We start from the raw sequence: 57671 nt of genomic DNA, 5'->3' as shown, positions 1-57671 counted from the left end.
ATAGGAAAAAGTGTTACAGCTTATAGATATGACCAATTGAGTGAAGCCATAAAAAGTGTAGACCTGGTTGTAATCGGCGTTAATTCTCACGGTATAGAATGGGCTGCCCAAGCCCTCAGTCCGATATTATCAGCAGATATTCCAATCTTGGTTGTCACAAAGGGATTGGTAGGCGATGGCAACAAATTATTGATTTTGCCTGACGTTATCCGTGCCAATTTACCAAATACTATCAGCGATCGCATACAAATTGCTGCTATTGGTGGTCCTTCTATTGCCAAAGAATTAGCTGCTCGCCGCCATACTTGCGTTATGTTTACCAGTACAAATCCCACCTTGCTAGAATATCTAGCTTCTAGTTTTCGTACTCCTTACTATCATATTTGGACAAGTACAGAAATTCTAGGCATTGAGGTGTGTGTGGCACTAAAAAATGTCTATGCCCTTGCTGTCGGTTTAGTGATTGGCTTTTTGGAAAAAGCAAATAAAGCAGTGAATGATGCAGAGATGCATAATTTGGCTGCGGCTATCTTTGCTCAAGGAATGTGGGAGACAGCCTACTTAGTAGATCGGCTGGGAGGTCAACCCGAAAGTGTTTACGGTCTTCCCGGTTCCGGTGATTTATACGTTACCTGTCAAGGTGGACGTAACAGCCGTATGGGTCGTTTGTTGGGATTAGATATACCCTACAGTCAAGCTAAAGCCGAACACATGCTCAATGATACTGTTGAGGGTGCTTCTTTAGTTTTAGCAATTGGGAAAACCGTAGAAAATATGATCCATAAAGGTGATTTGGATGATATCGCCATCCCTTTATTACTTACCATGATTGATATTGTATGTCATGATGCCCCTGCTATTATTCCTTGGGATAAATTTTTTTCTAAATCTCCATGCCCTGCATCTCATTTTGGTATTGAGCCGAGATATGGTCAAAAACCTGCAAGATGACCTGATAAGTCTTGATTTTCTATGTTTTTAACATTATGGTCAGCGCGACTAAAGATGAAATTGAATTAAATTTTTTTAGCGAAAATGCTAGCTCCATTATTTCTATTATAAGATTTTCCGTGGTATACCAGGAAAATAGAAGCTGCTGATTACTAGGATTAATACGAAAATCTAAGATTATCCTTTGTATAACATCGAGATTTTTTCATGGTCTGTAAGATCAGCAAAACTTCTGCCAGTAACAGCTGATGGTTACAAACAATGTAATCAATTTGTTGCTCTAGTTCCATATTAATCTCATCCAGAGAGTTACCATCTAAATCACAAAGAATACCACCTGCATACTTCAAGATTGGGTAACTCAATAAATTAAAGTTATCTGAACCCTTCCTAGCTTCGATCATTAAATCTGCTGCATTCCGGGCAATCTCACATATTTCCATGCCTGCGTTATCAAAGGCTCGAATATCACGACAGAGTAGAAAGACTGGTAAACTTGCCTCTAATTGCTGTTTGGCTAATGAGTAACCTGGTCGTAAATAAGCAATTGCATCCGCCAAACAGGGCTTACCTTGACATTGTATCTGTATATTTTTCTGGATCAGATAATTGATATAATAGGACGCTGAAGCTTCGGTATAGTAAATATCTCCTGACCTAAGTCCCTCTACATAAGCAAATTCAAGATCTTTGAGTTTAATTTCTTTGGTTTTCTCGGAGATCGCCACTACAATGCAGGGATCACCGACTCTTCGATCCCAGTTCAATGAGCCATCCACTGGATCGACAAAAATTGAAAATTTTGCATTTCTATGTTGCTGAAGTGAATGGGATTCCACATAAATGTTACAGTTAAAACCTTCCAGGACTTCTAAAAGAACTTTAGTTGCAAGATGGTCAACTTTATGGATTGACTTCAGATTGGCTGGGCTAGGAGGAAGCTCTCCTTCAGATATAGGAGCGATCAAATCCTCTATTAAAGCTTGTTTAATAGATTGACTAATTTTTTGAGCTAGAGCGTAGTAATTCATTTGAAAATAACCCGTTATATAGCAGTCATAAGTCACTTGTAGATTTTGATTTTTTCTGGGTAAGGATTTTAGGTGAATTTAGTTTACAGCTTATTTTGGACTACTATAAAATCAACTCTATGATTTGCGGGTGAATTAATACAGCGCATTGCGCAACTAAGAGAGACAGTAGCAACAGTGGGGAAGCCAATTGCGAAAGTGCCTAGGGTTGGAGAGTTGTATTGCCAGCTTGAGCAGTTTATCGACCGCCTCCCAAGTTTTTGGACAAACGCGCCTGAGCAAGCTTTTGAGTTGCGACCATAGATGCTCAATCGGATTAAACTCTGGCGAATAAGGAGACAGGTAAACGATTCGAGCCCCTGCAGATTCAATCATGTCTTGAATCCCTTCCACTTTGTGAACAGGCAGATTATCCATCACGACGACAGCTCCCTTCCATAATTTGGGAACGAGCTGCATTTTGATGAAGTGACAAAAGTCATCCCCTTTCATGGAATGGTCTAAGGTTTCTAGCGCTAGGACTCGATTGTGACTCATTGCTCCCATGACTGTTACTCGTTTGCCTCGATAAAATGCTTTGATGCCATAGGCTCTAAGACCTTTAAGTCTTCTGCCCATTGTCCGCATTTGACCCAGCAGGACACCCATTTTATCAACAAAAACAAGGTTACTGGGTTCAACGTCTCTAATGCTTTTCCAATACTCAAGCCGTTGCTGCTGACCCGATTCTGTAGCGGCTTGGGCGCTGCGCAGTGTTTTTTTTCGGCGATAAATTTTGCCTGCTCAGAAAGCGACACATTGCCGATGCACTTAAGCGCCTTCCCGATAGCTCTTGCCAGTGTTCACAGTATTCTTCCAGTGTCCAATCTGGGTATTGATTGACCATATCGATAATTTCAGCCTGATGGGGAGCCAGTTGACTTGCCTTACCGCCAGTGGCTGGCTTGGGTGAGAGATCGCCTGTTGTCTTTTGCTGGTGCAGCAGACGTGTCACCACCCCTTTCCTGACCATGAACCGTTTTGCTACTTTACGGATTGAGGTATTTCCCGCTTCGTAGGCTGAGACAATCTTCTCTCGTATATCCATCGACTAAACTGGCATTCAACCTCCTTCTCTCTGTCTCATTATTGTGCCTGACTGTTGCGCAAAGCGCTGTATCCTTCACTGTTGAACAAATTTTGGCCGCTGGCACCCTCATCTAAAGCGATCGCCATCATGGGCAAAGCCTTATGAGCAAATCTTTAGGAGCATCAACCTCTACGTTAGTTGCAGCCATCCGGCCCCAGCAGGTTGGCTCGTAGATTAAAGAATTCTTCTGACTTCAGCCCTGGGGACTGTCAAAGAAGCAGGTGAAACTCCCGCAGTGCTGGTAAAAGATTTTGATGCTCATGCTTTGATTGGGCAAGCTTAATCAAGGCAAAGCGTTGCAGAGCGGATAATCCGGCCCACTTTTTTTGGGTGATCACAACCCCCCAGCATCCTGCCTGTTGCTGCACACTCTCTGGAACCGCACTCACATCCAGCCAGGGGGGAATAGCGGCGATCGCTAATTCTGAGGGGCGATCGCCCGTATAGTGAACAACCCAAGCCTGTAACTGTTCTCGATAGTGCTGTACCTCATCGGCAGTAACACAGGGTAGCTCTACCAGGGCTAGCCGTTCTGCCTGGGAAAACTGATGCCACTGAGCAAGCTTGAGTTTAATGCCACAGGTGTCTAACTTACAGCGCACCGCCATGGGGATGCAGCGCAGGGACTCGACAAAATCGGCTTCAAACTCAAAGAACATCGTCATCATTGTTACCTGAAAGGAACTCCCATCATGGCAATCCTGCCAGTGCCTCACTAGCTATCTTGCGGTTGTCGCGGCGACTGCTCCTGACACCAGCTCTGCCACAGCTGACGGTAGGTCTGCTCTAGGCTGTGGACAAACCGGGGCGGATCACAGAGGGTGGAGTTGACCAGGCGCTGCCGCAGGGTGGTTCGCCATTGGGCTAATTTCTCTAGGTTCTGGGCTAGCTCCACCGCTTTTGCTAGATAGGCAGTGGGGGAAGTGGTGACCAGATCGGTGAGTTCGACCGCTGACAGCAAACTCATCCCCACCCGCTCCACATGCACCGTTCCAGCCAGGGTAATCACAGGTACACCCATCCAGAGCGCTTCACAGGTTGTGGTAGTACCGTTGTAAGGAAAGGTGTCAAGGCCAATATCAATCTGGTTGTAAAGTCCTAGATGATCCTGAGATGCGGGCAAGAACCCCACCAATTGCACCCGCTGGGCATCTATCCCTTGCGCCTCAAAGAGTTGTCGGCAGCGATCGCGGGTAGCTGGATCATCCAGAGAGCCGTTTTTGAGCATGATCTGGGCAGTGGGTAAGGCCGTGAGAATCTCTGCCCACAGGGCAATCACCTTCGGCTGCATTTTTGCCAGGTGATTAAATGAGCCAAAGGTAATGCGCCCGGCAGAGAGAGCGGGTAAGGGAGCAACCTCCGGGGCGGAGGCAAAGGGTTGATAACACAGAAAGCAATGGGGCAACCGCACCAGTTTTTCGGTGTAGAGGTCTTCGGTTTGCCCCACGGGATCGGCCCAGGCATCGGTGAGACGATAGTCCATCTGGGTTAAACCCGTGGTGGCCGGATAACCCAAGTAGCTGATTTGGAGCGGTGCGGGTTGATGGGCAAACACCCGCAGCCGATTGTTCGCGGTGTGTCCTGCTAGATCCACCAAAATATCGATACCATCGGCCTGAATTTGCTCGATCAACTGAGTATCATTCCAGCCCAGGGTGAAGTGCCATTTCCCCGCCGCCTGTTGCAGCCGTTGCGTCACCGCATCGGGACGATAGACCTGCGCGTAGCAAACGGTTTCAACGATCTGCGGATTGTGGTGAGCCAGGATGGGTTCAATGAAATAAGACACCGAATGGGTACAGAAATCAGGAGAGACATAGCCCACCCGTAGGGGACGGTTCGGGTCTGGCAGGGAGGATGGAGGGGGAGAGGCGGGAACCAATCCGTGGCGAGTTGCCCAGTGGTGAGCCTCGGTGACCTGTTCTGTTGGTGAATGATCAGGGCTGAATAGCAGACAGTGGAGCAGATTGGAACGGGCGACTTCAAACTCGGGGTCAATCTCCAAGGTGCGTTGATAACACTGAATGGCTTCGGCGACTAACCCCTGGGCATGTAGGGTCAACCCGAGATTGGAGTAGGCTCCAGCCAGATGGGGGTTGAGGGCGATCGCCTGTTGATGCACCGCTGCGGCTTCACTGAGCTGACTCAACTTGTGCAGTACCAGCCCCAGGTTCATGTATGCGGCGGCAAAGTTGGGACGCTGGGCGATCGCCTGCCGATGGCATTCTGCGGCCTCTGCATATCGCCCCTGAAGCTCCAGGGTGTTTCCCAGATTGGTGTGGGCTTCGACCAGATCGGGTCGGAGGGTCAAGGCTTGCTGAAACAGGGCGATCGCAGCGGGGAGTTGTCCCAACTTTTCCAGGGTAATGCCCAGGTTGTTATAGGCTTCGGCAAAGTTGGGATTAAGGCTCAGGGCTTGCTGGAAATGCTCATAGGAAGCTGGTAACAAGCCTTGGGATTGCAAAACCAAGCCCAGGGCATTGTGAGCAATCACCAGATCGGGCTTGTGGTGGAGAGCCTGTTGATAATGACCCGTGGCAGCTTCCCACTGGCGTTGCATCTGGCAGAGGTTGCCCAGATTAAAGTGAGCTTGATAAAAGCTGGGATTCAGGGCGATCGCCTGGTGGTAATGGTGGGCGGCGGCCTCCAGATACCCCTTGGGCTAACAGAAGGTTGCCCCAATTGTTGTGGGCGGCAGGAAAGTGGGGTTGGAGGGTCAAGGCCTGCTGATAGCAGGCGATCGCTGCTTCAGGATTTCCCTCATCCTCCCAGTTCATCCCTAGGTGGCGGAGCACTTCCACATTGTCCGGTTCCAGCTCCAGAGCTGCTTGAAACTGCTGAATTGCTGCGCCTCGATCCCCGTGGGTCGAGAGGGCAATACCTAGATCGAGGCGAACTGCCGCCCCATGGGGTTGCAGCTCCAGGGCTTGTGACAATGTGGCGATGGCGGCGGTGACTTCTCCCTGCTGTAACTGACAAACCCCCAAGCCATGATAGGCAGCAGCATGACTGGGATCAAATTCCAGCAGTTGTTGATACAAGAGGGTCGCTGTCCCCCATTGCTCAGACTGCTGCTGTTGCTGGGCAACGGAGAGCAACACAGCCCCCAATTCTAAGGCCCCAGTGTCGATCTCCTCTGGGTTACCGTCGGTGATTGCAGCCAGCCAGGTGGCCTGGGCTTCTAACTCCTGTCCCTGCAATAGCAGCGCCACCCCCAGCCACCAGTAATGAGTTCGTACTCCGGGCTGCTGCTCAAGGCGCTGCTCCAACTCGGCGATCGCCCTGGGATAGTCGCCTTGTATGACCCATTGCCAAACGGGGGAGAGATCCTCGGGGGGTATCTGCGGCTGATTCATGCTCTGACTGCCATCCATTGCCGCCGTCATTTGGTCTCCATCCAATTTTGTCCGGTGTGAATTTCAACCCGGAGAGGAACTCGCAGGGTCACGGCCTGTTCCATGGTGGTGGTAATTTGAACTTGCAAGCTAGGCCATTCCTCTGGGGGCAATTCCAGCACCAGCTCGTCATGAACCTGTAGCAGTAGTCGGGCTTGATAGGACTTGAGGACTTGATGCAGCCGCACCATGGCAATTTTAATGATGTCGGCACTCGATCCCTGAATAGGGGCATTGGCCGCCGCCCGTAGCAGGGCAGCATCCCCCTGATCCCGTAGCTTCAGTTGCTCTAAGTCAATCGTTTCTGGATGGCACCCCCGGAGTTTGCGGAGGTTCTCACTATTGAAGTTGAAGTAGCGCCGCCGACCGAGGATGGTTTCAACATATCCCTGGGCGATCGCCTGTCGCTGCATTCGTTGCAAATAGGCAAACACCAAGGGATAGCGCTGGTTAAAGCGATCAATAAACACCTTGGCATCGGCGGCTTTGACATTGGCTTCCCGGGCAAAACGTTGGGCACCCATGCCGTAGATCACCCCAAAGTTAATAATCTTCCCCAGACGCCGCTCCTCAGAGGAAATAGTCTCCTTCTCGAACAGGAGTTGGGCGGTGAGGGTATGGACATCTTGATGCTGCTGATAGGCCGTCACCAACACCGGCTCATGGCTGAGGTGGGCGAGAATCCGTAACTCGATTTGGGAGTAGTCCGCTGCCGCCAGCAACCAACCGGATTCCGGCATAAATGCCTTGCGAATCTGGCGACTAAAGGCAGTGCGAATGGGAATATTCTGCAAGTTGGGATGGGAAGAGGACAACCGTCCCGTGGTGGTAACCGCCTGGTTAAAATCCGTATGGACGCGCTGGGTATCTGCCCGCACCAGTAGCGGCAGGGCATCGACGTAGGTGGATTTGAGTTTTGAGAGGGTGCGGTGCTCTAAAATCGCCTCCACCACTGGATGATCATCCTGCAATTTCTCCAGGGTAGCCGCATCGGTGGAATAACCGGTCTTGGTCTTGCGGGATTTACGCCGATCTAACTGCAGGGTTTCAAACAATAAGATGCCCAGTTGCTTGGGAGAGCTGAGATTAAAGGTTTCCCCTGCCGCCGCATAGGCCCGCCGTTCAATGGCAGCTAAGTCCTGTTCCAAGGCTTGAGAAAAGGTTTGCAGGTAGGGCTGGTCAATGCGAATTCCCGTATATTCCATCCCAGCGAGGACGGGTTCCAGGGGTTGCTCCACCGTCTGCAAAAGTTGCTGTAAGGCTGGAATCGCCGCGAGTTCAGCTTGGAGGGGAAGCACCAAACAGAAGGTAGCATAGGCATCCATGCCGCAGTAAACCGCAACCGCCGCAATCCCAATATCCGCTATGGTTTTGCCTTTAGGTACTAAATCCGTATAGCGGGTGGCCGTGATCCCCAAATAGCGGTGGGCTAAATCCGTGAGATTATGGCTGGCATCTGGATTGAGGAGATAACTGGCCAGCATCGGATCAAACACCACCCCTGCCAGATCAAGACCCTGGCAGCACAGTACCAGACGGTCAAACTTGGCATTCTGGAGCACCTTGGGGTAGGTAGGATTCTCTAAAATCGGACGCAGGGATTCCAGTACCAGGGTTTTGTCGAGATTCTGACCCTGTTGGTGTCCTACGGGAATGTAGGCGATGTCAGAACGGCCCTCGCCCCAGCAACAGCCAATGCCCACCAGTTCAGCATCCCGGGGTTCCAGTCCGGTGGTTTCAGTGTCCCAGGCCACGGGGCTAGTGGGGTCGGTATGGGTTTGCAGCCGTTGAATCAAGGCGTTGAGCAGCGCCGGGGTGTCAATAATTTGGGGGGCGATGCTCGGAGAGTGGTCTTTGAGCATCGCCAGGGGAAGCTGCTGCTGGGCGGCTGCCGTATCATCGGCACTAAAGAACCATAAGTCCCCCGACTCTGAATCGGCTGGGGAAAGATCGGGGGTAGGCACCGCCGTCACGGTTCCTCCCAGGGTTTCCTGAATCTGATCTAACTGATTCAAGAACTGGCGAAATTCTAGCTTTTGCAGCAAGGGTACCAAGCGATCGCGATCGTAGCCTCGCAGTTGGCAATCGGCCAGGGTCAGCTCTAGGGGAACATCCTGAACAATTCGTGCCATGAACTGGGAATGGAGGGCAGACTCCCGACCTACTTCCAGTTTTTGCCGGAGGGTTCCCTGAATTTTTTCGAGGGACTGATAAATCTGGTCAAGGGAACCGTAGGTTTTCAGTAGTTGCACTGCGGTCTTCGGGCCAATGCCCCGCACCCCTGGAATGTTATCAGAACTGTCCCCACACAGCGCCTTGTAGTCAACGACTTGGGCGGGCAAGATCCCCAATTTTTCTTCCACCGTTGCAGTGAGAAATTCTTTGGAGCCGGAGAGTCCCTCCCGTTGAGCAAAGGCTCCACTCAGGTGCAACACCGTAATCTGATGGTCAGGGTCAATCAGTTGAAATAAGTCCTGATCGCCGCTGAGAATCTTCACCTGATAGCCTTGGTGGCTGGCCCGTTCGGCGAGGGTGCCAATCACATCATCGGCTTCATAGCCCGCCGCGGTCACCACTGGGATATTGAGTGCCCGCAGCAGCTCCTGTAAATTCTCGAGATCGGGGTGAAAGTCCTCTGGGGTTTCGGGCCGACCTTCTTTATAGGTATGATCTGCTTCGTGACGGAAGGTGGGTTCCCTCAGATCAAAGGCGATCGCCACATGATTGGGGTGTTGGGCGGTGATCACTTCTAGGAGTGTCTTGAGAAACCCAAAGCTGATACTGGTAGGAATGCCTGTAGACGTGCGGAGTCCGCCATCCCGACCTTTGGCGTGGGCGAAATAGGAACGAAAGGCCAAGGAGTGACCATCCACCAACAGAACCAGGGAAGGTTTAGGGAATAAACTGGGGGTTGTGGCCCCACTCAGGGTAGTAGGAGATTCAGCCATGGACTCACTCTATCAATTCCCTAGAGCAGCGACCAGCAGCCCCTTAGGTTTGCCACCACCGCATTAACCCAGGTTGGGAGCGCCCTCCCAGATCTGCCATCACACAAATCGCTGCCATCAGCTCCGCCATCCATTCAAATTTAGGAAGCTATCATCGCTGGGTCAAAGACCTTATAACAGCCGCGACCCGCTGCTTTGGCATGGTACATCACTAGATCGGCATCCCGAAGTAAATCCTCTGGGCTGTTGTAGTCAGGTCGATAGAGGGTAACGCCAATACTGGCGCTGATGGTAACCTCGTGACCATCCAGATAGAAGGGTTCTGCCAAGGTCTTAAGAATGCGATCGCTGACGTAGATCGTATCTTCGATATCCTTCACTTTCTCCATCAAAATCGCAAACTCATCGCCCCCGAGACGAGCCACCATATCCGTTGGCCGCAGACAGGCTCGCAGGCGTTGGGCGATCGCAATCAAGAGTTGATCCCCCACCAGGTGGCCTAAGGTATCATTGATGGTCTTGAAGTGATCGAGGTCAATAAACAGCACCCCAAATAGGGACTCTTTGGAGCGTTTGGCCTGACGAATCGCCTGCCCGACCCGATCCTGGAACAGCGCCCGGTTGGGGATGCCCGTCAGCGGATCATGGTAGGCATCATAGACCAGTTGTTCCTCAACCCGCTTCCGGTCTGTGATATCAAAGGCAGTGCCCAAGGTGGCGGGGTGGCCTGCAAACTCAATCGAACTGGTGGTGATATCTAACCAACGCTGGAGTCCATGCTTGGTGAGAATTTTCATCTCATAGCGCGAGGGGAAGGCAGCATTTTGGTTCGCCAGCCATTGCTCTCGCATCAGATCCCGGGAGTCGGGAGCCATTACATACCAGAAGGTCATGGCCAGTAACTCTTCCCGTGAGTAGCCGGTAATGGCGGACATAGCAGAGTTGACATAGCGAATACGAGCCCCCGTGGCAATGAGAATGCCCACAGGTACCATTTCAGCCAGAGTGCGAAATTTGGCCTCACTTTCCTGAAGGGCTTCTTCCACCCGCTTGCGCTCGGTGATGTCAATATTGACCCCCAGAATTCCCGTGATCTGGGCAGCTTCCCAGATCGGAGCCACGATATTGAAAAACGTGTGCGATCGCCCCTGATGATGGTACTGAACCTCTCCCTGAACAACCTCTCCCGTGAGGGCTCGTTGGTTACTTGTCTGCCAGGTGGCGAGTAGGTCTGGTGATAACCCTGATGCTTCGGGACGTTGACCGATCTGGTTTCCCCAGCGCTCAATGGAAGTGGAGTTCTGCATCAGGCACTTGCCGCTGACATCCCGTAGCCAAAACTCGAAGGGTAGCTGCTCTACCAAGGTATGGAGTCGGGCTTCACTTTCCCGGGCTTTACGCAGCGCTAGCCGCAGTTCTAATTCATCCAGAACCGTAGCGGCTATCTCTTCTAGGAGGGTGAGTTGATCACTATTGAGCTGGCGAGGAATCCTATCCAGGACACTCAGGGTACCCAGAATCCAGCCATCAACCGTCTTCAGGGGGACACCGGCATAAAACGCTGGAGAGATCGTTGGGTCGCCTCCCAAATCTCCCCATTCACCGGGAAGAATCTCCGGTAACATCACTGTATCGGCTTGAAAAATCACCTGTTGACACCAAGACTTAGACCTTTCGATCTGACTCAGTTCCAACCCCCAGACTGATTTGAACCAAACTCGGTACTGATCAACAAAGCTAATCCAGGCTATGGGAACCATCAGTTGCCGCGCCACAATACGAGTCATGCGATCAAACGCTGCCTCTGGGGGGGTGTCGAGAATTTCGTATCGCCTCAGCACTTCAAGGCGCTCTTGCTCATTCTGTAGCACCCTTATGGTCACAAACTCCCTCTGCTTTTAGCTTCTGAAGTACTGAATCTCAGTGAGCAATCGTAGCCGATGCGGACGGTGGATCTATTTTTAGAGGGGCAGCAGTTATGTTTACCCTCAGGGAGGTGACACCATCTGCTGCCTGCCGATAGTTGAAAATTGATTGCCTGCCGATACTCTACCTTACTTTGAGGGAGAGGTTAGTGGGTAAATACCTGCCCAAAACTGTAAATTTCTCGCTTAAATTGCAGATATTACCTACGTGATCTGTCAAGATTTTCGGGCGGGGGTGAAAACCCTCGAAAAAATACCCCCCTTAAAACTCTTAATCCATACACTCAAGGGTGACAGCATACCCGCTTCCTGGACGAGATCGACGGTCATTGGCATCCCCGCTCCTCCCTCGCTAGATTGCTCCGCGAGCCTTACCTGCCGTGGGCAACCGGATTCATTTTCAATCCGCAGCCACTCTTTGGGTCAAGGGTAATATAGAATCACTGCCAAGCTGCTGTTACGACTTGGAGAGAGACCGTGACTGTCAATTGTGCCGAAGCCTGTATTAACGGTTGTATCTTAGGAGACCAGTGTCCCCATCGGGAATACGCCACCATCGCCACCCAGTTCATCCATAAAACATCCCTGGACAAAATGTTAGAGATTGCCGAGGAATCCCTGCGCAAGAAACTCATGGCTCCTGCCCAATGGGTCTTGCCAGAGAATCCGCAGTCCCCCTGATCGGGGTTGCAGAGATCTCCTGATTCTTAGCAGCTGCGGTTGTCTGAATTTGTGGCAATCTGGGATATAGAAAGCCCAGAATTTAGAAATCCCCATCCTGGGCTTTCTCTGGCGTGTCTTGTCAAGATTGCTGGATTCCCAGACTCTCAAGCATTCTTTAATCTGCTGTCTCACCACGCTCACCTCCTATGCAAACTCTGTCGAGTCCCACCGCTGCGATCGCGACGACCCAGCCAGTTTCTCCAGACACGATGATTCAGCGTCGCCAGACACGCCCCGTCCGTGTTGGCAGTGTCACCATTGGGGGGGGGGCATCCCGTGGTGGTGCAGTCCATGATCAACGAAGACACCCTGGATGTAGAAGGCTCAGTCGCCGGGATTCGGCGGCTCCATGAAATTGGCTGCGAGATCGTGCGGGTTACCGTTCCCAGTCTGGCCCATGCTTATGCCCTGGCTGAGATCAAGCAACAATTACTTTCCACCTATCAACCTGTTCCCTTAGTTGCTGATGTCCACCACAATGGACTGAAGATTGCCCTAGAAGTGGCCAAACATGTTGACAAAGTGCGGATTAATCCCGGCTTGTATGTCTTTGAGAAGCCCAAAGCCAACCGCAGTGAGTATACCCAATCTGAGTTTGACGAGATTGGGGAGAAAATTCGTGAAACCCTTGAACCATTGGTGGTTAGCCTCCGTGACCAAGGTAAGGCGATGCGGATTGGCGTCAATCATGGTTCCTTAGCCGAGCGGATGTTATTTACCTACGGGGACACCCCCGAGGGCATGGTGCAGTCAGCCTTAGAATTTATCCGCATCTGTGAATCTCTAAATTTCCAAAATCTGGTAATTTCCCTCAAAGCCTCGCGGGTGCCGGTGATGTTGGCGGCCTATCGGCTGATGGCACATCGGATGGACGCACAGGGAATGAGTTATCCCCTGCACTTAGGGGTCACAGAAGCGGGGGATGGGGAATATGGCCGGATTAAATCCACCGCAGGCATCGCCACCCTCTTGGCAGATGGCATTGGCGATACCATCCGGGTGTCCCTCACTGAGGCTCCCGAAAAGGAAATCCCCGTCTGCTACAGCATCCTGCAAGCCTTGGGGCTACGCAAGACCATGGTGGAGTATGTTGCTTGTCCCTCCTGCGGACGGACGCTCTTCAACTTAGAAGCAGTGTTGCAAAAAGTCCGGGAAGCAACCAAACACCTCACGGGTCTCGACATTGCCGTCATGGGGTGTATTGTCAACGGTCCCGGTGAAATGGCGGATGCTGACTACGGCTACGTCGGTAAGCAACCCGGATATATCTCTTTGTATCGGGGGCGAGATGAAATTAAGAAAGTCCCAGAAGCTGAAGGCGTAGAGGAGTTGATCAACCTGATTAAGGCGGATGGACGTTGGGTCGATCCCTAAAATCCCATGTGTTAGAGTGGGATAACTTTTTTCAGCCCCCTCGCCACGCTCCAGAAACGGCATCTCTATGGCAACAACGAAACAGGCTCTCGTCATCGGCGCGACGGCCCTTGCAGCGACCGCCGTCACCATTACGGGTGTCGGGATTAATTTGTCGCGCGGTCAAGCCTTCTTTCGTGAAAGTCCGAAAGAAGTTGTGGATGAAGTTTGGCAGGTGATTGACCGCTCCTACGTGGATGGCACCTTTAACCAGACTGACTGGAAGGCCGTGCGGCGAGAAGTCTTAAGCCATCCCTATAAAGACAAAGCAGAAGCCTACACGGCGATCCGGGAGATGCTGAAAAAATTGGGTGACCCCTACACCCGATTTATGGACCCGGAAGAGTTCAAGAACATGCAAATTGATACCTCTGGGGAGCTAACCGGGGTGGGAATTCAATTGGCCCAGGACGAAAAAGTAAAAAACTCGTTGTCGTTGCACCCATTGAGGGTACCCCCGCCGCTACCGCTGGCGTGCTGGCCAAGGATATCATTACCAAGATCGATGGCAAGAGCACCGAGGGACTAAGTGTCAATGAAGCGGTGACCCTGATCCGGGGGGCCGTCGATACAGAAGTCTCTCTGACGATTCTCCGGGGCAATCAGCAACTGGAATTTACCCTCAAGCGGGCTCGGATTGAAATTCATCCGGTTCGCTACAGTGTGCGGCAAGAGCCCAAGGGCAAAGTTGGTTATATTCGCCTGGTACAGTTCAGTGCCAATGCGGCCTCTGAGATGTCCGCTGCCATTAAGGATTTGGAAAAGCAGCAGGTGACAGGGTACATCCTAGATTTGCGCTCCAACCCTGGAGGACTGTTGTTCGCCAGTGTGGACATTGCTCGCATGTGGTTAGAAGAAGGCACCATTGTTTCCACTGTGGATCGTTGGGGTGAAACGGATCGGGAGCGGGCGAGTAAGGCTGCTCTCACCGATAAGCCCCTGGTGATCTTGGTGGATGGGGGCTCTGCCAGTGCAAGTGAAATTCTTTCGGGGGCGTTGCAGGATAATCATCGCGCCCTGCTGGTGGGTACCAAGACCTTTGGCAAGGGGCTGGTGCAGTCTGTGCGTGGCTTAGGAGATGGTTCTGGGTTGGCGGTTACCATTGCCAAGTACTTTACCCCCGATGGTCGAGATATCAATAAAGAAGGCATTCATCCTGATGTGGAAGTCAGCCTCACCGAGGCGCAGCGAGAGGAATTGGGGCGCGATCGCAACAAAATTGGGACGACTGCCGATCCCCAGTATGCGAAAGCTCTGGATGTACTCACCCAACGCATTGCCAGCGAGAACTCCCAACAGCAGGCAGAGTCTCGAGTGAAGTAGCCATTGATTATGCGGGGAAGTTTAACCAGGATCGTTACAGGCAGCAGCAGTGGGTATTTGCGTTTCCACAATTACTTCTTGGTAGCCAGCGGTTTCTAAAATCTTCTCTACCAGTTGTTGGGCATTTTGGTTGGTGACTTGCAGCAAGTTTTGGGTGCAGGCTTCCATAGTAATTTGGTGCAAGGCTTCCCTTTGGGCTCTTTCTTTGAGTTCCAACTCTACATCTGGGCCAAACCAGCGTTTATAGTGAGCGAGGACACTTGAGCGGTTGACATTGAGGGATACATGGGTAATTTGAGGCGGGGGCAGTAGCACGTGAATCCGTCCCTGGGCGCGGTCGAGGAGACGAGCCTGCAACTGAGAAATATTGATCCCAGCCTGGACATCCCCCACCCCTTCGTAAACCAGATGGGTATCACCAATACTAAAGCTACCAAGTTTGCGGTCTTGACTCACCACCACCGTTGCCTTGGTGGCGACGCTGGCAGTGGTTAATTCACTGCGACTCCGCAATTCATTGGTAATCAGGGTTCTGACTTCCACAGAAGTAGTCGCTGCCGGAAATAATTGAGCTTCCAGCAGGCGAAAGCCATACCAACCCGTGAGGAGAATTGCTGTACCCATGATGAGAACCGAGGTTCCCTGCTGAAATAAACGACTGGCGGCGATGAGAATCATCTGTATCCAGGTACGGGTTGATGTCATGCTCCCCTCCACGCCTCCATGGGTCTGATGCAACTTGGTAGTCCCCTATTTTAGCTTGCTGGGTAGAATCCCTATAATCGGGAGCGAGTGTTCCCATTGGTTATGTGGAGAAAAGTCCCATGCAGCTTGGCAAAGTTGTGAAGTCGAATTCCCATTGCGATTATGTGGTGCAACTCGATGATGTCCTGGCAGTTGCGTCCCCTCCCCAACCCGATGACTATGGATTTGGCTGCTTTGTCAAATTATCAATTCCCCATAAGCCGTGGGTGGTGGGCTTAATTTACGATTCTCAACTCTTGAACCCCCAGTTTGCCAGTCCAGGCCCCCGGCTCTCTGCTGAACCCGATCTCCTATTTACTCCCGACCTGGTCGGTGAAACCCGCACGCTGCTGTGGACTCTGTTGATTGGAACGCTGGAAACCGTTCAAGGGCGGTGCTATGGAGTCCAGGGAATTCCCCAAAGTGTGGTGCCGGTGAATACCTTGGTCTATCGCATGAGTCCCCAGGAGGTTTACCAATTTCATCTCAACCCGCAGCAGCGTCCCCAGTTTTGCTATTACGGCCATCTTTTGCGCTGTGGCGGTAGCTTTGCCGCAGAATTAACCCAGCGGGTGCTCCAGGACTTGGTGGGTAGCGACCTGTTTTCTAGCGTTGATCAGCGGGCTTTAGCAGTGCTATGTAAAGAACTAACGTGGCGGAATACAATGGCTGCCATGCGCTAGGAGCTAACAAGGTGCCATGGCATCTATCCATTGATACAGATCTCGACCAGTGTTCTCCATCGTCCGGGGTCGCAAAATCTAACAAAACCTCGCCTAATCTTTCCCATGGCTCTAGTCCTCCGTCAACCTTGAGTTAATGGAACAAGCGTTTTAAGGGGGGATGTTTTGAGGGTTTTCACCCGATCAAAAAAATCTTGACACTAAGAATTGCCTCAAGTGTCTATCCCCTTGGTTCCCTCAGAAACCTCCGGAGAACGAGAGCGGTGTAGGGTCAAACTATAATGAGAATGCCTTGCCTCCCCACCTTACAACTGCTGTTCCCATGACCTCTCCCCGCCGTTATCACATCACCACGTTTGGCTGTCAGATGAATAAGGCTGACTCTGAACGAATGGCTGGCATTTTGGAAACCATGGGCTTTGAGTCAGTCGCGGAGCCGGATGCTGCCGATTTAATTCTCTACAACACCTGCACCATTCGTGACAATGCGGAGCAAAAGGTCTATTCTTATCTGGGACGACAGGCAGCCCGCAAACGGGAACAACCCAATCTCACCCTGGTCATTGCCGGATGTGTTGCCCAGCAAGAAGGGGAACAACTGTTGCAGCGGGTGCCGGAGTTAGATCTCGTCATGGGGCCACAGCACGCCAACCGTCTCCAAGATTTGCTGGAACAGGTGTTTAACGGCAACCAAGTGGTAGCGACGGAAGCTATCCAGGTGATGGAAGATATCACCCAACCCCGACGAGACAGTCAGGTGACCGCTTGGGTGAATGTAATTTATGGCTGTAATGAGCGCTGTACCTACTGTGTGGTGCCCAATGTGCGTGGCATCGAACAGTCCCGCACCCCCGCCGCCATCCGTACTGAGATCGTCGCTCTTAGCCAGCAGGGCTACAAAGAAGTGACGCTATTGGGGCAAAACATTGACGCCTATGGCCGAGATTTACCGGGTGTCACCCCCGAAGGTCGTTATCAACAGACGCTGACGGACTTGCTTTACTATATCCACGATGTCCCCGGCATTGAGCGCATTCGCTTTGCCACTAGCCATCCCCGGTATTTTACCGAGCGGCTGATCCGAGCCTGTGCGGAACTCCCCAAGGTATGTGAACACTTCCACATTCCCTTCCAGTCCGGAGATAATGCCATTCTCAAGGCCATGGGTCGGGGCTACACCCAGGAAAAATACCGCCGAATCATTGACACCATTCGGCAGGTGATGCCGGAGGCGGCAATTAGTGCCGATGCCATTGTCGGGTTCCCCGGTGAAACCGAGGAGCAGTTCGAGAATACCTTAAAGCTCACTGAAACCATTGGGTTTGATTTGCTGAATACCGCTGCCTATTCCCCCCGACCGGGTACCCCCGCTGCTCTCTGGTCTGATCAGGTGAGTGAAGTGGTGAAGCGCGATCGCCTGCAACGGTTAAATCATTTGGTCAGTGTCAAAGCTGCGGAGCGATCGCAGCGTTATCAGGGACAGGTGGCAGAGGTCTTGGTTGAAGATCAGAACCCCAAGAACCCTACCCAGGTGATGGGACGAACCCGAGGCAATCGCCTGACTTTTTTCCCTGGGGACATTACCCAACTTAGAGGATGCCTCGTGCCGGTACAAATCACCGAAGTCCGCGCCTTTAGCCTCACAGGGGAACCCGTATTGATGCTCTCTGGGGCTCCCAGATAAGGGGGATTTTTTTGGCCGATGCCCCCTGCCTTGGGAGATGATTCAGGAAGAATGCAGTTGAATCAGGGAAAAGGCAGGCTTGATGACCCAGACAAACAACCTCGTCACCCAAACCAGTCAACGCTTTAGTCAGTGGTTTTTGACTGACAACCCCGGTACTGGCAAAACGAGCCATCCGCAACAACATCCCTGGTGGCAGGTCATGTGCTTAACGGGGGTTGATTACTTCTCCACCCTGGGCTATCAACCGGGAATTGCAGCCCTCGCAGCCGGGGCACTCTCTCCCTTTGCTACCTTGGTGTTGGTGCTGCTGACCTTATTAGGGGCGCTGCCTGTTTACCACCAGGTTGCCATTGAAAGCCCCCATGGAGAAGGCTCCATTGCCATGCTGGAACGCCTACTTTCCTGGTGGCAGGGAAAGCTCTTTGTCCTCTGTCTGCTGGGCTTTGTCGCCACTGATTTCATTATTACCATTACCCTCTCGGCAGCTGATGCCACGGCTCATATCATTGAAAACCCCTTCACCCCTGCTTTTCTCCATCACCAGCAAATTGGGATCACACTGCTCTTGGTGGCACTCCTGGGTGTCGTGTTCCTGCGGGGCTTCAAGGAAGCCATTGGCATTGCCGTAATTCTGGTTGCCGTTTACCTACTCTTGAACGGGGTAGTGATTGGAGTCGGCTGCGTTCAAGTCCTGCATCATCCCACTGCGATAGCGGATTGGCGAACCGCTCTGTTCACCCAATATGGCAATCCCCTGTGGATGGTGGTAGTGGCCCTGCTCCTATTCCCCAAACTAGCTTTGGGGCTGTCAGGGTTTGAAACTGGGGTGGTGGTCATGCCTTTGGTACAGGGAGATCCCCAGGATACAGAAACTAACGCCCCAGGCCGGATTCGTCATACTCATCGGCTCCTCACCACCGCCGCTGTAATTATGAGCGTCTTCTTAATTACCAGTAGCCTGGTGACGGTGTTACTGATCCCATCTGCCGAATTTGCAGCGGACGGTGCTGCCAACGGACGTGCCCTCGCCTATCTTGCTCACCGCTATTTAGGGAGTGGTTTTGGCACCCTCTACGATCTGAGCACCATCCTGATTCTCTGGTTTGCCGGAGCCTCGGCCATGGCAGGGTTGCTGAATGTTGTGCCTCGCTACCTCCCCCGCTATGGCATGGCACCCAACTGGGCCCGCAAAACTCGACCGTTGGTGTTAGTCTACACAGCGATCGCCGTCGTGGTGACAATCCTGTTTCGAGCTAATGTGGATGCCCAGGGTGGGGCTTATGCAACGGGGGTGCTGGTATTAATGAGTTCAGCAGCCTTTGCAGTCACCCTTTCCGTTCGGGCGCAGGGGCGATCGCGCCGCCGGACTGCCATCAGTGGCCTGATCACATTAGTGTTCTTTTACACAACGGTTATTAACATCGTTGAGCGCCCCGAAGGGATTAAGATTGCGGCCGTTTTTTATCGGCATTATTATTCTTACGTCACTGGTGTCCCGCATCTGGCGGTCTACAGAGTTACGGACAGAGCGGGTGGAGATGGATGCTGTTGCCCAGCAATTTATTGCCGATGCTTGCAATGGGACAGTGCGGCTGATTGCCAATCATCTGGATGCTGGGGATGACCAAGAGTACTTTTTAAAGGAACAGGAGGTACGGGAAGACAACCACATTCCGGCCACAGATCCGATTTTATTCTTGGAAATAAAGGTATCGGATGCCTCTAAATTTGAGGATACCCTCCGGGTTAGAGGCATTCAGGTGCATCACTACCGCATCCTGCGCGCCGAAAGTTCCGCCGTTCCCAATGCGATCGCGGCTTTTCTACTCTATCTGCGCAATCATACTCAAAAGCTGCCCCATGTCTATTTCAGCTGGGGCGATGGTAATTCCCTCCAGTATGCCCTGCGTTTTATTCTCTTTGGGGAAGGCGATATTCCCCTCCTCACCCGTAAAGTTCTACGTCAAGCCGAAAAAGATCCGGCCCAACGTCCTGGAATTCACATTGGGGGATAGGTCGCCCTTAGTTCTGCCCCGGTAGCTCCCGGCTGAGAAAAGGCACGTCCACCAATTGGCCGCTGCTGTCCCCTACGTCCACAGAGAGGTTTTCCCCCCCTGCCTTGGTGCGGATATAGGCCAAACCTACCAATCCAGTTGGGGTGGCGGTGACACTGGTCAACTTTCCCACCTTCTCCTCGCCCACCCGAATCACGCTCCCTGGCTCCACGGGCTGCTGCAAGCGAATGCCCCACAGTTGTTGCTTCACCCCTTTGTAAGTTTGCAGGCGGGCAATGGTTTCCTGGCCGATGTAACATCCTTTGCTAAAGGAAACCGCGTGCCAGAGTCCAGCTTCTAGGGGATTATATTCCTCGGTGAGTTCTCGGTCGGGTGCCGGACGGCCCTGCTGAATCCGCAACTGCTCCCAGCCTTGCTCTCCCAGGGGCACGGCTCCAGCGGTTGTTAGGGCTTGCCAGAGGGCGGCTGCATCCGAGGTATCCAAGCAGAGGGTATAACCAGGAAGTGCCAATCCACTGCCCACAGCAACCCGCACCTTTAGGTTAGCCAGGATTTGGCAGCAATGGGTACCAGGGGCAGCCCCCAGCAACGGATCTCCCCCCAAAGCGGCTAGGAGGCGATCGCTCTGGGGACCGATCAAACTAAACGTCGCCATTGTCAGAGTCCGATCCTGAATTACCACCCGATCAGCGGGGAAAATATACCGATCTAGCCACGCCAACAGGGCTTGACGGCGGTTGGGGGAGACCAGCAACAACACCCTATCCTCTAGAACATAGGCCGTGACCAGATCAAGGGTGCGAGCCGTCGAGGTTACAAAAACCGTGTCACACCCGGCTCCGGGCTGGAGGCTATTAAAGTCATTGGTACTCTGGTTTTGCAAATACCGGATGCGATCCGCTCCGGAGATCTCGATCCGTCCCCAGTGGCAGCGATCGCAAACGGCGACCTGCTGTTGCGCCGCCGCCACAGCCACCGGATCATTGCCAAAGGTCAATGGCACCGATAGATCGGCGATGTCACCCAATGTTGCCCCGGCATTCACTTGAAGTTGATGCAGATTCGTCATGAGATTGCTGCTCTGAGTTGCTTAACCGTTCAAGCTGGGCAGGTTGGCAAAAACCTCGGCCACTAACTGGTCTGCTTTGCTATCTAAACGGTGCCAGTCCACTTCTCCTTCAGCGTCAATGAGGATGGGATCAATTTGCACCGCTAGACTGCCGTCAAGATCAAGGTCAGGATGATAGTCCAGAAAGCAGATCTGATAACATAATCCCCACAAATCTACCCTCACTTCTGCCTCGTTCCTTCGCAGGCACAGCTGATAGCCCGGATAGGGATCGGTGGCATCCTGATACGTTCCCTGCCAAGTTGACACCTCTAGCTGTTTACGGAGGTTGTCAATCACACGGATCAAGGCTGGTTGCATGAGGAGTTCGGCCTGTTGCCAGATAACCGTACTGGGGATTTTGGGCATCCTGAAATTTCAGCACTGTACAATTATTATCCTACTGAACCATTTTTTATGAACACAGGAGAATCAATAAGACATGGGAATGCGACGTGGGAGACAATCCTTGGGCGGTTTTTTTCATGACTTTAGAGACTTTGCCCTGAAAGGGAATGTGATGGAACTGGCGATCGCCGTCATTATTGGCGGAGCCTTTGGCAAAATTGTCACCTCCTTTGTCCAGGATGTTGCCATGCCACTGATTAATCCCCTTGTACCCGGGGGGAGACTGGCGTCACACGGTGATTGCTCCCGGCATTAAGATCGGTAGTTTCATCGGTTCAGCGGTGGACTTTGTGGTGATTGCCTTGGTGCTATTTGTCAGTATTCGAGCCTTGGAGCGGCTTAAGCATCAATCTGTAGCCGCAGTGCCAATGCCAGCTGCCCCTGATCCAATCTTACTGGCGCAAGAACGACTAACCGTTGCCCTAGAGCGCCTCACCCAAGTGCTAGAGTCGCAGCAACCCTAGTGGTTGATATCTCGGTTCAGCCAGTTAACCCTGATAGGCGATCGCCGTGAGTCTTGGCGGAGCCTTTAGTTAAACCCTTGGGCTATCTGTTTTGGCTGAGTAGTCCCTCCTAGGGAGCGAGGGAATTCTCTTAGGGATCTCGTAGCGATCGCCTGGGAGTTTTTGACGACTCCCAGACGCAGGTTTATCCTCAGCGACCGGGGGATTCGGTCGGTCGCTGCTCATACCGGGGCAGCGGCGCAGCCATGAGCAAAATCTTCTCCAGTAACCAGGGAGCAATGCGGTTACTCCAGGCCACTAAATGACTTTGCCATCCGACCAAGATCTCAGGAGTGTCCTTCTGCAGCCCTGCTACGAGGACTTGAGCTACTCTTTGGGGAGACGTAGGCATGACCCAACGAAACCACTGGAGTTCTCGCACCATGTCTGTATCCGTGAGAGACGGCAGTAACGCACTCACCTGGACATTGTGGGCTGCGAGTTCACCTCGCAAGGCTTGGGTAAAGCCTAAAATTGCAAACTTGGTCGCGGAGTAGGTTGCCATGGTTGGGGCAGCGACCTTGCCCATCAAGCTGGAAACATTGACGATTTTGCCTTCCCGTTGGGCGGCCATGCGTCGAGCAACCAGGCGTGTGATCGTGTACATACCGATTAAATTAATCGCAATCTCTTCCTGGACATTGGCCAGCTTCGACTGCAAGAAGGGAACTTGGTGGGCAATGCCGGCACAGTTGACGAGCAAGTGGAACGGGCCATGATCTCGCCAAACTTGGGCGATCGCAATGTGCACCTCAATCGGCTGGGACAGATCCAAGGGCAGGATCACGGCCTCTATGCCCATCCCTTCGATTTCTGCGGCGACGAGGGCGAGACGCTGGCGGTCTCTAGCGACGAGTACCAGGCGCTGAACACCTTGTTTGGCAAGCTCTAGGGCAATCTCGCGACCAATGCCACGGGATGCTCCGGTTACCAGAGCTATTTTTCCTTGAATATTCATCATCAAAGCCTCAAGAGTTAGAGTCTCACCTGGCTGTGAACCCGTGCCGAACCGAAAGATTGAGTGAAGAAAGCATCCTCGGCACGCAGTCAGACCAATGGTGGATCGATAGTCATGAATGAGTTGGTTTGTCTGGAATCAGCGAATGGGTGTGGAACCAAGATGGATGTAAAGCATGGATCGAACCCCTCCTACAATATGGGCACCTACCAGGAACAACCGAACATACACACGCTAGCAACGGGATCAATTACTTGCAATATTTATTAACAAAATAACTGCATTGTTACAATCCATTACAATGTTCTCAGGAATTGACATCTTGCATGACACCGGTAAAAACCCTGCCAAGCCCAACACTGTCAGTAACTTGCTTCCCGGAAGAGGTGCTTATCCATCCCCCCGATTATGAACTAGCTGACGGGCAATGGCTCGAGGTCGGTCTTTGACCATCGCTGGAGCATGCAGGTAGGAATTGGGCGGGTGACACCTAGGAGTTTACAGGGACGTACACCACCACCGGCACCCGCTTAAAGGCTGGAGTGCCTGAACGGGCATCAATCCTCGCCTGAAAAATCGCATTCACTTCGGGATAAAACATCAACGCTGCTCCCTGGCGAATTTCCCCGAAGATGATCTCAACCTGCTCCAATTTGCCAGCATCCCCTTGAACCGTGACCCGCTGGTGTTCCTGAAATCCACCAGTGGCAGCATCCATTGCATTCAACAAAATACAGTTGCGGTGGGGCATCCCTCGGTATGTGTCTCCTGGACGATAGACCACGGTGTTGTGCTGGGAATAGCTCCGTCCAGTGCCCAGTGCCAGAACCATGCTGGGAATCGTGTCTGGAATCCCAAAATCCTGGGCTTGGGGCAAGGTCAGATCGGGGAGCGGTGTGACAAACATCTGGGCTTGACCCGTGGCCGTGGGAAATTGAGGTCGATGGAAAATGCGGCCAGGAATCGTGAATTCTACGTGGATTTGATCAATGGTTGCCATCTGCTCAAACCCTGGGATGGTTTGGGCGATCAGTTGGCGGACATAGTGGGGGTCCTGTAGTTGATGCCAGTTAACCGGAGTATCGCCGAGCAAGCGAGCGGCCAATTCGCTGAGAAATTCCACCTCCGCTATCAGTTCTGTCCTCTGGAGATGGGTGCGTCCGCTATCATTGAGGCGCACAAAGTTATTCCCGGATTCCGTCGTTGTCTGGTGGGGGTTCTCAAAGCGAGCAAACACGGGCAGGATCAAGGTGTTGTGCTGAGCCAAGCCGTGGAAGTGTCCCAGATTGGGTTTGGTTGCCAGGTAGATAATGGTTTCAATCTGACCTAAAGCTGCTTGGGCTTGGGTGGCATCGGGATTGGCTGCGTAGAGATTTCCTCCCAAGCAAAGTAGAGTATCAATGGCTCCGGAGGCAGCAGCTTCAATCAGGGCACGGGTGTCATAACCAGGGACCCGACTCAAGGGGCGATCGAGTAAGCGCTCTAGGGCCAGACGGATTTCTTCCTTGAGATGAACCGTGACACCCATGGAGCCAAAGCCTTGGACGTTGGAGTGGCCGCGGATGGGCATGGTGCCAGCCCCCGGTTTGCCTGCATTCCCTGTCAGCAGGGCCGTGTTGGCAATACTGAAAATATTATCGACGCCATTCTCGTGTTGGGTTACCCCCATCGCCCAGGCAAACACCACCCGCTCAGCAGTGCCGATCAGGGCGGCAGCGGTGGAAATTTCTAGCTGCGAGAGGCCACAGGTGCTGGTAATCGTTTCCCAAGTGGAGGACTGGGCATGATGAACCACTGCTTCCCAGCCGCTGGTGTGGGCTTGGAGGTAATCACGATGAATCAGACCCTGTTCAATCAGGGATTTTTGGATGCCAACAAAGAGAGCCGTGTCACTGCCAGGAATCGGCTGCAGGTAGAGGGAAGCAATCTCAGAGCCGCGCAGTAAGGACTTGACGGGGAAGGCGGGAGAGGCAAACTTGACCAACCCTACTTCTTTTAAGGGATTGACTACGATCACCTTGCCGCCGCGATCGCGCAATTTGATCAATTCATTCATCAACCGAGGATGATTCGCTGGGGCATTGGAACCCACCAACACCACACAGTCCGCCTGCTTTAAATCCTCCAGGCTGACCATGGAAGTCCCAGACCCAAACATTTGCTTGAGGCCGACAGTGGAAGCTGCGTGACACAAATCCGAACAATCGGCAAGATTATTCGAGCCCAGGGCCCGCATCATCAGCTGCAACAGATAGGCCGCTTCATTGGAAGAGCGTCCAGAACTATAGGAGGCAATCCGAGGGGCGGGTCTGCGAAATGCCGATTCCGCGATCGCATACACCTGATCCCAGGTGATCCGTTCGTAGTGGCTGTGGCCAGCTCTAAGGAGCAAGGGCACACTCAGGCGACCTAAGCGATCTGCTTGTTCAGAGGTGAGTTGTTGGAGTTCCGCGATCGTCCGTTGGCCAAAGATTTCCGGGGGGACGGCGGGTTGGAGTTCCGCCGCGATCGCCTCCACACTTTTGGCACAGCGTTGGAGGACTTCCCCTGCTTCATTGACAAAGCCCCCCTTCTGCCCCCCCGTTCCCCAGGCACAAGAAAGACAGGCACTTTTATGGAATAGGGTTTGCCACAGCTTCAGACCGTCCGGTGACAGGGTATGCTCGGCCCAATATTGCAGCACCGGCAGGCCGCCTCCGACCTGGGGTGGGGAATCAGAACTGGCAGCAGGATGGGGAGGCAAATTGGCATCCATAGGACTGATTTTGTTTCCGGACATGGGCTTGCGCCTATGGTAACCCCTGATCGACACACCTCCAGAAAACCTGTTGACAGCTTCATCCCCTGCCACCTTGACTAGCCAACCAGGAGATTTTCCTCGGGGTAATGCAAAACGCTGGGTCTGGGATCTCCCAGGAGGGCACTCATTAACAGCAGCACGCCCACCCGCCCCGTGTACATCGTCCCAATCAGAGCCAGTTTGGCTGCAACGCTCACGCTAGCGGTAATGCCCGTAGACAGCCCCACCGTGCCAAAGGCGGAGACCACCTCAAACAAAATCTGAATAAAACTCCAACCCAGAATCGGTGAGGGAAATGAAGATGGTTGAGACAATCACTACCAGAACCGAGCCGAGTAAGACACTAATAGCCTTCAGAATCAGTGGTACTGGAATTTGCCGCTGATAGGACAGAACTTCTTCCTTGCCCTGAAGCACGGTTTTGGTGCAGTCATACAGAACCCGGAGGGTTGTGGTTTTAATTCCACCCCCGGTACTACCGGGACTGGCACCGATAAACATCAGGGCAATGGTAATAAATAAGCCAGCATTGGTCATTTTGCCAATATCAATTGTATTGAAGCCAGCGGTGCGGGGGGTGACTGATTGGAACCACGCTGCCATGAGCTTGTGATGCCAACCCAGGGGCCCCAAGGTATGGGGATTTTGGGCCTCTGTCAGCAGAAAGGCAATGGTTCCCACCGCCAAGAGAATCAAGGTTGAGCTGGTAACAATCTTATAGTTGAGGGAAAAAATCACACACTTGGTGCGACGCAGGATGAGATCGCGCACCCAGAGGTACATCTCCATAATCACCTGGTAGCCAATCCCCCCAAAAATAATCAGGATCGTGATAATCATGTTGACCAGGGGCGATCGCACATAATGCATGAGATTATCCGAAAACAAACCAAAGCCGGCATTATTAAAGGCATTCACACTATGAAAAATTGCTAGCCAGAGTCCATGTTCCAAGCCATAGTCTGGCTCAAAGACAATAAATAATAAAAACACCCCCGTGATTTCAAACAGGAGGGTGACTGCAATAATCGATCGCACCAGATAAACCACCCCCGACATCCCAGGGGCATCGAGGGATTGCTGAATCGCAATTTTATCTCGTAGTCCAAACCTACGCCCTAATAGCAGTAACAGAAAGGTTGTTGCCGTCATGTATCCCAACCCGCCAATCTGCACCAACAACACCAGCAGCAGTTGTCCCCAGAAGGAGTAGTAGGTTCCCACATCAACCACCGATAAACCAGTGACACAGACGGCGGAGGTCGAGGTAAAGAGGGCGTTGACAGGACTGCCCCAGGTACCGCTACTGAGTGAGAAGGGCATCATTAGCAACAATGCACCGATGGTAATGACCGCCAGAAAGCCCAAGCAAATGGTTCGTGAAACCGTCATAGATGCGTATGCATACGGAGGGCGACTTGGTGATTCTACCCCAAGCTTGAAGAAAAACTTGCTTCACCAGAGGGATCGCTCAAGGGTGCCTGCTACCTTGAAAGCCTGACGTTTTCGCGAGAAAATCAAGATATACAGCCATCCTTGCCTCTACCCTGCCATTGAATCAGCCCCAACAAAAATCATGTTATTGGCTGCCCCCACTCCACTGACCGTTTCCACCCATCTCCCCCACCCAAGCGCCCCAAGGACAGCCGCGGAGGCGTCCCGGCTAGACTATGATGTCGCGATCGCAGGGGGCGGTATCGTTGGCCTCACCCTCGCCGCTGCTCTGAAGCAATCCGGGTTAAGGGTGGTTGTGATTGAAGCCCAAACCCAGTCCGTGGCCGTGGCCCGTGATCAGGCCTATGCGATTTCATTGCTCTCTCAGCGGATTTTTCAGGGTATTGGCGTTTGGGAGCAGATCCATCCCTTGATCGCTGAGTTCCAGCAGATTTGTCTTTCCGATGCCGACTACCCCCACACGGTGAAGTTTGATCCAGCGGATTTGGGGAGAACCGAGGTGCTGGGTTATGTCGCTGCCCATGGCGTTTTGCTGACGGCACTGCAAGATTTTCTCCAGGATGCCCCCCAGGTCACCTGGCTTTGTCCAGCCACCGTTGTCCAGACTCGTTGTCAGTCCGATGGCGTGGCGATCGAGATTGAGCAAGCTAGAACATCCCAATGGTTAACCGCCCAATTATTGGTGGCCGCCGATGGGGCGCGATCGCCACTCCGACAGGCAGCTGGTATTCGAGCGCAGGGTTGGCGGTACTGGCAATCTTGCATTGTCGCCACGGTGCAACCCCAGTACAGCCATCAAAACATTGCCTACGAACGCTTCTGGCCCAGTGGCCCCTTTGCCATCCTCCCCTTACCGGGGAATCAGTGTCGGATTGTCTGGACGGCACCCGCAGCTGAAGTGCAGGCGTTATTGGCTTTGGATGATACAGCTTTTCTTACGGAACTAGAACGGCGCTATGGTCGGCACATGGGAACCTTATCCTTAGTGGGACAGCGCTTTGCCTTTCCAGTGCAATTGCGTCAGAGTAACCACTATGTGCGCCCCAAGCTGGCGTTGATTGGGGATGCCGCCCATTGCTGCCATCCCGTGGGGGGGCAGGGGTTGAACTTAGGGATTCGCGACGCCGCCGCCCTAGCCGAAGTGTTGCAAACCGCTTCCCAGCAGGGGTTGGCTTTGGGGGATCTCAGGGTACTCCGGCGATATGAGCGCTGGCGGCAGCGAGAAAACTTGATTATTCTCGGATTTACCGATTTACTAGTACGTTGCTTCTCTAACCAGTGGCTACCTATGGTATTGCTGCGACGCCTAGGGCTGTGGGCGTTACAACACATCCCGCTGGTGAAGCGGTTAGTCCTGGGGTTAATGACGGGTTTGACGGGACGTGTGCCCCAGTTATAGTGCGGTTCAGGCGCTGCTGATTTACAAAAACGATCCCGATTGTGGATCGGGGGCAAAGGCCAACCACAGGGGAAATTGCAGCAAGCCTAAACTGATTTGATCTTCTGTCTCATCGATGATGATTAACGGCAAAGCTCCCTCCTTCATCAACCGATCGGCTTTGACAATCAACGCTTCGGGGGCTTCAAAAATAACCACGCCCCGGTCAGGGCCAAAGTCACTGCGGGAGATCCCGAGGCAATCTTGTAACCCGCGTCGCCACTCACCCAGGCGTTCGGGAGAATTTGCTAACACTAAGGTACGGAGGCGATCGCCATAGACTTTTCGCAGCACTGAGACCACGGTTGAGGTAATCAAGATATTCTGCAGGCGGCTACCCATGGAGCGAAGTGCCCCCCGTCCTCCCTGGGAGAAAAACCAGTTGCCCACCCGTTCGGCATGGATGGGTTCAAAAGTACGCCGTAACTGCCAGGGAGAACCATAGTAATTGGGTTGGGTGCGGTACTGATCGAGCAATTTACGAATCTGCTTCGTTTGTTCTTGAAAGCTTTGCTCGGCAAACTTAGGGCTGTCAGAGGACTGAGGTGTTTCTGGTTTGGCAGTGGGCTTCTCCCGGGGGGGGGTTGGATTGTGCCAACTCCAGTTGCTCGGCGGTACTGACCAAATCTTGCAGACTGCCGACCAGGTAGTCCTTAAAACTTTGGACGCGAATCGCTAGATCCTGGGAAACACCTGCAAAGGTAGTGCGCATTTCAGCTCGAATCCGTTCTTGACGGCGCTCCAATTGCTCAACGGCAATCTGGAGCGTCTGCTTCCGTTGTTCCAGCTCCTTGACCCCTTCCTGAATCAATCGACCCAGGTTCGCCTGCATTTGGGCGGTCTGTTCCTGGAGTAGCTTGGCCTGGGTGGCCTGCAAAGTGGCAATTTCCTGGCGCAGGGCTTGCTCCTGTTGTTGGAGGGTTGCCACCCGTTGAGCTAGATCCAAATCCTCCGTCGGTGCAGTGGTGACGGTGGTGTCTGGTGCTGGGGAGAGTTCAAGGGTCACAGCAGCTTCAGCCTCAGCGGATGGGTCATGGGTGGCAGTAAATTCTGGCAGGGATGATGCGTCGGCATTCATGGGCGGGCAGATACGATAGGGTCGTTAGTTCAGCCAGGAGAACGAGGGCAGAACTGTTCCAGACAGGTTTGCAGAGCTTTGGGATCAAACAATATTGGCAAAAAGTGGATACTGTTAACCTCACGGAAATAGAACAGGATCGGCAGGGGAGACCAGAAAATTTGCCAGTTGAGCCATTCCCCGTAGGGAAAACGGCGAATCAGCGTCTGACCGCGATAAATCTCTAGGGCCATGGATGTCAACAGCAGTCGCAGGGTGACCGCCTGAAACAGCAAAAATAGACCAAAGAGAGAAAGGGTGAGGCTGAGCCAGATTTGCACCCATACCAATGGCAGAGCCATCGCCACCAAGGTGAGGGGCAAGACATAGCTCGGGGCTAACTGCACTGTATCTGCTGACTGGACGGGGGTTGCAAGAGTCACAGGCTCACGGGATCCTTTTGCATCAAATCACATTTACATTTTAAAGGTTTAAAGGCTGCCCGCCCTTAGAGACTGCCAGATCCTGTCTTCCCCGTTCCCTGAAACAAGATCCAGGAGAGGAAAAAGTCAGAGATAAAAATCGCCAGCAGCGCCGTTACCACAGCGGTGGTGGTGGATTGTCCCACACCCTTTGCCCCCCCACGGGTTGTCAGTCCCCAACTGGAACCAATCACCGCAATCAGCGCTCCAAACACCAAACCCTTGAGGGGAGCAGTACAAATATCCCAGGGAGTGAGGAAGTTACGGGCTGACTCAATAAATAGATGCTGAGGGATATTGTATAAGCTTTGAGAAATCAGCATCCCCCCAGTCATACCAGTAATCAAAGACAAAATCGTTAACACTGGCAACATCAGACAACACGCCAAGACTCTCGGGATCACCAAATAATCCACGGGGTCAGTTTTGAGCATGTAGAGGGCATCAATCTGTTCCGTCACCTGCATGGTTCCGATTTCGGCGGCAAAGGCCGATCCCACCCGTCCTGCCACAATCACAGCCGTCAACACCGGAGATAATTCTCGGGTGAGGGCGATCGCGAGGACGCCCCCGACGGCATTGCCAGCACCAAAGGCGAGGAATTCCCGCGCCACCTGAATCGTAAACACCATCCCGACAAAACTGGCAGTGAGGAGAACCACCAGCAGCGAAGCGGGGCCAACCACAACCATTTGTTCTATGACATTCCGGCGATGAATCCGCCCACTCAGCAGATGGATAAAAACCTGTCCGCCTAAGAGCACGGCAATGATCATCCGCTGACCCCATAACCCCAAATTAGAAATCAATGTATGTTGACTCAAGGTAGGTGAAACTAGGCAATCGTTACAGGTCTACCAAAGTTTACTGCAAATGTACAAAACCAACACAGAACCGCTTTTAGACCTCGCTCAGGTAGGGTTGAGTCTATCCTCCCCTGTCCAACTCCTAAGGGGGATCACCTTTACAGTCAAGGAGGGCGATCGCCTGGGGATCGTAGGTGCCTCAGGGGCTGGTAAAACCTCCTTACTCCGCTTGATCAACCGCTTGAGTGAAGCGACTCAGGGTTCCTTGAGATTTCAAGGTCAGGACATCCGTCAGATCAATGTGCTCAAGCTTCGCCAGCAGGTGGTTCTGGTGCCTCAAGAGTCGAAGCTCCTGGGGATGACGGTTGAGGATGCCCTCGCCTATCCTCTGCGCCTGCAAGGGCTGGCCGTTGACACCATCCGGCAACGGATGCAGACGTGGTTGGAAAAACTCACCATTCCCTTGGAGTGGCTCGATCGCACCGAAGTACAACTGTCGGTGGGGCAGCGGCAACTGGTGGCGATCGCCCGGGCCCTAGTGATGCAACCCCACCTCTTGCTCTTAGATGAACCCACCTCTGCCCTGGATGCCGGTCGAGCCACTCAGCTGCTGACGGTGCTGACTGAATTGGTGCAGAGTCAACCCATGGCTCTGATCATGATCAACCATCAATTGGAACTGGTCAGACGATTTTGTACCCGCGTGCTGGTCTTGCAACAGGGAGAACTGATTCTCGATGCTGCGGTTGAGACGGTCAATTGGGAGGATCTGCACACCTGTCTGCTTCAGACCCAAGCTGAACAAAGCCGAGAGTGGGAGGCTTGAGGGGCAAACTCAGCTCCTGGTTCGAGGACACAGGTCGCAACGATTTTCCCCTTGGTTGAGGGGACATGTGAGCAGCATCAAAGAGAGGGTGCTAAGGCGATGGTTGAGGAATTGAAACCCTTCATTGGGCAAGATGATTTCAAAAGTAGCACCCCTCGGTTGGTTCCTTCTCAAGAACAGTTAGGCAAGATCGGAGGGCACAGAACTGCTCAGTGGCGGTAGTTGTAAATGATACTGGATAGCCCCTTGCAATTCGGCTCGCTGAATTTCAGCGCCATTGATTAAGTCCCCAGGGTTCTCAAAAAAGACTGCACTATCTACTCCATTCAAAGCCGTCATCTGAAACAAAATGTCGATAATTGGAACTGGCAGCGCCATTAGCTGGGGGTCGTCGCGGACGAAACCAGGCCCTGCCGTGACATCTTTAAGGGTGGAGAAGGCGTACAAAACCGTTTTTTCTAAGTTGGGCTGGGTTTGATTTTGGAGGGTGGTCAAGACCCAATCTTGCTCCAGGGTTTGCAGAATATAGTATTGGGAATGCTGAAGTTGCTGGGCAAAGGCTTTTAAAACCGGGGCGATCGCCGCAACCAGTGGAAGGGTTATCCCATCGGAAGGCGCTTCCTGGATCAGCGTTTGAATTTGTTGGTCTAAGTCCATGTGGGGATAGACGTTGGCTACTGCTCCAGTCTATCCCTTCCAGTTGCGATCGCCATCACCAGACCCAGTCCCGCTAAGATATCCCGCTAAGATAAGAGGCAGCCAGTTCCACTCCATCCAGCCCCGACCGAGAGGCAAGCACCATGACCAACGCTCCAGAAACCCAACAACTGGGGGGACTCTCCGGTGTCCGTTCTCTCTGGGAATACATGGGAAGCCGTCCCCTTCCCCAGTCTGAAAACTCGATCATGCTCCGCGTCCTGGTACAAATCCTGGTTTCGGTGGGAATTGTAGCGACTGATATTGCTGCCAGCACCAGTATGAGTCTGTGGGCGGTGCCCCTGGGAATGGGGGGAGCTGTTTGGAGTTGGCGGCAGCGAAACCGCCGCAATATTAGCACCAAGCTGTGGCTCGCCTTTGGGATGCTGGTAGCCCTAGCGGCCTTTCTGGTGCGGCTGCTGGGGGAGTTGAACGATACTCGATTGGTCTTGGCACAACTCTTGGTGCAGCTTCAGGTATTGCATAGCTTTGATCTGCCTCGCCGCAAAGACCTTGGCTACTCGATGATGATTGGCTTAGTGCTCCTTGGCGTTGCTGGCACCCTCAGCCAAACAATTACCTTTGGCCTGCTGCTCTTGCTATTTCTGGCGATCGCATTGCCTATCTTGATCCTGGACTATCGGTCTCGCTTAGGCATCACCCTGGAAACCCCCATCTGGCAACTGGGTAAAACCGAACTGGCTCCTCAACGGTTAGGGGTTGTTTTTTTGCTGGTTTTGACCCTGGGACTCACCGTGTTTGTGCTGCTGCCCCGCTTACCAGGTTACCAACTCCGCAGCTTTCCCGTCAGTTCTACCATTAACTTTGAAGGCCAGTTTGACAGTCAGCACATTGCCAATCCTGGCTATGTGCGGGAAGGCACAAGCCAGGGTGGGGGGGGGTAGCGCCACCTCTGGCAGCACTGCCTCTGGTCAGGTCGATGACACCTTTTACTACGGCTTTAATAGCCGTATCAACCAGAACCTGCGGGGGCAGATGAAACCCAAAATCGTTTTGCGGGTGCGCTCCCAGGCTCCAGGTTTCTGGCGGGTGCTGGCGTTCGATCACTACACGGGTCAGGGCTGGGAAGTCTCTCGTAACGACCATTCCTTAAAGTTAGAACGCAATAACTGGTCCTATCAGTACTTCTTACCGATTCCTGGCTCCCTAACCCGCACCCAGGAAATTGTTCAGACCTACACGGTGGTTTCGGAATTACCCAACCTGATTCCAGCCCTCTATCGGGCAGAGCGGTTGTTTTTCCCCACCCGACAGATTGCGATTGATCCAGAGGGCAGTCTGCGGGCTCCCATTGGCTTGAGCGAAGATCTTACCTATACCGTGATTTCTCGGGTGCCTTACCGCGATCGCCAAGTATTACGACAGGCACCAACCACTTACTCAGAATCGATCCAGCGTTACTATCTGGAGGTTCCATCGGCGATCGCCCAGAAACTACGCCCCCTGGCTGAGGCTTGGTTGGCGAAGTCTCCCCAACCGCTGACCAGCCCCTATGAACAGGCACTCTACCTGACCCAATATTTAAAGCAGCACTACACGGTGCAGCCGGAGTTACCGTTCTTGGCCGCCCAGCAAGATTTGGTCGATGCCTTCTTGTTTCAGTTTCAGGGGGGATATCCCGATCATTTTTCCACGGTGTTGACATTGCTGCTGCGATCCATTGAGATTCCCGCCCGTTTGGTGGTGGGATTTGGGGCGGGTCAGTTCAACCCATTTACCGGGTTCTATGTGGTGCGTAACACCGATGCCTATGCCCTCACCGAAGTCTATTTCCCCCAAAATGGCTGGTTTACCTTTGACCCAATTCCCGGCCATGACCTGTTACCCCCCTCCGTCGAAGAAAATGCGACCTTTGGTATTCTCAGGCAGTTTTGGAATTGGGTGGCGGGCTGGATTCCCTCCCCGGTCAGTGGTTGGATTGCCCAAGTGGTCGGGGGAATTGCGGGTTGGATCTTTGGCCTGATCACGGGGTTTTTGTTGCTGTTCACCCGCGGATGGGTGGGTATCATTGTTGGCTCCCTCGTGGTGGTCACCCTGAGTTTTGCCGGCTGGCTGGGCTGGAACCAGTGGCAGAATTGGCGCTATCACCGCTGGCTCTCCCAATTGCCGCCGATGGAAGGTCTCTACCAACAAATGCTGGGGTGGTTAGATCGGCAAGGGATTCGTAAACATCCCGCCCAAACTCCAGGGGAGTTTGGGCACACGGTTCAGGCAAGTGTCCCCCAGGGAAAGGTCGTCAATGACATTGCCCAAGCCTATGTGCGGTGGCGTTATGGCAGTCTGACTCCCCCTCTAGGTGACCTAAAACAGCGCTTCCGTAATCTCCAGAGATCCCGCCGCTTCAAAGCCCAAAGCCAGCGACGACGATCCCCTCCCGCCTCCCTCCCCTCCCCTAACTCCGTAGCCGATGCGGCCAAGAGGGTCGTGTATTCTGGTACGTGATGGCGGTTATGGGAGCTAGCTAAAGTCATGCATCTCAAGTTCTCTCAGGATATTGCAGTGCTCCTCCAGCGTTTAGAGGCTCACCCCCTGACTTTGGGGGATATCCTGAGTGAAACCTCGGAGCGGGGGTTTAGTTTGATGGTAGGTCTGTTGACCCTACCCTTTCTCTCACCGATTCCGCTGATTGGTCTGAACAGCATTTTTGGCTCTGCTAGCTTTTTATTGTCAATGCAAATGGCAATGGGACTGCGATCGCCCTGGCTGCCCCAACGCATCGCCCAAGTTCAATTTCCCCGAGGCTTTATTCAACCCGTACTCAAGGTGGTGCAAACCATCACCCGCTTCTTGGAAAAAATCACCCGACCCCGATTATTGAAATTAGCTACCAGTCATCCGATTTGGCAACTCAACGGCCTCTGTATGGCTTGGTTAACCCTGTTGTTGATGTTGCCGATTCCCCTGCCCCTGACTAATATGGTTCCCACTGTAGGGATTCTCTTGTTTGTCGTGGCAACCCTAGAAGCGGACGGGTTATTGATGTGCTTTAGCTATGGTCTGACCCTGGTGATCACTGGACTCTTTGGCACCCTGGGCTATCTTCTTTGGCAAACCCCAACTCTGATTCAAGACTTTTGGCAAACCCTCCAGCACTGGTTGTAAGCCCGTGGCGCTTCAAGGCAAGATTTGAAATGACGTGATCCCCAGGGGGAGCATGGCTTCAGCCGTCACATCGGAGACCACCGCAGCGGGGGGGCCTTGGCGACACCAGGCTAGCATTTGCTCCACCCGCTGGCGATCGCCCTCAAAGACCGCTTCCACCCGACCATCGGGTAAATTCCGCACCCAACCTCCCAAGCCTAACTGGACTGCCACTTGGCGCGTTACCGCTCGATAGGCAACACCTTGTACCTTGCCCGTGATCCAAATATGGACTCCGATCACATCAGCGTCAGACATCAAGGGTTGATTCATTGTCTTGGCGGAATCTTGCACTGAGAATGATGATATCGACATTTCAACCTGGATTTCATCAATTGGGCATCCACTGGCTATAATTACTAGTTTTGAATAGGCTGCTAGTTTCTGGTAGGTTCCACCCATTTTGAGCACTTCCTCGACTGCTAACTCGCGAACTGCCCGTCTGATTGAAGTCTTTTCCGCTATTCAGGGGGAAGGGCAGAACGTCGGCACCCGGCAAATTTTTATCCGGTTTGCCCAGTGCGATCTGCGGTGTCATTTCTGCGATAGCGTCCATACCTGGGAGGTTCCAGAGAGCTGTCGCATCGAGCGATCGCCCGGAGAACGTGACTTTGAAACCCATGTCAACCCAGTAACACAGGAACACCTATTGCAGTGGGTACAGCGACAGCATCAACCGGGGCTTCATGACAGCATTAGCCTCACAGGGGGGGAACCCTTGCTCCATGCCTCGTTTTTACAAAGCTTTCTTCCCTTAGTCCGGCAGCAGACTTCCTTGCCCGTTTATTTAGAAACAGGGGGACATCGTCCCCAGCAACTACGCCAGATCCTGACCCACTTGGATTCCATTGGCATGGACTTGAAGCTCCCGAGCGTCAGTGGCGAAACTTGGTGGCAGGCTCATAGGCAATGCCTCCAGGCTGCCCATAGCGCTGGGGTAGAGGTCTTTGTCAAAATTATTATCGCTGCGCAAACGGACTTGACAGACTTGCTGCAGGCAGCACAGCTGGTTGCCGCCGTCAGCCCTGAAATCCCTGTATTTTTGCAGCCCGTGACTCCTCTAGAACAGTTGCATCCCAAGCAAGTTCCGTTGGCGGTTCCCCGACCCGATCAAGTGCTGGCATGGCAGTCCTTACTCAAGCAAACCTTACAATGGGTACGGGTGATCCCCCAGACTCACAAGATGATTGCCCAGTTGTAATCCCCTGAGTCATTTTGGCTGAGGCAGAAACTATTCTCTAGGACGGATAGTCGTACAGTCTGGCGGTAAACGAACGCCATAACCCACCTCATGGGGTGCAATTCTTCCATTCACAGGAATTTGATCATGAAAAAATCGGTACCGCTCCTGGCTTTATCACTATTGACAACCCTGATCATCCTTTCTGGGAATGTATTCACGGCCACCACCGTGGTTGCCCAGCAAACCCTGAGCATTCTCACGGGCGCGAAAACGGGCTTGTATTATCAGGCGGCAATAGAACTCAATCAGGTGCTCAAGCCCGATGGGTTTACCTTGAAGATTCAAGAGTCACCGGGTTCCTTTAACAATCTTAAAGAGCTGGGCAGTGGCAATGGCGATCTCGCCTTTGCCCAACAGGATGCCTTTAGATTACTCAAGGGAGTCACCGATCAAAATCTAGCTCAACTCGCTGAGAATGTTGATGTTTTTGCCCCTGTGAATCATGAGGTGATTCACATTGTAGTCAATCAAGCGTCGGGGATTAAGAGCTTAGCAGACTTGCACGGCAAGGTGGTTGCGGTTGGCCCCGAAGACTCTGGAACCTACGTCAGTGCGATTTTGCTCTACCAACTCAGCAACTTAGATGTCACCCGCGAAAGTCTGTTGCTGATGAGTATCCAAGATGCCCTCGCCAAGGTGCAGACAGGGGAAATTGATGCGGCCTTCTACACGGCTGGGGTGGGAGCCCCCCTTGTTGAGAGAGATCCCAGCAACCGCAGGCTCAACGTTAAAACTCCTACCAGTTGATCGCAAATTTCTTGATGATCGCCAGGAAATTTTAACCCGATTTAACCTGCTCTACCTGCCTCAACAGATTCCGGCCAATACCTATCCTTGGCAACCCCAAGCAGTGGACGCGATCGCCACAGTCTCTTTCCTGTACGTCAACCACAATCTGGATCAGCAGACAGTTTACAACTTGGCGAAGGCTGCTTACCCCAAAGCACCTAAACTTCAGGCGATAGATTCTTTCTGGACTCTCTTTAGCATTGCTAATGCCAAAAGTCCTACCTTCAAGGCCGTTGACTATCACGTAGGGGTGAAAAAGTTCCTGGCAGAACAATAGCCATTCCCAGGATTAACAAAAACCTCCCATATCATACTTGGGAGGTTTTTTGATGCAGGTATTCCAGCCTCTAAAACGATGACGCTAGTCCGGCAGAAGAGGACAAATTCAAACCCTCGAATGCCGATGATGGGAGACCGCCTGAGGCACCATCGCACAAAATTTTGGGGCGATCGCTATCGCAGCGGTTAAGCAGTCTCTAGCCAATCAAAGATGCGATCGAGTTGCTCCAGGGTAATCAAACCGTACCGCCACAGTACCATCGGCAACAAACCGGGATCTTCCTCTTGGTGACGCAGAGCGGTTGCAATGGAGTCGGTTGAAATGGCTAAATCTTCTTCTAAAAAGCGAATCAGCGGGGCATAATTTGCGTAACTTGTAGTGGGCACTTCTCGGTTCACCTCCTAGGGACTGATGGTAATGGGTTACCCCTGAACATTTTCTGAAAGTAGGTTGCTATAAACTGAACTTGCCTCTGGATATCGGACGGTTGCTGAACCCTTAGGGGAATGCCCTAGGATAAAATGCTGCTTCTCACTCTTGAACCCACCCAGTGACCCGAGGATTAACCCTAATAAATCTGCAAAGAGACCTTGGAGACCCTGAAGACGGCTAGAATGACTCAGCTTTTGACGGACGCTTGACTGAAGGATTTAGTCCGGAATTAATGAGAGTCCGTTACGATTCCCTGATATTTTGGCCCAGCCAAGAATGGTATCAAACCCAAGGCTAGGATAGCCAGATCGCCCGTTCACCTAATAAAACAGGATTAGGAATGCAATAGTAGCAAAGCACAGTGGTTTTGTATAGTTGTTGATGCTGTTTTTACATTAAATCTTGAAGATTTCGCGTGAGATGTTCGCTGACTATTGCCCAGCAGGGGTATTTCCAAGGGGCAAGAACTCAATGGGCAGGCGATCGCCCACTTGAAGGCCTAACTCAGCAGCCCGCCCCCCTCGTAATTCCACCACCTGATCCACCAGCCCAGAGGGGCCGTAGGTTGGGCAAGACGGTTGTTGACAGGGTGGTACATTGGCTGCGATCGCCTTTACCTGCCCCTGGTAGAGAAATACCATGTCCAGGGAAATCGAGACATTCCGCATCCAAAAGTTGACGACCTGTGCGGGTTCAAAGGGGAACAACATCCCCTGATCCGCAGCTAAAGCTGATCGATACATCAATCCCAGAGACTTTTGTTCCGGAGTTTGGGCAACCTCTAAGCGAATAATCTGATTCCCTACCTGGGTCTGGGCGGTAATCGGTAACGTCTGTCCCAGGGCAGCTAGGGTCTGGCGCGGCGCGGGAGCAGCAATCCCCAGGTTAAATCCAGAAACGGTGGCGGCACAAACTCCGGCCAGTAGGCTAGCACAGCTGCCCGCTAATATCCATCTCAGCAGTGGAATTGATGATTTCATAGTTTAGGTTTCTCGTAGAACGTAGCCCACCCCTCTCACGGTTTGGATCAGGCGTTTCTCACCTTCATCCTCAATTTTCAAGCGCAGGTAACGAATATAGACTTCAATGACGTTTGATTCTCCCATAAAGTCGTATCCCCAGACATTCTCGAGAATTTGTTCTCTGGTTAACACCTCCCGAGGATGTTCCATAAAATACTTCAGCAGTTCAAACTCCTTCATGGTCAAGTCAATGCCTCGCTCGTTCCGGAGCAACCGCCGGGTGCTGAGATCTAATGCCAGATCGCCAAATCGCAGTTGTTCCGTCGTGCTGACGCTGGGTTGTAAGTACAGGCGAATCACCTTGAGAAAATCCTCCGATCTGTAGGGCTTGAGGAAGTAATCGTCTGCACCGGACTCTAAGCAGGCAATCCGATCCTCTAAGGTGTCTCGCGCCATCAACATTAACACCGGAATCCGCAGTCCGGTTCGCCGCAGTTGGTTACAAAACCACAGCCCTGATTCTCCCGCCAGCATTCGATCCACCACGACCAGAGCCGGTTGCAGTTCCTGAACCTGGCGTAACCCATGGTTGGCATCCGAGGCGATCGCAGTTTGGTACCCCGCTTCTTCTAGATCCAGCTTGATGTGCTGGGCAAAGGCTGCATCCGTCTCTATCAGCAAGACCCGAGGACTTTGGTCAAAGGACATGGTGGAGCAGCACTATAGAAGGGTTGGTTGTCAGTTTAGCAACTCCCACCGAAGAATGCTGAACCCAGGATACCTAGCCTCCTCCCCATTAGGGCAGTTCAACGGAGGTGGGTTTGGCAATGTGAGGTAATCCCCAACCCAGCTTTTCTCGCAGGACATGGAAAAACTCAGGTGCTTGCAGGCGAATAAATCGGGCTCTATAGTGCGATCGCGCCAAGCGCAGCCGATCTTCGGGTAAAACATAGCAACCCGCATTGCCATCAACCACCATCACCAAGCGGTTGGGATTCACCGGATAGATGGTGACGGGCTCATGATCGGCAAAAACCAGCGCCCGCGAGGCCAGAGAATGGGGGCAGATGGGAACCAACTGCATCACTGGCACCCCTGGAGCAATCACAGGCCCCCCTGCACTTAGAGAATAGGCGGTTGATCCCGTGGGGGTGGAGATAATCAGACCGTCCGCAGCAATGTCAACCAGGGCATGACGACCGATTTCAATTTCAAAGTGGCACATGCACGTCAGGGGTTCCCGATGCAGTACCATTTCGTTCAAACAAAGCGCTTCCCAGACACAATACTCGTCTCGAAACACTTGCACCGTCAACATTGCCCGTTCTTCAATTTCATAGTCCTCTGCCAGCAGTCGTTCCAGTGCCTGGGGGAGCTGGTTTACATAGGTTTCGGTGAGAAATCCCATATGCCCCGTGTTGACGGTTAGCAGTGGAATCCCTGCAGGGGCAATCTGACGAAAGGCAGCCAGGACTGTACCATCTCCGCCTAAGACAATGGCAAAGCGCATCTCGGCATCAAATCCAGGGGGGGCAAGCAGATCAATGGAGGAGTGACAAATAGGCTTTTCAGGACTAGAGTAGCCAAGAATGCCACCTGCACCCGTGGTCACTACAACCTCCCAACCGTAGCGTCTCAGTTTGTCCCGTAAGTCTTCAGCAACCCGACAGGCTGTGGGTTTTGTGTCGTTGTAAATAATCCCAGCTTTGGGCACGAGTCCAATACAATGTCAGAGGGTGAAAATAAAGAGCAGCAGCGGCTCGTCCTAGGAGGTCGTTCGCTACCACCCATGATGCAAAAATTGATGAATGATTTGCAGCTTACTGAGGCAGCGATCGCACGGGTAGCGATACAACTATTATCCCCAAATGGCTGCCCCAACCCTTGTTCTTAACAATAGCATTTTAGTCGGTATTCATTGTGCCTTCCGTGCAGATGCTGTCTTCCTCCCTGTTTTTTCATAGTCCAGTTCCTTGAGTTTCTGCAAAATGCGACTGAAATAGTCCTGGAGATAGGTTTCTAAGGTGGTGGTTGCAGCTGGATCAAGGCCAAAGGTGGTATAAACTTCCTCCATGGGGGCATTCAGGGGCTTCCCACTGGCGATCACTTCGGCAAAGGCAAGGCGATCCGCCAAATTCCACCCCCACTGAAACCAGCGAGCAGTGCGCCGCACGGTGCGCAAGAGATTCAGGGGCATCCGTGTGATTTTAGCTTCCCGGCCCGATAGTCGCTCACAGAGACGAATGATTTCGTAGGGATTCCAGGCGCGGGTTCCCACTAGGGGAAAGGTCTGACGAAGGGTTGCTGGCACGGAGAGCGCCCGAATTGCAAACTTGGCAATATCCTGGGTGTCCATGTAAGCAATGGGTTCCGTTTCCCCCATCACCCAAACTGCCTGTCGCTCCAGAATCGGAATCGCGTATTGACCGATTAGACCCTGGAGGAACCCACAGCACCGCAAAATCGTGTAATCCAAGCCTGATTCTGCTAAAAACAATTCTGTGCAGTGTTTAATTTCCATTAAGGGAACATGGGGATACTGCTCGGCATTGAGAATGGAGAAAAAAATCAATCGCTGAATCCCTGCCGCTTTCACTGCTTGAATCAAGGAGACCTGTCCCTGCCAATCCACTTCTTTAATGCTGAGGGAATCCGTTGGTCGGCTGGTGGCCGCATCAATCACTGCATCAATGCCAACTAAAGCAGGAGGAAGACTTTCCGGTCTACAGAGGTTCCCCTGCACCAGCTCAGCTCCCCACTCCTTGAGAAAAGCAGCCTTCTTGTAACTGCGCACCAGGCAGCGGACGCTGTGACCCTCATCCAAAGCCCGACGAGCTACCTGTCTCCCCAAGGTACCCGTGGCACCGACAATCAATAAATGCATGAGAGAAGAATAAAGAAATTTTAACTTTTAATAAGATGTTATCAGAAAGTGTTCGAATTCCGTGGGATTCCTGGGGGCATCTTCACGGCAAGGGGGCAGAACCAGCACCAACACGCAAAAACCCAACGGCGAAGCAGCGATCGCCGTTGGGTTCAGTTTCTAGGGGGTGAATGGATGGGTTCCCTAGACCCGACCCCGCAGGGTCATTGCCATTTCGTTGGGTTTGGGAGAAGACTCTAGGGCCGTCTCTTCGGTGATCCGTCCAGCCTCATAGAGGGTGTAGAGGGATTGATTCATCGTACACATGCCATCAAAGGTGCATTTAGGGATGATCGCTTCGACTTCGTCCACATCACCCCGCTTGATGTAGTCCCGGATGGCATCGGTGTTGATCAAAATTTCGTGGATGGCGGCGCGTTTACCATCGGTGGTGCGAACCAATCCCTGGGCAATGACACCGATCAAAGACTCGGCGACTTGGACGCGCATCGGCCCCTGTTCTTCAGGGTTATAGAGGTTGAGAATCCGTTCAATCGTCTTTACCGCACTGTTGGTGTGCAAGGTGCCAAAGACTAAGTGACCCGTCTGAGCTGCTTTCAAGGCGGTATTCACAGTCTCGCGATCGCGCATTTCCCCGATCAGAATGATATCGGGATCTTCCCGCAAGGCTGCTTTCAAGGCATTGTCAAACTTCAGGGTATGAATGCCCACTTCCCGCTGTTTCACCAGGGATTTGTGGCTTTGGTGGACAAATTCCACCGGATCTTCAATCGAGATAATATTTTTCGGCATCTCTTTGTTGATGTAGTCCACCATGGCTGCGAGGGTGGTGGACTTCCCCGAACCCGTTGGCCCCGTCACCAAGATCAAGCCTTTGTGATAGTGACAGAGATCCCGGAAGACGGGGGGCAATCCCAGATCCTCCATGGTGAGAATCTTCAGGGGAATCAGCCGCAAGACCATGGAGGGGCCCTTAAGGGAGACAAAGATGTTGATCCGCACCCGCGCCACACCCTCATATTGGGTGGCACCGTCATATTCCAAGGTTTGTTTGAAAATCTCCAGTTGTTGATCGTTCAGCACCTCCCGTAACCAGCCAAAAAAAGTGGCTTCATTGGTTTCGGGGTGATTGCTGATCGCAATTTCGCCGCGATCGCGGAAGCGAGGCACTTCCCCAACTCCCAAGTGAATATCTGAATAGTTTTTTCTCAAACGCTTCCTGTACCAACTGCTCTAAGGTTGGGCCACCGGCACTGACCCGAGCACGGGGGGAGGGGGCGCTTGGGGCGGCGGGCCAGGGCGGTAGGGTGGAGGAGGAGCCACGGCACCACGGTGATCTGCCCCTCCTGGCATCGTCAGTGCCTGGGTAGGATAGCGCTGAGGGGGGCTGGTGGCTAGATCCTGTCCAGCTTGGGGATAGGTAGGTGGGGGTTGAATCGGGGCCGTGCGGGGCACAGCAGGGGGTTGGATGGGAGGACGCTGTGGTTCGTTCATAGACCGACGCGGGTGAGGAAGGAGGACACAGGATGAGACTCGTTGGCAGTATTTCCTAACGCTTGTCTCCAAGTATCAGTTTGACAGAGAATTTGGGGCAACTTTTTCTACTAACCCTTGGGGAGCATTGCTGAATTAATCAACCCGTTCTAATTGCCAAAGAATTTGATTGCCTTCGCGGCGGACGCGAGATACAACCCAGTTACGCCACACCCAATTATCACCCCGGCTGGTAACTGCACTGGCATTGACATCCATTAAATCAGCTAATTCCGAACTTGTAATTAAATATCCCTTAACAGCAATCTCATCTGCCATCCGCAGGGTCTCAACCAGGTGTCTCAGTTGGGTTACCCTGACATCACGGGGGAGATTTTCCAGATCACTGGAAAGAGTCGTGAGTGGATCAATCATGGCTACTTCATCATCTCACAAGCATTGCCCTTGCATCCTATCTGCCCTTGCACAGCCCTGTCTGTAGCCAGTAACATCAGTGCCACGTTTTTTACAGTCAGACCGTGAGCAGCAGTCCCCTGGATGACGGTGTCATGGTTCAGATCGCTCATAATTCAGTCCCTCTTTTAGATCTTTAAAAGATCTATAAAGATCTAAATTCTAGTCAGATCTAGACTTTGGTTCGGAATTCAGTAGCAATGACTGCTATTTGCCAATTCCGAAGACGCTAAGATTTCGTTAACCTTGCATTAATGTTGCAAATTTGTCTAAAATTTCCCCTGCGGTTGAATTTCCAGCATCGATCCTGACCCTAGCAAATGGTTTGACGGTGGTTCACCAGAACATTCCAGCGACATCCGTGGTGGTGGTTGATGTTTGGGTGAGGGCGGGGGCGATCGCTGAACCCCTGACTTGGTCAGGGATGGCTCATTTCCTGGAGCACATGATTTTCAAGGGCACCGATCGTCTCGCTCCGGGGGTTTTTGATCAAACCATCGAGAATCGGGGGGGAGTCTCCAACGCTGCCACCAGTCATGATTATGCCCACTTCTTCATTACCACTGCGTCTGAGCACCTAGAAGCAACCTTACCCTCTCTGGCGGAGTTGCTACTGAATGCCTCGATTCCAGACTCAGAGTTCGTGCGAGAACGAGAAGTGGTGCTAGAGGAATTGCGCCAAGCCTATGACAATCCTGACTGGTTAGGGTTTCAGGCGCTGGTGGAAAGCGTCTATCAGCAACATCCCTATGGACGCTCTGTTTTAGGCACTGAAGCCACTTTACTGCCGCGATCGCCCGCAGAAATGCGCTGCTTCCACCGGGCTCACTATCAACCTGAAAACATGACCGTGGTGATTGTGGGGGATGTCTCCCAGTCCCAGGCACTGGATCTGGTAAGTCGCAACTTCCAGGGCTTTGCCTCACCCCTAGACTGTCCGCGAATCCAGCCCTTGGTAGAGCCACCCATTTCAGAGATTCGCCGTCAGCGGCTACAACTACCCCGCATTGAACAAGCGCGGCTGATGATGGCCTGGGTGGGTCCAGGGGTTGATCAACTCCCCAGTGCCTATGGCCTAGATTTGCTGTCGGTACTATTGGCGGAAGGTCGCAGTTCCCGACTGGTGCGTCAACTACGGGAAGAGCGGGGATTGGTGGAAGCAGTGAGTAGTAGTTTCTCCCTCCAGCAGGAATCGAGTCTGTTTACCATTACCACCTGGCTGGAACCCCAGTATCTGGATCGAGTTGAGGCGCTCATTGGCGATTGTCTCTCGGAGTTACAGACAGTTCCGGTTTGTGAAGCAGAATTAAGCCGCTGCCAGCGACTCCTTTGCAACGATTATGCCTTTTCGACCGAAACTCCTGCTCAATTGGCAGGTCTCTACGGTTACTATAGTACGATTGCTCAGGCTACCACGGCGATCGCCTATCCCCAGTGTATCCAGGCATTGCAGACTGAAGACTTACTGCGTCTGGCCAATCAGTATCTCTCTCCTTGTAGCTACGCTGCAACGATTTTAGAACCCAATTGATTGGTCATTGGTGGACAGCTCGCTTGATCAATTCCCCATTCTCCATGATTCCATCCCCCATGCCATCGATTCAGAATCGGACTATTCATCGGACTGTTTTGGCGAATGGTCTGGTTGTGCTTGTGGTCGAGAACCCAGTCGCTGATATTGTTGCGGCTCGGATTTTTGTCAAAGCAGGGAGTCTTTGGGAGTCGCGCCAGCAGGCGGGGCTGTCCCATCTAGTGGCATCAGTTATGACTCGCGGCAGTGAGCAACTCTCATCCCTGGACATCGCTGAGCGTGTTGAGTCAGTGGGCGCTAGCCTGAGCACAGATGCTGCCAGTGACTACTTTTTGCTGAGTCTGAAGACCGTGACGGCAGACTTTGAGAATATTTTGAGTCTGGCGGCACAGTTACTGCGGTCTCCCTCCTTCCCGGAGACAGAATTGGCACTAGAACGGCGATTGATGTTGCAGGCCCTTCGCTCCCAGTTAGAACAGCCTTACATTATTGCCCTCGATCAGCTGCGCCAGGCAATGTACTTAGATCATCCCTATGCCCTGTCAGGACTGGGGACGGAGGCATCGGTTTCCCAACTCGATCAGATTGACTTGCACAGGTATCACCAAACCCACTTCCGCCCAGACAACATGGTTATTAGTTTGGTGGGGCGGATCACCGCCGCGTCAGGGCTGGAGCTGGCAGAGCAGTTTTTTGGAGATTGGCAGGCTCCCTCTACCCCCCTACCATTGTTGCAAGTACCGCCCCTGCAGTCCGATCCCCAACAACGGGTGACAGCGCAGTCCACCCAACAATCAATTCTGATGTTGGGGTATTTGGCTCCCTCCATGCATCATCCGGACTACGCGGCGATCAAGTTACTCAGTTCTTACCTGGGTAATGGTCTCTCCAGTCGCCTGTTTGTGGAGTTGCGAGAAAAGCGAGGTCTCGCCTACGAAGTGTCCGCTTTCTATCCTACTCGCCTGCAACCTTCGCAGTTTGTCGTCTACATGGGAACGGCTCCAGAAAATACGGCGATCGCCCTCGAAGGGTTACAACAAGAAGTAGAACGCCTGTTCACCACCCAACTCCCCCCCCATGAGTTGCAGGCTGCGAAGAATAAACTGCTGGGACAGTATGCCCTCGGTAAACAGACCAATGCTCAAATTGCCCAAATTTTTGGTTGGTACGAAACCCTAGGGATAGGGTTGGAATTCGATACCGAGTTTCAATCAGCGATCGCCGCCGTCAGTGCCGAAGCGGCGCAGTTAGCAGCCCATCGCTATTTGCAGCACCCCTATGTCTCCTTGGTGGGGCCAGTAGCCGCCGTTACTCCTCTCCAGCAGTCAGCCGTTTTCTAGGGAGAATAGCCTCTTAGACCTGGGTCTGAGAATAAGACCGATACGATCCCCCATGCTCAAGAACAATCCCCACCTCATTGAAATCATCCGCGAGCGAATTCTAGCCAGCCCGCAACAACGGCTCTCCTTTGCCGAGTTCATGGAGTTGGCCCTCTATGAACCAGCCCATGGCTACTACTGCAACCAGGTGGTCACCCGTGGCATCCAGGGAGATTTCTTCACCGCCCCCCACCTAGGGGCTGATTTTGGGGAGTTATTAGCGGCACAGTTTGTGCAGATGTGGGAGATTTTAGACCGACCTGCTCCCTTTACCCTGCTGGAGATGGGAGCCGGACAAGGACTGTTGGCAACCCACATTCTGAATGAATTAAAGGGGCGATCGCCGGATTTATGGTCAGTATTACAGTACTGGATTGTCGAACGTTCTCAGGCATTAGTTGCCCAACAACGTCAACAACTCCAGTTATTTCCCCACATCAGATGGTGTACCTGGGAGGAAATTCCCCGTGATTCTTTGGTGGGGTGCTGCTTCTCCAACGAATTGGTCGATGCCTTTCCCGTTCATCAAGTTGTCATCACAGAGGGGAAACTCCGGGAGATTTTTGTCACCTTGAGTCAGGAAACCGACAGCTGCTTGCGAGAAATCATCGACGAACCCTCGGTACCAGAACTAGTTACCTACTTTGATCGAGTGGGCATTCATTGGAGAGATTTACCGGAGGGTTACCGCAGTGAGGTGAATCTAGCCGCCCTCTCCTGGCTGCAAACCGTTGCAGAACGCTTAGAGAAAGGGTATCTTCTGACGATTGACTATGGATATCCTGCTGCCCAGTACTACAGCCCTGCACGGACAACTGGGACGCTGCAATGCTACTACCGCCATGCCCACCATGGAGATCCCTATCAGGGAATCGGCTATCAAGATCTGACTGCCCATGTAAACTTTACCGCCCTAGAGCGGCAAGGCGACGCCTCTGGACTGCAAATGATCGGATTTACCCAGCAAAGCCTATTTTTGATGGCGCTAGGGCTAGGAGCGCGGATCGCCGCCCTTGGCGAAAACTCCCAGGCAATTACACCTGCTCTCCTCCAAGCGCACCTCAGACACCGCCAAAACCTCCACAGTCTAATTGATCCCATGGGGCTGGGAAAGTTTGGTGTTTTAGTTCAGGGTAAAGGGCTGAGTCCTAGCCCCCAGCTATTGGAAGGGCTGAGGGTACCCATCTGCTAACGGAAGCGGCGGTTTTTGCGTCGGGCCGCAATAGTTTTACGCTTGCGCTTTTCAATTGGTGTTTCAAAGTGCCGATGGCACTTTACGTCTGCTAGGATACCAGCCTTAGAAACTTGACGCTTAAATCGACGTAAGGCTGACTCAATGCCTTCATTTTCCCCTAGAACCACCTGGGTCATGCTAACTACTCTCTTGCTACTCTCTTGTTGTGATAGTGGATAAGTACAGTATTTTTGATTGTACCGTTAAACCCAGGGTGTAGATATTGGCTACGCCATTTTTTTTAGACTGCTTTCAGATGCCCAAGAGACTCCCCATCCTCGACTGTGGGCTGGTTTTACTGGCTCACAACCGTCTCTCAGAACTCGGTATCTTGGAGAGAGGAACTGCAACAACCCTAAAGCCAGTATCGGCAGGATTGCCCAGAATGAATACAATTCCAGACCCCTTTCAACGGTCTAATTATGGATTTCACAAAACTAATTATCAGCAGTTTGATCGCCAGCAGCGGCAGCAGAAAATTCTGCGATCGCAGGTTGGCTTTGTCGATACCTCCCGTCTCAAGCCAATACCTTGCCAGGGCTGTGTCAACTATCATGGGGTAGCCTACGGTGCCAGCTATGAAACCAGAATCCTGCTTGTTTGTGGCATCCACCCAGTGGGCTGGCAAGGCAGTGGTCTGTGCTCGGACTGGCAGCCGCTCCCCTAAAGGCAGGAGACTCACATTCTCTAGGAGACTTTCCCTGCCTAACTTTCAGACAGCCGAGTTGGAGGAATCACCTGTACTTGGCTCGTAGCGGTATCCACCACCAACCAACCATAACGATCATCGATGGCATCAGGCAAGGTTTCGGTAACCTTAAACTCCAGTTTCTCTTCACCCCGGCTGTCAATAGCGAAGTCAGCGACTTGGGCATTGATTAACTTGAACCCACGATCTCGCAAGCAATACATTGCCCAAGCCTTCAGAGAGTGTCTTTGGGGATTGAAGGCAATGGAAGGATTACGGAACACATCTTCAATGACTTGAAGGATTGGCATCACTTGTTAGACAACTCCGGTGAGAGGCAGCAGTGCTAGAACTTATAGCTCAATAGAGCAATCGTTGAGCCCTTTTCAGGTAAGTCCTGAGGCTTGAGGGTCATGGTATCACTGGCAATCCGACGCACCGGGGTGTCTCCCATTACCTTGAGAAAGTCATCAACACCGACAAGATCACAGGCCTTCTCATCTGCTGCTTGGGTTCGATACTGGGTCGGAATCACCATCTTCGGATTCAAAGTTTGAATCGCCTGCTTGGCATCCTCTGGTGTGTAAGCTTTTGGCCCACCCCCCGACAGGTAAAACGCAGCAGATCCGGTCGCCCCATGAGAATTTGTTGCTCGACACTAATCGGAGCCGCTGCTCCCCCTAAATTCAAAATTTTGATGCCCCCCTGCGTCCACTGCCAGGTGGTGTTGGCACCAAATCGCCTACCCCCTTGACGATCGTGATCGGTGCGAATTCCCTGAATTTGCAGATTGTTAACTCGATAAATTCCGGGATCAAACAGTAACTTGGGATTGCCGGGAATTCCCGCCACAAAGCCTTCATCCAGAAGTTGACTGCTAATCATCACCAGATCAACCTGAAGCCGAGGGGGGCGATAGCCCGCTGTACAACCCAGGGGTTTAAAGGGGTTGAGCAGCACCCGCTGCCCACTCCCCGTCAACAAAAAACAGGTGTGACCCAGCCATTGGACCGTCAGGGAGCCTGCGTCCTTGGATTGTGCCCGGTAAGATTGGAATCCAGCGGCAAGTCCTGTGCCAGCGATCGCCAGGAATCCCGCCCGAGCATAACGTAATATTTGTCTGCGTTTCATGGTCTCCCTACGTGTGTGCCAAACCCCTACCATGCCTTGCTACAGGCGCCGCAAAAAGTTCTGGAGCAACTGCTTACCAGCAGCTGTCAAGATACTTTCTGGGTGAAATTGCACCCCTTCAATATGGGGATACTCTCGATGACGCACCCCCATAATTGTGCCATCCTCCACCCAGGCAGTGACTTCTAGCACCTCCGGGCAGGTCAGCTGCTCAATCACCAGACTATGATACCGGGTTGCGGTAAAGGGATTCTCAACCCCCTGAAAAACCCCAACACCTGTGTGAAAGATGGGAGAGGTCTTACCATGCATCAACTGTGGAGCCGAAACAATCTGCCCACCAAAAACCTGTCCAATGCTTTGGTGCCCAAGGCAAACCCCTAAAATGGGTAGAGTGGGGCCGAGGACGCGAATCAGATCCAGGGAAATACCCGCCTCTTCAGGACGACCAGGCCCAGGGGAAATTACTAGCCCGGCGGGTTGTAGCTGCCGGATTTGCTCCACAGAGATCTGGTCGTTTCGATAAACCTGGATATCAGCTGCAACCGCTTGATCTTGGCCCAGTTCACCCAGATACTGCACCAGGTTATAGGTGAAACTGTCGTAGTTATCAATTACCAGAATCAAACGAATCAGCTCCTCGCAGTGGCACTTGTGATCTGTCAAGAACTTACTGAGGGATAGAAAACCCTCAATAAATATCCCCTTTCAACGCTCCTAGCCATCAACTAAAAGTTGACTCAGGACTATAAATCGTCGGGGGGTAACCGGATGGGCTTATCTCTGGGGGAGGAAGGCTGTGGCCAGATGCCAAAGGGGCGGTAACAATAGCACCCCTGCCACCAACACAGCTACCAGGGCTGAAATTAGCACGGCGGCAGCTGCACAGTCCTTAGCAATCTTAGCTAGCTCGTGATAAGTCTGCTTCACTGTGAGATCTACCACAGACTCCAGCGCGGTATTCAGCAACTCCATGGTCAGCACTCCGCCAATGGTCAACCCAATAATGGCAAGTTCAGGAGGACTCAGATGCTAAAAAAATGCTGAGGCTGATGGCCAGCGTCCCCACCAGAAGATGAATCCGAAAGTTACGCTGGGTCTGAAACGCATAACTGACCCCTGTCCAGGCATACTTAAAGCTCACCAAGAGACTGCTTGCAGTCCGCCAGGAAAACTCTCGATTTAGGGGTACCACCTTAGGGTCGGGGGGGAGGGGTGGTGGCCCAATGAGGACTGGGGCGATTGGGAGGTGGCGGGACAATTTCAGGAGACATAGGCTTAGGCAACAGAGGAAAGCGGAACCAGCAGCAGCAGACTAGACGGATAGGGTAGCAGTTGATCATCAATCACTGCAAGGACTCGAGATGCCCAAGCCCAGTCCTAGAGTGAGATGTGTTGTGTGACTGTCGGGATCAATCATTCGTTCCCACCTTCCAAGGCTAAAACATCATAAAACATCAACGATCCCAGGGAAGCCGACTATTTCTAGTAGGATCGCCTGTTGGTGCAGCATTTGCAACAGACTGGCATCATCCGGGTGATCCCATCCCAGTAAATGTAGCAAACCATGGGCGGCTAACCAGACCAATTCCTGAACCAAGTCATGACCTTGTTGTTGTGCCTGACGCTGGGCGGTTTCAACTGAGATCATAATATCCCCCAGGTACAAGGGCAGGGAGTTCAGTAACTCAGGCGCTTGGGGCATATCTGCTTCTAGAGCCGCAAAGGACAAGACATCGGTGGGTTGATCGAATCCCCGATACTGTCGATTCAGTTCCTGCACCTCAGCATCACTGGTTAAGCAGAGGCTGACTTCATAGGCTTGGACAGGAGATAGGGTTGGGGACAGAGTCATGAACCAGTGCTCAAAATAGGACTCCCAGGAGTTGACAGGAATCACGGGGGCATTCTCATAACACCAATGATCCTGGACGTTAAGCTCAACATGCACGGCGGTTAACTCCCCTATGATCCCAGGGCTAATTCATCGTGTTAAAACGGCGAGTCCGACAAAGACCGCCAGTAACCCCAGGGTTGTTAAAGCAAAATGGAACAGGGAGGTTCCGCGCTTGCGCACCATATTCCGCATTGCTAACTTGACATAGCTGGGGTGCGCCGATGGGGATACAGTAGCCTCAACATCGGCGGCTGAGGACTCCAAGGGGGACTCTGGGGGCTCAACAGCGGCAACAATCTGATTCATGGCGCGGAATTCCTAAGACGGGGACGTAAACAGTTCCAACCTCTGTCAACCTATAAAAGCATACCTAAAAAGTAAAGGTTGATGCTCCTGAACCATGCTGAGGCTGAGTTCCCCACCTATCCCCCACTAATCTCCTGAATTTGTAGCATCATGCGTTCACCCAACTCTGGATCACTATTGGCTAAATTGAGTAGCTGGAGATATTCTGGGCGGGTTAAACCGGTTTGTTCAATGACTTTCAGCGCCTCAGCTTCAATTTCTTGCTGAATTCGCAATGCCTCGGCTTCGGTTTCAGCCCCTTGGAGGTCAATCTGCCGTGCCTCAATCAAATGAATGACGCGCAGATAGGCCTGAACAAAATGGGTGATTTTTTCAGCTGGAATATCACTACTGTTGAGGTTTGACCGACTGCTGTTCAGGGAGTCGGGTGAGACGGGCACTGGGGTAGCGGGAAGTTCCTGGGCAAAACTCACCGTCCCATCACCTAGGGTTAAACCCAGGATCAGACTGAGGGCTAACACCCAGCGTGTGCATTGATTCAGAAGGCTCTGCCAAGTTGCCAGGAACGTCCTCCCGCGCTCAAAGATTGTGGAGTGACCAATCATCCGCCTGTGATTGAGGATCCCTTCCTAGTTTAGAAGATCACCTGGAGGAACATCCCTGGGGTGACTGGATGATGGCAGTGCAGACTGACTTAACCACTGGCTCGATTGCCATCAAGACGCTTGGCGATCCAACTGGCAGCCCCGCTCAGAACTGCCCCTGCCATCAAGATGCCGATCGCAGGGGTAAAGACGGGCTCCCACAGTTTATACCACAGGTCTAGACCGAGGGGTACTCCCGCCCCATGTCCCACCACCGCGATCGCTAGCCAGAAAAAACTCCCCAGCACCAGAAACAAATTCACCACCAGCGCCAAGTTTAACCAGCCTAAGAGTCGCTCTTTCATGCTTTCATCCTCCAAAATGCCCCTAGGGCATGTTTACCACAACTTGGAGGATCACAACTGCTAGCGGTACCAGATGCATGTCTGGATCATCCTCAGTGCTGCTGAAGAGATTGACACAGTTGACGCGCTTGCGCCGTAATCATCGACCAGTTACCTGCCGCGATCGCCCAGGGAGGAAACAACTCACTGGAGAGACCGACGGCGATCGCCCCCGCTTGAATAAAGGCCGGGGCATTGGCCAGGGTGACCCCGCCGGTGGGGATCAGGGGGATCTCCGTCAATACGGGGTGCAGGCTCCGGAGATAATCGACCCCTCCTAAACGCTCCACCGGGAACACCTTGACGCAACTCGCCCCTAATTGCCAAGCCGTCACAATTTCGGTGGGGGTTAAAGCACCAGGAACGATGGGGATACCCTGCTGTAGCGCTGCCTGAATCAGCGGCGCGTTCGTGTGGGGACTAAACAAAAACTGAGCCCCTGCGGTGATCGCCTGCTCTAACTGGGAAAGCGTCAGAATAGTTCCAGCTCCGATCAGACAATGGGGCAACTCACGCCGCAGGCAGCGGATCAGATCTGCACCCCGGTGGGTGTTCCAGGTAATTTCAATCAGGGTCATGCCCCCGGTGGCAACAGCCCATGCCATCCGTTGCCCTAAGGCAAATTGGGCGGCACGAATGACGGCGATCGCCCGCTGCTGTTTTAATTGAGCCAACCAAAAATCTTCCGCCATCTTCCCTGGGATGTCTGCTCACCTCATTTTGCCAGTGCTACCGTAGGGATGGGTGCATTCTGCGAGGGATGGATGATTGCAGCGGTGACGCTTCGGAATGTTTACAAGACTTATCAACAACCTGTCGTCAACGATTTGTCCTTTAGCATCCCGGCAGGGGAAATGTTTGGCCTCCTAGGGCCAAACGGCGCTGGCAAAACCACAACCATCCGGATGTTGACCACCCTCACCCGTCCGACCCAGGGTCACCTGGAAGTTGCGGGCTACGATGTGGTGCAGCAGCGGTTGCAGGTCAAGCAACAGATTGGGGTGGTCTTGCAGCAAATCAGTGTGGACGGGGATCTCTCGGTCTGGGAAAATATGGAGTTCCATGGTCGGCTCCACCATCTTCCCAATCCCCAACGTCAGGAGCGGATTCACCAATGGCTGGAGTATGTCGAATTGGCAGATCGCCAGCAGTCCCCCGCCAAAACCCTGTCTGGGGGCATGAAACGACGGCTACAAATTGCCAGGGCGCTGTTGCATCAGCCCCAGGTTCTGTTTCTCGATGAACCCACCGTGGGGCTAGATCCCCAAACTCGTCGCCGCATCTGGGAAATCCTGCGAGATCTAAACCAGCAGGGGATGACGATGCTATTGACCACCCACTACATGGAAGAAGCCGAGTACCTGTGCGATCGCATTGGCATTATGGACGGCGGCAAACTTATTGCCCTGGGAACCCTACCGGAATTTCGCCTCAAACATGGGGCTGGATTGGTGATGAAACAGGCGGGTGAGCGTTGGGACTATCAATTCTTCCCCGATCTGGCCGAGGCCAATGCCTATTTGGATCAACAGCCCGATAAAACCGGGATGATGGTGCGACCGACAAACTTAGAAGATATCTTTGTAGAACTCACCGGACGTAGATTAGATTGAGCGATGTCTCACTTGTCGAGCACCATTGAAGCCATTTTGTACCTCAAAGGTCAGCCCCTCTCCATTGCGGAGATTGCCAAATATGCCGGGTGCGATCGCCCCACCATTGAAGAGGGGCTAATCGAATTGCTCACCGATTATGCCCATCGGGATACAGCTCTAGAAATTGTTGAAACCGAAGCAGGCTATGGTCTGCAACTCCGGGAAGCCTTTCAACCTTTGGTACAGGCCTTGATTCCAGTCAACTTAGGCGTTGGAACCCTCCGCACCCTAGCGGCGATCGCCCTTCGCGGCCCCATTGCCCAGCCCAACCTGGTGGAACTGCGTGGGTCAGGAGCCTACCAGCATGTTCAGGAGCTGGTCGAACTGGGATTTGTCCGCAAGCGCCGTCAGGTGGATGGGCGCTCCTATTGGCTCCAGGTCACCGATAAATTTCACCAGTACTTTCAGATTGATCAACTTCCCGAACCCTTAGATTTGGCTTCAGAGTCTTGATCCCAGGCGAGTTGAAGATAGCGCTCGTCAGACAGCTGAGAGCCTGGTTTCAGCCGCTCAAACATCTACTCTAAGAGACTGCCAGACACATCATGGCAAAAGGGTTTGTGACGTTGGCAACCTCCTCCAGAGAAATTTTACGTCCAGAAAGTTAATATTCTGGGGTGAGAAGTGTAACAATGGTTCGATTAAGGTATCCACAATCTCTATGGCCTTTAATCCTAATCATGCTGATTTTTGGAGTTCGAGTGAGGAACAGGCACAGGCCAACCCCCTGATCAGTTATCTGCGGCTCCAGTCTCCCGAGGCACTGGCAAAGGTTGCCAACTCCATCAGCCCCAATGTGAAAGAGATCATCTCCCAGAATGTGCAGGGACTAGTGGGGATGCTGCCCTCCGAACACTTTAACGTGCAAATTACCACCGATCGCGAAAGCTTGGTGGGATTACTAGCCTCAGCCATGATGACGGGTTATTTTCTCCGGCAAATGGAACAGCGGATGGAGCTAGAAGAAATTCTCACGGGTTCACTGACGTTGCCACCCTGCCCCCCTAAGGCTGATCCGAGGCACTAGCAGGGAACGCCCCCGGTCGCACCTGGAAGGTTTGAGATTTCCCCTGACGATTTACCACCAGTTCTAAGGATGCCCCCACAGCACTCGCCTCCACCTGTTGTTGAACATCGGCTGCTTTATGAATTGGTTGCTGGGCAATTTTTTCGATGATGTCACCGGGTTGCAAGCCTCCCTGATCTGCGGGGGAATTGGGCATAACCCGCACAATCAAGACTCCTTGGCTGAGGTTAATGGGAGCCTTGAGCCGGCCACTCTGATTCAGATCTTTCTGGATTGCTGGCGTTAGATCAACCATTTGAATCCCCAGGTAAGGATGTTCCACTTTGCCCTTGGCAAACAGTTGTTGGGCAATCCGTGCTGCTGTTTCAATGGGGATGGCAAACCCCAAGCCCTGGGCATCGGCACGAATCGCTGTATTCACCCCAATCACTTCCCCTTGGGCATTCAGCAGTGGTCCCCCGGAATTCCCTGGATTGATCGCTGCATCGGTTTGAATAAAGCTGACGCGCTTATCGGGAGCCCCCACTTCGGAACTGCTACGGCCAGTGGCGCTAATGATCCCTGCGGTGACCGTATTGTCTAATCCCAAGGGATTGCCGATGGCGATCGCCCATTGTCCGGGTTCCAGACGATCGGATCGACCTAACTGTACGGTTGGCAATCCGGTGGCAGCCAGTTTGATCACCCCGACATCGGTGATAGGATCAACCCCTACCACCTTTCCCGTAAAGATGCGGCCATCCTTGAGGGTGACTTCCACGGTCTCAGCCCCACTTACAACATGGGCATTGGTCAAGATCTGACCATCGGCGGTCAAAATAAAGCCCGAGCCAATCCCCCGCTCCAGCCGCTCCTCTGGAACGGGGGAGTCATCCCCAAAAAACCGCCGCAACATGGGATTCCGCAGTCCCTCAGGCACCTGGCTCGTCACCCGACGGGCAGCATCAATACGAACAACCGCTGGCCCGACCTTTTGTACCGCTGCGGCAATAAAGTTAGAAGCCTCTGATGCCATCGGTAAGGCCGAGGTTCGGGCCACCATGGGTTGGGAAGCCTGCTGAGATGAGGGAGGCAGGGCAATGGGAATGGTCGCCAGTGGTTGCCGTAAATAGAGGCTGCCGGCCCATCCGGCACCCCCGCCGATCGCCAACAAAACAAGAGACGTGAGGAATTGCTTGCCAGGGAAACGCATAGTGTATCAGCCGCAAAAGATCAAGCAGATAGTTGAGGGTGCCACTGCTAATCTAACAAAAACGTGCCTGAAGGAAGATCTTCAGTCCTGAGCGCAGCTATGAACCACCAATGCCTGGAGGCGAAGACCATTGGGTGGGTATCTACGTTCGATGCAGTTTACCTTTGGCGATGCCTAAGGACTCTAAGCGGGAATGAATTTTAGGGCAACACCATTCATGCAATAGCGTTTTCCAGTTGGTTGAGGCCCATCATCAAATACATGTCCCAAATGTCCACCACAGCGATTGCAATGTACCTCAATTCGGGTGGCAAAAAATGACTTATCTACCGAGGTGCCGATCGCCCCTGCCAGGGGGGCATAAAAACTAGGCCAACCGGTACCACTGTTGAACTTGGTTGCAGAAGCAAACAGGGGCAGACTACACCCGGCACAGTGAT

At 52.7% G+C, this 57671-nt stretch carries 49 protein-coding genes and 11 pseudogenes (2 of these 60 cut by a window edge); 22 read left to right on the top strand and 38 right to left on the bottom strand.

What is annotated here, in order from left to right:
• Positions 1–951, top strand: partial view of an NAD(P)H-dependent glycerol-3-phosphate dehydrogenase gene (locus tag DO97_RS02935; RefSeq protein ID WP_052128307.1) — the 3' portion only. The gene continues 162 nt to the left of window position 1, outside the view; only the last 951 of its 1113 coding nucleotides appear in the window; the start codon falls outside the window, past its left edge; the stop codon is at positions 949–951.
• A 158-nt stretch (positions 952–1109) separates the two neighbouring features.
• On the opposite strand, the gene DO97_RS02930 is transcribed toward DO97_RS02935, so the two are convergent.
• From DO97_RS02930 to DO97_RS20465, 8 genes are all read right to left on the bottom strand, one after another.
• Positions 1110–1982, bottom strand: a complete 873-nt coding sequence (locus tag DO97_RS02930) for an FIG domain-containing protein (protein WP_036531001.1) — start codon at positions 1980–1982, stop codon at positions 1110–1112.
• A gap of 156 nt (positions 1983–2138) precedes the next feature.
• Positions 2139–2672 carry an IS630 family transposase gene (locus DO97_RS30020; protein WP_072016329.1) on the bottom strand — a complete coding sequence of 178 codons (534 nt, stop codon included), beginning with the start codon at positions 2670–2672 and terminating at the stop codon, positions 2139–2141.
• 13 nt (positions 2673–2685) lie between these two features.
• The gene (locus DO97_RS02920; protein WP_052128306.1) at positions 2686–3069 is read right to left on the bottom strand and encodes a helix-turn-helix domain-containing protein; all 384 of its coding nucleotides are present in this window, start codon (positions 3067–3069) and stop codon (positions 2686–2688) included.
• 251 nt (positions 3070–3320) lie between these two features.
• Positions 3321–3779, bottom strand: a complete 459-nt coding sequence (locus DO97_RS02915; protein WP_072016328.1) for a nitrate reductase associated protein — start codon at positions 3777–3779, stop codon at positions 3321–3323.
• Between the two features lie 47 nt (positions 3780–3826).
• Positions 3827–5722, bottom strand: a complete 1896-nt coding sequence (locus DO97_RS02910) for an O-linked N-acetylglucosamine transferase, SPINDLY family protein (protein WP_239651392.1) — start codon at positions 5720–5722, stop codon at positions 3827–3829.
• The gene (locus tag DO97_RS02905; RefSeq protein ID WP_036530989.1) at positions 5691–6497 is read right to left on the bottom strand and encodes a tetratricopeptide repeat protein; all 807 of its coding nucleotides are present in this window, start codon (positions 6495–6497) and stop codon (positions 5691–5693) included. Before DO97_RS02905 ends, DO97_RS02910 begins: the two co-directional genes overlap by 32 nt.
• Positions 6494–9454: a DNA polymerase I gene (gene polA / locus DO97_RS02900; RefSeq protein WP_036530988.1), complete on the bottom strand. Its 2961-nt coding sequence runs from the start codon at positions 9452–9454 to the stop codon at positions 6494–6496. Before polA ends, DO97_RS02905 begins: the two co-directional genes overlap by 4 nt.
• A gap of 140 nt (positions 9455–9594) precedes the next feature.
• Positions 9595–11325 carry a diguanylate cyclase domain-containing protein gene (locus DO97_RS20465; protein WP_052128304.1) on the bottom strand — a complete coding sequence of 577 codons (1731 nt, stop codon included), beginning with the start codon at positions 11323–11325 and terminating at the stop codon, positions 9595–9597.
• 531 nt (positions 11326–11856) lie between these two features.
• Here DO97_RS20465 and DO97_RS02890 point away from each other — a divergent pair.
• The 3 genes and pseudogenes from DO97_RS02890 (at position 11857) to ctpC (ending at position 14838) form a co-directional block, all read left to right on the top strand.
• Positions 11857–12060, top strand: a complete 204-nt coding sequence (locus DO97_RS02890; protein ID WP_036530987.1) for a hypothetical protein — start codon at positions 11857–11859, stop codon at positions 12058–12060.
• Between the two features lie 188 nt (positions 12061–12248).
• Positions 12249–13476: pseudogene (gene ispG, locus DO97_RS02885) on the top strand ((E)-4-hydroxy-3-methylbut-2-enyl-diphosphate synthase).
• A 67-nt stretch (positions 13477–13543) separates the two neighbouring features.
• A pseudogene (ctpC, locus tag DO97_RS02880) lies at positions 13544–14838 on the top strand (carboxyl-terminal processing protease CtpC).
• Between the two features lie 21 nt (positions 14839–14859).
• Here ctpC and DO97_RS02875 read toward each other — a convergent pair.
• Positions 14860–15543: a DUF4230 domain-containing protein gene (locus DO97_RS02875; RefSeq protein ID WP_081980595.1), complete on the bottom strand. Its 684-nt coding sequence runs from the start codon at positions 15541–15543 to the stop codon at positions 14860–14862.
• Between the two features lie 119 nt (positions 15544–15662).
• On the opposite strand from DO97_RS02875, the gene DO97_RS02870 reads away from it, so the two are divergent.
• From DO97_RS02870 to DO97_RS02860, 3 genes and pseudogenes are all read left to right on the top strand, one after another.
• Positions 15663–16265, top strand: coding sequence for a DUF8166 family protein (locus DO97_RS02870; protein ID WP_036530985.1), 603 nt, complete (start codon positions 15663–15665; stop codon positions 16263–16265).
• A gap of 322 nt (positions 16266–16587) precedes the next feature.
• The gene (miaB, locus tag DO97_RS02865) at positions 16588–17949 is read left to right on the top strand and encodes a tRNA (N6-isopentenyl adenosine(37)-C2)-methylthiotransferase MiaB (RefSeq protein WP_036530984.1); all 1362 of its coding nucleotides are present in this window, start codon (positions 16588–16590) and stop codon (positions 17947–17949) included.
• A gap of 202 nt (positions 17950–18151) precedes the next feature.
• Positions 18152–19967: pseudogene (locus tag DO97_RS02860) on the top strand (APC family permease).
• A 7-nt stretch (positions 19968–19974) separates the two neighbouring features.
• On the opposite strand, the gene ygfZ reads toward DO97_RS02860, so the two are convergent.
• A complete protein-coding gene (ygfZ, locus tag DO97_RS02855; RefSeq protein ID WP_036530983.1) occupies positions 19975–21036 on the bottom strand; it encodes a CAF17-like 4Fe-4S cluster assembly/insertion protein YgfZ in 1062 nt (353 codons plus the stop codon).
• Positions 21037–21057: 21 nt separating this feature from the next.
• On the bottom strand, positions 21058–21444 hold the full coding sequence (locus DO97_RS02850; protein ID WP_036530981.1) for a hypothetical protein: 387 nt from the start codon (positions 21442–21444) through the stop codon (positions 21058–21060).
• Positions 21445–21517: 73 nt separating this feature from the next.
• On the opposite strand from DO97_RS02850, the pseudogene mscL reads away from it, so the two are divergent.
• A pseudogene (gene mscL / locus DO97_RS30670) lies at positions 21518–21947 on the top strand (large conductance mechanosensitive channel protein MscL).
• 190 nt (positions 21948–22137) lie between these two features.
• Here mscL and DO97_RS02840 read toward each other — a convergent pair.
• From DO97_RS02840 to DO97_RS02830, 3 genes and pseudogenes are all read right to left on the bottom strand, one after another.
• Positions 22138–22944 carry an SDR family NAD(P)-dependent oxidoreductase gene (locus DO97_RS02840; RefSeq protein WP_036530979.1) on the bottom strand — a complete coding sequence of 269 codons (807 nt, stop codon included), beginning with the start codon at positions 22942–22944 and terminating at the stop codon, positions 22138–22140.
• Between the two features lie 490 nt (positions 22945–23434).
• On the bottom strand, positions 23435–25699 hold the full coding sequence (locus DO97_RS02835; RefSeq protein ID WP_036531031.1) for an FdhF/YdeP family oxidoreductase: 2265 nt from the start codon (positions 25697–25699) through the stop codon (positions 23435–23437).
• A 101-nt stretch (positions 25700–25800) separates the two neighbouring features.
• Positions 25801–27136: pseudogene (locus DO97_RS02830) on the bottom strand (TrkH family potassium uptake protein).
• A gap of 184 nt (positions 27137–27320) precedes the next feature.
• Here DO97_RS02830 and DO97_RS02825 point away from each other — a divergent pair.
• Positions 27321–28598, top strand: coding sequence for an FAD-dependent hydroxylase (locus DO97_RS02825; protein WP_036530977.1), 1278 nt, complete (start codon positions 27321–27323; stop codon positions 28596–28598).
• A 21-nt stretch (positions 28599–28619) separates the two neighbouring features.
• Here DO97_RS02825 and DO97_RS02820 read toward each other — a convergent pair.
• The 3 genes and pseudogenes from DO97_RS02820 to DO97_RS02810 form a co-directional block, all read right to left on the bottom strand.
• Positions 28620–29721: pseudogene (locus DO97_RS02820) on the bottom strand (DUF3086 domain-containing protein); the annotation flags it as partial.
• A gap of 23 nt (positions 29722–29744) precedes the next feature.
• Positions 29745–30137: a DUF3119 family protein gene (locus DO97_RS02815; RefSeq protein ID WP_036530975.1), complete on the bottom strand. Its 393-nt coding sequence runs from the start codon at positions 30135–30137 to the stop codon at positions 29745–29747.
• Positions 30138–30202: 65 nt separating this feature from the next.
• Positions 30203–31000, bottom strand: a complete 798-nt coding sequence (locus tag DO97_RS02810) for an MlaE family lipid ABC transporter permease subunit (RefSeq protein WP_036530973.1) — start codon at positions 30998–31000, stop codon at positions 30203–30205.
• Positions 31001–31049: 49 nt separating this feature from the next.
• Here DO97_RS02810 and DO97_RS02805 point away from each other — a divergent pair, with 49 nt between their 5' ends.
• Positions 31050–31808 carry an ABC transporter ATP-binding protein gene (locus DO97_RS02805; protein ID WP_036530971.1) on the top strand — a complete coding sequence of 253 codons (759 nt, stop codon included), beginning with the start codon at positions 31050–31052 and terminating at the stop codon, positions 31806–31808.
• Between the two features lie 180 nt (positions 31809–31988).
• Here DO97_RS02805 and DO97_RS02800 read toward each other — a convergent pair whose 3' ends face one another.
• On the bottom strand, positions 31989–32465 hold the full coding sequence (locus tag DO97_RS02800; RefSeq protein ID WP_036530967.1) for a hypothetical protein: 477 nt from the start codon (positions 32463–32465) through the stop codon (positions 31989–31991).
• 143 nt (positions 32466–32608) lie between these two features.
• Between DO97_RS02800 and DO97_RS27245 the strand changes: the two are divergent.
• Positions 32609–34967 (top strand): annotated as a pseudogene (locus DO97_RS27245) (transglutaminaseTgpA domain-containing protein).
• Between the two features lie 27 nt (positions 34968–34994).
• Positions 34995–35627: an exopolysaccharide biosynthesis protein gene (locus DO97_RS02790; RefSeq protein ID WP_036530966.1), complete on the top strand. Its 633-nt coding sequence runs from the start codon at positions 34995–34997 to the stop codon at positions 35625–35627.
• A gap of 12 nt (positions 35628–35639) precedes the next feature.
• Here DO97_RS02790 and DO97_RS02785 read toward each other — a convergent pair whose 3' ends face one another.
• On the bottom strand, positions 35640–35924 hold the full coding sequence (locus DO97_RS02785) for an acylphosphatase (RefSeq protein ID WP_036531029.1): 285 nt from the start codon (positions 35922–35924) through the stop codon (positions 35640–35642).
• Between the two features lie 145 nt (positions 35925–36069).
• On the opposite strand from DO97_RS02785, the gene DO97_RS02780 reads away from it, so the two are divergent.
• The 3 genes from DO97_RS02780 to DO97_RS27240 all read left to right on the top strand — a co-directional run bounded on the left by DO97_RS02780 (position 36070) and on the right by DO97_RS27240 (position 37975).
• Positions 36070–36867, top strand: coding sequence for a 7-carboxy-7-deazaguanine synthase QueE (locus tag DO97_RS02780; protein ID WP_036530965.1), 798 nt, complete (start codon positions 36070–36072; stop codon positions 36865–36867).
• 126 nt (positions 36868–36993) lie between these two features.
• Positions 36994–37656 carry a TAXI family TRAP transporter solute-binding subunit gene (locus tag DO97_RS02775; protein ID WP_204368440.1) on the top strand — a complete coding sequence of 221 codons (663 nt, stop codon included), beginning with the start codon at positions 36994–36996 and terminating at the stop codon, positions 37654–37656.
• Positions 37604–37975 carry a TAXI family TRAP transporter solute-binding subunit gene (locus DO97_RS27240; RefSeq protein WP_204368439.1) on the top strand — a complete coding sequence of 124 codons (372 nt, stop codon included), beginning with the start codon at positions 37604–37606 and terminating at the stop codon, positions 37973–37975. Before DO97_RS02775 ends, DO97_RS27240 begins: the two co-directional genes overlap by 53 nt.
• 188 nt (positions 37976–38163) lie before the next feature.
• On the opposite strand, the gene DO97_RS02770 is transcribed toward DO97_RS27240, so the two are convergent.
• The 7 genes and pseudogenes from DO97_RS02770 to DO97_RS02735 all read right to left on the bottom strand — a co-directional run.
• Positions 38164–38364 carry a DUF2949 domain-containing protein gene (locus DO97_RS02770; RefSeq protein ID WP_204368438.1) on the bottom strand — a complete coding sequence of 67 codons (201 nt, stop codon included), beginning with the start codon at positions 38362–38364 and terminating at the stop codon, positions 38164–38166.
• 477 nt (positions 38365–38841) lie between these two features.
• Positions 38842–39390, bottom strand: coding sequence for a DUF192 domain-containing protein (locus tag DO97_RS02765; RefSeq protein WP_036530962.1), 549 nt, complete (start codon positions 39388–39390; stop codon positions 38842–38844).
• Positions 39391–39393: 3 nt separating this feature from the next.
• The gene (nblR, locus tag DO97_RS02760; RefSeq protein WP_036530960.1) at positions 39394–40080 is read right to left on the bottom strand and encodes a response regulator transcription factor NblR; all 687 of its coding nucleotides are present in this window, start codon (positions 40078–40080) and stop codon (positions 39394–39396) included.
• A gap of 88 nt (positions 40081–40168) precedes the next feature.
• The gene (locus tag DO97_RS02755; RefSeq protein WP_036530958.1) at positions 40169–41086 is read right to left on the bottom strand and encodes an NAD(+) kinase; all 918 of its coding nucleotides are present in this window, start codon (positions 41084–41086) and stop codon (positions 40169–40171) included.
• A gap of 201 nt (positions 41087–41287) precedes the next feature.
• Positions 41288–42256 (bottom strand): SDR family oxidoreductase, encoded by a 969-nt coding sequence (locus DO97_RS02750; RefSeq protein ID WP_036530957.1) that lies wholly within the window; start codon positions 42254–42256, stop codon positions 41288–41290.
• Between the two features lie 183 nt (positions 42257–42439).
• Positions 42440–43609 (bottom strand): annotated as a pseudogene (locus DO97_RS02745) (type IV pilus twitching motility protein PilT).
• Between the two features lie 276 nt (positions 43610–43885).
• Positions 43886–44134 (bottom strand): annotated as a pseudogene (locus tag DO97_RS02735) (ribonuclease HI); the annotation flags it as partial.
• A 334-nt stretch (positions 44135–44468) separates the two neighbouring features.
• Here DO97_RS02735 and DO97_RS02730 point away from each other — a divergent pair.
• The 3 genes from DO97_RS02730 to DO97_RS02720 are packed head-to-tail and all read left to right on the top strand — an operon-like array spanning position 44469 to position 48305.
• Positions 44469–45734: a M16 family metallopeptidase gene (locus DO97_RS02730; RefSeq protein WP_036530953.1), complete on the top strand. Its 1266-nt coding sequence runs from the start codon at positions 44469–44471 to the stop codon at positions 45732–45734.
• A gap of 44 nt (positions 45735–45778) precedes the next feature.
• Positions 45779–47074, top strand: a complete 1296-nt coding sequence (locus tag DO97_RS02725) for a M16 family metallopeptidase (protein ID WP_081980596.1) — start codon at positions 45779–45781, stop codon at positions 47072–47074.
• Between the two features lie 52 nt (positions 47075–47126).
• The gene (locus DO97_RS02720; RefSeq protein ID WP_036530952.1) at positions 47127–48305 is read left to right on the top strand and encodes a class I SAM-dependent methyltransferase; all 1179 of its coding nucleotides are present in this window, start codon (positions 47127–47129) and stop codon (positions 48303–48305) included.
• Here the strand turns inward: DO97_RS02720 and rpsU are convergent.
• The gene (gene rpsU / locus DO97_RS02715; protein ID WP_036530950.1) at positions 48302–48484 is read right to left on the bottom strand and encodes a 30S ribosomal protein S21; all 183 of its coding nucleotides are present in this window, start codon (positions 48482–48484) and stop codon (positions 48302–48304) included. The two genes, DO97_RS02720 and rpsU, sit on opposite strands and share 4 nt — an antisense overlap.
• A gap of 248 nt (positions 48485–48732) precedes the next feature.
• Between rpsU and DO97_RS02710 the strand changes: the two genes are divergently transcribed.
• Entirely contained in the window at positions 48733–49014 is a 282-nt protein-coding gene (locus tag DO97_RS02710) for a hypothetical protein (protein ID WP_036530949.1), read from the top strand.
• Between the two features lie 38 nt (positions 49015–49052).
• On the opposite strand, the gene DO97_RS02705 is transcribed toward DO97_RS02710, so the two are convergent.
• The 9 genes and pseudogenes from DO97_RS02705 to DO97_RS02665 form a co-directional block, all read right to left on the bottom strand.
• Positions 49053–49346: a hypothetical protein gene (locus DO97_RS02705; RefSeq protein ID WP_036530947.1), complete on the bottom strand. Its 294-nt coding sequence runs from the start codon at positions 49344–49346 to the stop codon at positions 49053–49055.
• 35 nt (positions 49347–49381) lie between these two features.
• Positions 49382–50166 (bottom strand): annotated as a pseudogene (locus DO97_RS02700) (MBL fold metallo-hydrolase).
• Between the two features lie 39 nt (positions 50167–50205).
• A complete protein-coding gene (locus DO97_RS02695; protein WP_036530945.1) occupies positions 50206–50793 on the bottom strand; it encodes an anthranilate synthase component II in 588 nt (195 codons plus the stop codon).
• Positions 50794–50943: 150 nt separating this feature from the next.
• Positions 50944–51409 (bottom strand): annotated as a pseudogene (locus tag DO97_RS30665) (diacylglycerol kinase family protein).
• Between the two features lie 204 nt (positions 51410–51613).
• A complete protein-coding gene (gene ybeY / locus DO97_RS02685; RefSeq protein ID WP_036530944.1) occupies positions 51614–52117 on the bottom strand; it encodes an rRNA maturation RNase YbeY in 504 nt (167 codons plus the stop codon).
• Positions 52118–52150: 33 nt separating this feature from the next.
• A complete protein-coding gene (locus tag DO97_RS02680; protein ID WP_036530937.1) occupies positions 52151–52369 on the bottom strand; it encodes a DUF3285 domain-containing protein in 219 nt (72 codons plus the stop codon).
• Positions 52370–52485: 116 nt separating this feature from the next.
• Positions 52486–52974 (bottom strand): DUF4168 domain-containing protein, encoded by a 489-nt coding sequence (locus tag DO97_RS02675; protein WP_081980594.1) that lies wholly within the window; start codon positions 52972–52974, stop codon positions 52486–52488.
• A gap of 89 nt (positions 52975–53063) precedes the next feature.
• Positions 53064–53318, bottom strand: a complete 255-nt coding sequence (locus DO97_RS02670) for a hypothetical protein (protein WP_036530936.1) — start codon at positions 53316–53318, stop codon at positions 53064–53066.
• Between the two features lie 92 nt (positions 53319–53410).
• A complete protein-coding gene (locus tag DO97_RS02665; RefSeq protein ID WP_036530934.1) occupies positions 53411–54049 on the bottom strand; it encodes a bifunctional 4-hydroxy-2-oxoglutarate aldolase/2-dehydro-3-deoxy-phosphogluconate aldolase in 639 nt (212 codons plus the stop codon).
• Between the two features lie 72 nt (positions 54050–54121).
• On the opposite strand from DO97_RS02665, the gene ccmA reads away from it, so the two are divergent.
• The 3 genes from ccmA (at position 54122) to DO97_RS02650 (ending at position 56039) form a co-directional block, all read left to right on the top strand.
• Complete coding sequence (ccmA, locus tag DO97_RS02660; RefSeq protein ID WP_193365049.1) at positions 54122–54970, top strand: heme ABC exporter ATP-binding protein CcmA; 849 nt, start codon at positions 54122–54124, stop codon at positions 54968–54970.
• Between the two features lie 3 nt (positions 54971–54973).
• On the top strand, positions 54974–55465 hold the full coding sequence (gene scpB / locus DO97_RS02655) for an SMC-Scp complex subunit ScpB (protein ID WP_036530933.1): 492 nt from the start codon (positions 54974–54976) through the stop codon (positions 55463–55465).
• Positions 55466–55673: 208 nt separating this feature from the next.
• Complete coding sequence (locus DO97_RS02650) at positions 55674–56039, top strand: DUF760 domain-containing protein (RefSeq protein WP_036530931.1); 366 nt, start codon at positions 55674–55676, stop codon at positions 56037–56039.
• On the opposite strand, the gene DO97_RS02645 is transcribed toward DO97_RS02650, so the two are convergent.
• The gene (locus DO97_RS02645) at positions 56017–57231 is read right to left on the bottom strand and encodes an HhoA/HhoB/HtrA family serine endopeptidase (RefSeq protein ID WP_036530930.1); all 1215 of its coding nucleotides are present in this window, start codon (positions 57229–57231) and stop codon (positions 56017–56019) included. The genes DO97_RS02650 and DO97_RS02645 overlap by 23 nt on opposite strands.
• Before the next feature lie 183 nt (positions 57232–57414).
• Positions 57415–57671 carry the 3' portion of a peptide-methionine (R)-S-oxide reductase MsrB gene (gene msrB, locus DO97_RS02640; RefSeq protein WP_036530928.1) on the bottom strand. 238 nt of this gene lie beyond the right edge of the window, so the window shows 257 of its 495 coding nt (coding positions 239–495); its start codon lies off the right edge, out of view — the gene reads right to left on this strand; its stop codon occupies positions 57415–57417.

The sequence above is a fragment of the Neosynechococcus sphagnicola sy1 genome (assembly GCF_000775285.1).
GTDB classification, from domain to species: domain Bacteria; phylum Cyanobacteriota; class Cyanobacteriia; order Neosynechococcales; family Neosynechococcaceae; genus Neosynechococcus; species Neosynechococcus sphagnicola.
The sequence above is the reverse complement of the archived record's forward strand: the minus strand, read 5'-3'. Positions and strand labels throughout refer to the sequence as shown.

Coding starts and splice junctions, on each gene's coding strand:
- ygfZ (WP_036530983.1), bottom strand. CDS start 21,036: ATGACGAATCTGCATCAACTTCAAGTGAATGCCGGGGCAACATTGGGT.
- DO97_RS02650 (WP_036530931.1), top strand. CDS start 55,674: ATGGCCTTTAATCCTAATCATGCTGATTTTTGGAGTTCGAGTGAGGAA.
- DO97_RS02920 (WP_052128306.1), bottom strand. CDS start 3,069: ATGGATATACGAGAGAAGATTGTCTCAGCCTACGAAGCGGGAAATACC.
- nblR (WP_036530960.1), bottom strand. CDS start 40,080: ATGTCCTTTGACCAAAGTCCTCGGGTCTTGCTGATAGAGACGGATGCA.
- scpB (WP_036530933.1), top strand. CDS start 54,974: ATGTCTCACTTGTCGAGCACCATTGAAGCCATTTTGTACCTCAAAGGT.
- DO97_RS02705 (WP_036530947.1), bottom strand. CDS start 49,346: ATGCCAATCCTTCAAGTCATTGAAGATGTGTTCCGTAATCCTTCCATT.
- DO97_RS02930 (WP_036531001.1), bottom strand. CDS start 1,982: ATGAATTACTACGCTCTAGCTCAAAAAATTAGTCAATCTATTAAACAA.
- DO97_RS02915 (WP_072016328.1), bottom strand. CDS start 3,779: ATGATGACGATGTTCTTTGAGTTTGAAGCCGATTTTGTCGAGTCCCTG.
- DO97_RS02680 (WP_036530937.1), bottom strand. CDS start 52,369: ATGAATCAGATTGTTGCCGCTGTTGAGCCCCCAGAGTCCCCCTTGGAG.
- DO97_RS02765 (WP_036530962.1), bottom strand. CDS start 39,390: ATGAAATCATCAATTCCACTGCTGAGATGGATATTAGCGGGCAGCTGT.
- DO97_RS02670 (WP_036530936.1), bottom strand. CDS start 53,318: ATGAAAGAGCGACTCTTAGGCTGGTTAAACTTGGCGCTGGTGGTGAAT.
- DO97_RS02870 (WP_036530985.1), top strand. CDS start 15,663: ATGCAGCTTGGCAAAGTTGTGAAGTCGAATTCCCATTGCGATTATGTG.
- DO97_RS02775 (WP_204368440.1), top strand. CDS start 36,994: ATGAAAAAATCGGTACCGCTCCTGGCTTTATCACTATTGACAACCCTG.
- DO97_RS02850 (WP_036530981.1), bottom strand. CDS start 21,444: ATGCCCAAAATCCCCAGTACGGTTATCTGGCAACAGGCCGAACTCCTC.
- DO97_RS02875 (WP_081980595.1), bottom strand. CDS start 15,543: ATGACATCAACCCGTACCTGGATACAGATGATTCTCATCGCCGCCAGT.
- DO97_RS02840 (WP_036530979.1), bottom strand. CDS start 22,944: ATGAATATTCAAGGAAAAATAGCTCTGGTAACCGGAGCATCCCGTGGC.
- DO97_RS02835 (WP_036531031.1), bottom strand. CDS start 25,699: ATGGATGCCAATTTGCCTCCCCATCCTGCTGCCAGTTCTGATTCCCCA.
- DO97_RS02785 (WP_036531029.1), bottom strand. CDS start 35,924: ATGTCTGACGCTGATGTGATCGGAGTCCATATTTGGATCACGGGCAAG.
- DO97_RS02905 (WP_036530989.1), bottom strand. CDS start 6,497: ATGACGGCGGCAATGGATGGCAGTCAGAGCATGAATCAGCCGCAGATA.
- rpsU (WP_036530950.1), bottom strand. CDS start 48,484: ATGACCCAGGTGGTTCTAGGGGAAAATGAAGGCATTGAGTCAGCCTTA.
- ccmA (WP_193365049.1), top strand. CDS start 54,122: ATGATTGCAGCGGTGACGCTTCGGAATGTTTACAAGACTTATCAACAA.
- DO97_RS02645 (WP_036530930.1), bottom strand. CDS start 57,231: ATGCGTTTCCCTGGCAAGCAATTCCTCACGTCTCTTGTTTTGTTGGCG.
- miaB (WP_036530984.1), top strand. CDS start 16,588: ATGACCTCTCCCCGCCGTTATCACATCACCACGTTTGGCTGTCAGATG.
- DO97_RS02710 (WP_036530949.1), top strand. CDS start 48,733: ATGAATACAATTCCAGACCCCTTTCAACGGTCTAATTATGGATTTCAC.
- polA (WP_036530988.1), bottom strand. CDS start 9,454: ATGGCTGAATCTCCTACTACCCTGAGTGGGGCCACAACCCCCAGTTTA.
- DO97_RS02800 (WP_036530967.1), bottom strand. CDS start 32,465: ATGGACTTAGACCAACAAATTCAAACGCTGATCCAGGAAGCGCCTTCC.
- DO97_RS02750 (WP_036530957.1), bottom strand. CDS start 42,256: ATGCATTTATTGATTGTCGGTGCCACGGGTACCTTGGGGAGACAGGTA.
- DO97_RS02675 (WP_081980594.1), bottom strand. CDS start 52,974: ATGATTGGTCACTCCACAATCTTTGAGCGCGGGAGGACGTTCCTGGCA.
- DO97_RS02725 (WP_081980596.1), top strand. CDS start 45,779: ATGATTCCATCCCCCATGCCATCGATTCAGAATCGGACTATTCATCGG.
- DO97_RS02790 (WP_036530966.1), top strand. CDS start 34,995: ATGCATCTCAAGTTCTCTCAGGATATTGCAGTGCTCCTCCAGCGTTTA.
- DO97_RS02825 (WP_036530977.1), top strand. CDS start 27,321: ATGTTATTGGCTGCCCCCACTCCACTGACCGTTTCCACCCATCTCCCC.
- DO97_RS02665 (WP_036530934.1), bottom strand. CDS start 54,049: ATGGCGGAAGATTTTTGGTTGGCTCAATTAAAACAGCAGCGGGCGATC.
- DO97_RS02720 (WP_036530952.1), top strand. CDS start 47,127: ATGCTCAAGAACAATCCCCACCTCATTGAAATCATCCGCGAGCGAATT.
- DO97_RS02805 (WP_036530971.1), top strand. CDS start 31,050: ATGTACAAAACCAACACAGAACCGCTTTTAGACCTCGCTCAGGTAGGG.